Below are 57,671 nucleotides of genomic sequence, written 5' to 3' on the forward strand. Positions count from 1 at the left end.
AAATTTTAGTATAACGGGGTTTTAAGCTAGAAAAAACAAAAATCCCCGAATAGATCCACTTTTTTTAAAGTGTCTACTATTCGGGGTTCAGTTCAGAAGGTCTGCTCCCTTTTTATTACTCAATAAGATCCAAATAGTCAGCAACAATCCCATCCAAAGGATAATGCTTCAATTTTTCAGCTTCTCTTTTCGATCTGACAGTCCAGGATACTGCTTTCATGCCATTTGCATGGATGAGATTAATCACACGCTTATTAACCACTGTCCATTTTGGATTTACATAACTCGCATATTTGGCTATCTCTTTAATTTCAATCTTGTCAGGTGGATAATTTATTAAGATGCCGACGGGCACTTCCGGTAGCAGTTCATGGAATTTTCTTATTGACTCCGTTTCAAAGGATTGAACAATAATATGATCTTCTCCTATAAGATGGAGCTTCCGTTTTTTTAGTTCCTTTGCTATAAGTTCCTCGATTCCAGGATATAAGGATGGCTTTTTCAATTCAATTAACAGCCCTACACGGTCCGCATATGCATCCAAAACCTCTTCAAACGATGGAATGCAAGCACCGCGGAACTTTTGGGAAAACCAGCTTCCTGCATCCATCTTCCTCAGCTCATCAAAGGTATAATCAGAGACCTTTCCTTTATTGTCGGTCGTACGGTCAACCAGCGTATCGTGAATCACCACAAGTTTTCCATCCTTGCTCAATTGGACATCTATTTCAAGATAATCTGCACCCATTTCAAGTGCACGGTCATAAGAAGGGAATGTATTTTCAGGACAATACCCGGCCGCACCGCGATGGCCAATTTTTTTTATTTTATGTGTAGAGCTGGCAATCTTTTTAATGCCGAAAAATGAGATAACTGTTGCCAAAGCTGTAAAAAAAGCATTTTTCATTACCTTCACAGTCATTTCTCCTCGCAATTTTTTGCTCATCTTAAAGGATACGAAAACATTTTGTCAAATATTCGTCACTCTAAAATAGATTCTTTGTGTAATTGAATCAATAGGCCTGATACTTTTTGAGCGGACAGTTATTTGGTAGTAGTTCTATTGATATAAAATAAATAGAATGGCTTATTGATGGTTTCGGAATATTTTAAATATACTAAATATACAACATGTGAGACGGAAATATTACAAATTGAGAGGAGAGAAGGAATGAAGAAAAAAAGAGTTTTGGGAACAGCATTACTCAGTATGACAATGGGATTGTCAATGTTTTCAGCAGGTGCATTCGGTCAGGCCCCGGAGGCAAAGGAGGATTACCGTGTTTGGATTCAGGGCCCTTCCGATGAAAAAAATAAACTGAAAACCCAATATGAAGCAAGGTGGGACTTTGACGAAAAAGGTTTTACAACCAATGTGAACAGTAAACAATACCAGGCATTGCTTAAAAATAAAAATGTAAAAATCCAGCTCGTACAGGAACACACAATCGATGCCAAACCAGGAACCGGGACTGAAGCAGTTCCATCTGATGGCACTCCTTGGGGAATTGAAGCGATTTATAATGACGGCAGCATCCAAGTCACTTCAGGTGGAAACGGCATAAAAGTGGCTGTCCTTGATACAGGGGTATATACCGGGCATGCCGATTTGGCAGGAAACGATGAGCAATGCAAGGATTTCACGCAAAGAAAGGACCCGCTTGTAAACGGCTCCTGCAATGATAGGAACGGCCATGGAACGCATGTGGCTGGTACGGTGCTCGCTCATGGCGGGGCGAATGGCCAGGGGGTTTATGGCGTTGCACCAGATGCAGACCTTTGGGCATATAAAGTGCTGAATGACCGCGGATCAGGATATTCGGATGATATTGCCGGTGCCATCAGGCATGCTGCTGACGAAGCAGAACGGACAGGTTCGAACGTAATCATTTCAATGTCACTGGGATCCAGCAGTAAAGATTCCATGATTGCAAGTGCGGTCGATTATGCTTACGGCAAAGGTGCCCTGGTTGTAGCCGCAGCAGGAAACAGCGGTCCTGGAAGCAATACTATTGGCTATCCGGGAGCACTATCAAATGCGATTGCTGTAGCAGCTCTCGAAGATGTTCAGGAGAACGGTACATACCGTGTGGCGGATTTCTCTTCACGTGGCAACCCTCTTACTGACGGAGACTATGTCATCCAGGAACGGGACGTGGAAGTCTCTGCTCCGGGACGCGCCATTGAATCAACCTGGTACAACGGATCCTACAACACCATTAGCGGAACATCCATGGCCACTCCACACGTCTCGGGGCTTGCTGCAAAAATCTGGTCATCCAATACAAATATGAGCAATACCCAGCTGCGTGCAGAACTTCAAAACCGAGCAAAGTTAAACGACATTAAAGGCGGCAGCGGTGCTGCCACAGGCGATGACTATGCATCCGGATTCGGCTTCCCTAAGGTAAAATAAAAAACTTTAGTATTATAGCCGGCTGGCCAAGGGATTGGCCGGCTTTTTCCTCCTTGGAGTGCCCAGAAATCTGTCAAGATGAAAACTGTATATAAATAACAGCTATACGTAATTAAAAAATTTAATGTGTAAATAAATTGGTCTATAAAAAAATTTATCCGCAAATAAATCAGAGTTATTCGTACATAGAACAGAGCAAACCGCAAATAAACGAAAGTTCCGGATGGAAACCTGCCACAAAGAATGGCGGAACTGACATTAAAAATATAAGTTTTATTCTCTTTGAGTAAAAACTCTCATAAAAAATCGAAAAAAGCAGCTTTTGGACCAACGTGTGATGCCTCTCACTTCGAAATGCCTCTTGAGTTTCTATAATGAGAATAAATCCTCATTAATAATCCAAATGGAGGTATCAGAAAATGAGCTCTCAGCTTAAAGATAAGGTTTTCGAAGCATTAGAAGAGGTTATCGACCCTGAGCTTGGAATAGATATTGTTAACCTGGGCTTGATCTATGAAGTAACCATCGAGGAAGATAAAGCGCATATTGTTATGACCATGACTTCAATGGGCTGTCCGCTGGCCGGGCACATCATGGCAGGGGTGAAAGCAAGTATCCTGGAAAATGTAGAAGAATTCAAGACTGTTAATGTAGATATTGTTTGGAGTCCGCCTTGGACGAAAGAAAGAATGTCCCGGTATGCACAGCTTGCTTTAGGAGTTCATAGTTAATGAACCAAATGGGAAGAAGGGAGATCCTTTCTTCCTTTTTTTATTTAATCGGGACAAAAACCCATTCCTATTTTTAAAAAATGAATATGATTTAGTGGGTATTTCTATTAGAAATTAAATGAGGAGGATTAAAATGAATAATATGCCACAAGAAATTTATTATACGGACCAAAGGATTAGGCCGTTTGGGTTTGGAAGGCCAGGATTTGGATTTGGCAGACCAGGGTTTGGGTTTGGCTTTGGCTTTCCTTTCTTTGGAGGCTTTTTAGGAGGATTGGCCCTGGGTGCGTTAGCAAGACCGCCTTATTATTATCCACCATATCCGTATTACTATCCACCATATCCATATTATCCTTATGGAGGATATTACTATTAAAATGTAACAAAGCTTTGTCCCCTATGAGGGACAAAGCTTTTTATATAAAGAGAATTCATTCCCATTCCTCATACAGGATAATTCCTCCGGTCAAGTCCAGTGTATTTCTTTCCCCTTTGTAAAAAAGCTTTCCTTCTTCTTTTACAACCAGATTTTCATAGGTAAATACGCTTTTTCCAGAAGGAAGCTGAATGACGATTTTTTGTCCAAGATCTTTCTTTGGCGCTTCAATTGTTATAAGGCTTTGAGAATAAAAATAAAGAGCTGTAAAGAGTGCGATTAAACTGCCCAATAGGATAATTGACACAAGTATAAATTTGCTTCTTGGCTTTTCCAAGTGTAGTTCAGTCCTTGTCATATTCCCTATCCCTCCACTAACTAAGTATATTTCTCTATTCCACCATTTCTCGGCACTTAATCCTAAAAAATGGTTTTTTCTCCCTGAATAAGGTATGCAAAAGGAGGCTTTAAAATGACAAAAATGGGCTGAAAGATAGACAAGCTATTTAATTTAATACACAAATTTAGAGCTCTGCTAGAAACTTGTCTTAATTTAAAGAATTATTTCCGAGAAAACGAAACATTTTAAAGTTTTCGGCCGTATATAAATTATCCTAGTAATGGGATTATCAGGAAGGGAGGAAAGGGTTTAACTTTTTTAAAGGCGATGCAGGGAAAGAGTGCGATTTGCTTTCAAAAAACATATTGATAAGGATGCTTGCCTATGGAATTATTCGGATTGCCTATTCAAACAATTTATCTCTACACACTTATTTTTTCAGGAATTTTAATTATTTTGTACATTTTTTTTGGCGATATGGCTGAGGGGCTTGGTGAGGCAGCAAGCTTTTTAAATCCGGTGCTGCTTCTTGCTTTTATCACATTTACTTCAGCTGCAGGGTATATTTTGGAATTGCTGACTTCACTTAATAGCCTCGTTAATCTTTTAATAGGAGCCGCGATTGCTTTGATTTTGGACACACTGCTGAATGTTTTTGTCCTGGTTCCTTTGTCTTCTGCTGAGGAATCCCTTGTCTATACAGAGGAGTCGTTAAGGGGAAGGGTTGGGACTGTTTTAATTCCTATACCTAAAGACGGTTACGGCGAGGTTATGATTGAGAATATTAGCGGAAGGATATCAAAGCCGGCTGAAAGCTATGAAAATACTTTTATTGCAGAAGGAAAAAAAGTCCTGATTGTCGATGTGGATAATGGAGTCATTCAAGTTATGGAACATGAACAAATATAGATAGGGGGAAACAGAATGCTAATGGTGTGGATCGTCGCCGGTATTGCCGCTTTTTTATTGATAGCATTATTGGGCGTATTTATTACAAAATACCGGACAGCAGGGCCGGATGAAGCTTTAATCGTAACTGGGAGCTACTTGGGCAGCAAGAATGTCCATATTGATGAATCAGGAAACAAAATAAAAATAATCAGAGGAGGAGGAGCCTTTGTCCTGCCTGTATTCCAGCAGGCAGAACCATTGAGTCTGCTATCAAGCAAACTGGAGGTAACTACTCCGGAGGTATATACCGAGCAGGGAGTTCCAGTCATGGCAGACGGAACGGCAATTATTAAAATAGGCGGAAGCATCGGAGAAATTGCTACTGCAGCCGAACAATTCCTCGGCAAGTCAAAAGAAGACCGCGAGAATGAAGCAAAGGAAGTTCTCGAAGGACATTTAAGATCCATTCTTGGTTCAATGACGGTTGAAGAAATATACAAAAATCGCGATAAATTTTCTCAGGAGGTCCAGAGGGTTGCTTCTCAGGATTTGGCCAAAATGGGTCTGATTATAGTTTCTTTTACCATTAAGGATGTCCGCGATAAAAATGGCTACCTGGATTCACTGGGAAGGCCAAGAATTGCCCAGGTTAAAAGGGATGCTGATATTGCAACTGCAGAAGCCGAAAAAGAAACCCGGATTAAGCGGGCTGAAGCGGATAAGGATGCCAAAAAGGCCGAGCTTGAAAGAGCAACTGAAATAGCGGAAGCAGAGAAAGAAAATCAAATGAAAATGGCTGACTACAGAAGGGACCAGGACATCGCCAAGGCCCGTGCCGACCAGGCGTATGATCTGGAGACAGCCCGTGCCAAGCAGGAAGTAACCGAGCATGAAATGCAAATCCGCATCATTGAGCGTCAAAAGCAAATCGAGCTCGAAGAAAAAGAAATATTAAGAAGAGAACGACAGTATGATTCCGAAGTGAAGAAAAAGGCTGATGCAGACCGGTACGCAGTTGAACAGGCGGCCGAGGCAGAAAAGAAAAAGCAAATCGCAGAGGCAGATGCCAACCAATATCGAATCGAGTCCCAAGCCCGTGCGGAAGCTGAGCGTGTAAGGGCAGATGGTTTGGCAAAGGCAGATTCCCAGCGCGCACAAGGTGAAACTGATGCAGAAATCATTCGCCTCAAAGGTTTTGCGGAAGCAGAAGCCAAAAGAAAAATTGCTGAAGCCTTTGAACAGTATGGCCAGGCAGCTATTATGGATATGGTCATCAAAATGCTTCCTGAATATGCGAAACAGCTGGCAAGCCCATTATCAAATATAGATAAAATCACAGTCGTCGATACGGGCAGTGACGGAAAAAATGGCGGTGCCAATAAGGTAACCGGCTATGCCACCAATTTGATGTCCACCATGCAGGAAAGCTTGAAAGCTTCATCTGGAATTGATGTGAAGGAACTCCTGCAGAATTTTTCAGGCAAAGGGAACGTCCGCCAAAGCCTGGATCAGCTCACAGAGGAATTAAAAGATAATAATCAAGGGTCAGCCCAAGAAGCGACAGAAACTAAAACAGTTAAAGAAAAATAATGAGTATGCCTATTTTTTTCTAAATAAATAGGGTGAAAATGCTGTTATATCAAGAAAAACAAGAAGCCTTCTCCAGGGAGGCTTCTTGTTTTTCGGGTAAAACTGTGTATTCGTCTATCGCACAAATTGGGTGAATTGAATAGGATATATTGAATCAAATAAAGGAGGTAATTGAATATGTCAGACGGATGCGGATACGGCGGAGGTTTCGCCCTTCTAGTTGTATTGTTTATTTTATTAATCATCATCGGTGCTTCTTGGGGTTACGGTGGCTACGGATACTAAAGAATAACAGCATGAAGTTTTCCCGGTAAAGGAGGGGATTCTATAATGTACGGCTACGGATATGGCGGCTATGGCTATGGCGGAGCTGGATATGGCGGCGGTTTTGCATTAATCGTTGTTCTATTCATTTTGCTTATTATCGTAGGTGCTGCTTGCTTTAAGTGGTAATAGAGTAAAAGAAAAGCAGGGGAAGTCCTGCTTTTCTTTTTATTTAGGGATACATATTTGGGGGCTGGCGCATGAAAGGAGCAAGCCTTTGGGGAACGGAGCGGTTTGCGGGTAAATGTATATATGAACCTGCGCACAAAATGGGGAGACCCGCGCGCATAAGAGAAACTTCCGCGCCGAAAGACGGGAAATCGCGCGTAAAAGTACCTCTAAAAAACTCTTCCCAACTTCTCATCTGTGTTTCCAATCACTCCAATTGGGGAAATGAATAACAACAAATTCTAAATGGGAGGTTGGCTGAAGTGGCTGAATTTAAAACACAGGATAGGGAAAATACGATGAGGGAGATTTATTCGATATTGGAAGGCGGACTCCAGCGGGAGATGCATCAAAAGGAGTATAAGCTTGTCTCCGAATGGGTGAGCGGTTTCAATCAGGAAGACCGGGCAACGATCTTAAATATGCTTAAAGAACTGACCAACAAGCATATTCGTATTGATTAATCAAAGCTGGCAGCTGGAGGGTCACAAAGGCCCAATCTGCAAAAAGTCTATTGACAAAAATAGCCACCGGATTCTATACTACAATCAAATAAGTTTGAAAGGGTGATTTAGGGGCATGAAGTTCTAATCTTATTTTTTCTGGTATCTTTTTATATTTTAAAAAGCTTTACCCGGAGAACATAGGATTAGTGTGCCCTATTTTAATCACCCCTTTTATCGGTATCTATAAAGGATAGCCATTTATGGTTATTGGCGGATTAATGTTTATTTAGGTGCGTTTTTTTATGTTTTGCACCATTCTAAAGATGGGTGCACGATCCTCTCCGGGAATCGGGGAGGTTTTTTTATGGGTAAAAATAAACAATTAAGCAGCAAGCAGCAAAATAGAAACATGCCGGTTCTTAAGGCTAGAGAGATACAAAAATCGTTTGCGGATAAAATGGTTTTTTCCAATCTTCAATTTGATATCTTCCAACAAGATCGAATCGGCCTTGTTGGTTTGAATGGAACTGGGAAAACTACTTTGGCTAATATTTTATTCGGAAGCACTCTAGCGGATACAGGGATAATCGAGCGGATGAAGGAGCCGTTCAGGATTGGATATCTTCATCAGGCAGCGGATTATTCTGTCAGTGATTTTCAGGAATTAAACCATAGATTTGATGAAGAAATACTCCATCAGGCGAGTAAATTGGGATTGGCAAATATTCAGGAGTGGAAGCAAGAAAGGCTGAGGTCATTAAGCGGCGGGGAAAGACTAAAGCTGTCTCTTGCGAAGGTTTGGTCTTCCAAACCGGATATGTTAATTTTGGATGAGCCGACCAACCACCTGGATTTAAAGGGGATAGAATGGCTTATTAACGAAATCAGCAAATTCAGCGGGCCTGTTCTGATGATTTCCCATGACCGCCATTTTCTTGATGAGGCAGCTCAGAAAATCTTTGAACTGCAGAATGGCAATCTTTCGATCTATATTGGGAATTACAGTTCATACCGGGAACAAAAAGAAAAAAACTATGAAGCTCAGCTCCATCAATATAACGTACAGAAAAGGGATATCCAGCGGATTGAAAACCAAATGGCCAATTTGAAAAAATGGTCAGAAAAAGCCCACCGGGAATCCACTAAAGGAGGCAGTCCTTCTGAAAATAGACAAATGGGCTTTAAAGAATATCACCGGGTGAAAGCAAAAAAGATGGATCAGCAGGTCAAGTCTAAAATGAAGAGACTTCAGCAGGAGCTGGAAAAAAATAAGGTCGAAAAACCGGATGAAGAGGCTAGGGTTCATTTTCAGTTTGATCCTTCTGGAAAAAGAGGGAAGAGAATTATTGAAGCCAAAGACCTTTCAAAGATATTCGCTGACAGGGTTCTCTTTACAGAAAGCCATTTTTATATAAAACACGGTGAAAAAATCGGCATTCTTGGAGGAAATGGGGCAGGAAAGACTTCTTTTATCCGTATGCTGCTAAATGAAATACCTGCATCTGGCGGAGAGCTGTGGAAAAGCGCCTCCTTAAAGATTGCCTATTTAAGCCAGGATGTCAGCGACCTGCCGTTAGAAAAAAATGCGATAGAAGCACTTAGTCTCACAGATCGGGAAACCATATTCAGGGCAAGGACACTTTTAGCAAATCTCGGATTGAAAGAAGCGAAGTTAAATCAGCCGATTAAGCATCTAAGCATGGGGGAGCGAATAAGAATTAAGCTCACAGATATGCTTTTGAAAGAATATGATGTGCTCATTTTAGATGAACCGACGAATCATTTGGATTTGCCAAGCAGGGAACAGTTTGAGAAAACGCTTAAAGATTTTACAGGCACGCTTATCATCATTTCGCATGATTTATATTTTTTGGAACAGCTAAGCAATAGATTGCTTGTCTTTGAAAAAAACAAAATAATCAGGTATGAAATGGGGCTAAAAGAATTTCGCGCAAATTCAAAGAAATCTCAATCGGGAAATAATACAGATGCCAGGAAACAACAAATCATGGTCATCGATAATCGAATCACCGCCATTTTAGGAGAGCTGAGTTCCCTTTCACCAGAGGACAGAAAATATGCTGAATTGGATCAAGAGTTCAAGGAATTATTAAAAGATAAGAAAAAACTGCTGTAATAAGAAAAAGGCAGACCCAAATGAAGCTGGGCCTGCCTTTTTTCAATAAAATTATTTTCAATACAGCCCTTATTGTTTCTTTGCATCAATTATCCAAAACTTTACATTAGCTATCTTTCGTGTGTTTCGTTTCCGTAATCATCGGTTGCCATCACTTCAATTGCTACACCAGGCGCATTTACATTCAATGTTGCTGTGTAGAGCCGACATAATGGCCTGGAGATTCTTCCATCATTGGAAAGATCAACAGCGTTTTTCAGCTGTGCACAGTATTCATTAATGGCATTCTGATGGCAAAAACACCTGTTACTCCTGGTTCGCTGTCAAATTCAATTTTTAAAGATTCGCCATTCTTAATCTCTTTGTGTTGCGTTGGGAGAAGATCTTTGATGATTGTTCCAAAAAAAGGAAACCCCTTCAAACTATAATAGACCGTCTCTGGAAGAAAAGGACCATTTAAAAAGTACTGAAGTAAATGATGAAAATGGTTGGAAAAAATAAGGAAAAGGAGGGAGGCAGTATTTTTCTGGAATGGTAAAATAAATAAAAAGAAGGGTAATCCAGGCAGATAAGCCAATCTTCCTGCTTTGGAGAAAAAACCATTTATATTCCAAAATATGGGTGTTTAGCGGTGTGAGGTTCACAGTTTTTTTCATTTTAGATGACATTTGGAATGTTACAGACCTATTATCACTATTGTGTATTTAGACAAATTTGAAGCAGTAGTAACAGATTTAAATTTAGGAAAAGGACAAATGGTTACTTTTTTCCTTTATATTCATATGTACAATATGGGAGAGCTGCTTCATTTTTGTCTGAGAAAATATAAACTAAGAGCTTCTTCTTAAAAAGCAGCGAAATAGTGTTTCTTTTTTTCATCTGATTCGTCTAATAATATGCGAGGGGGCGCCACAAATGGAGAAAATATCTGCTGAAGCATTTGAAGACATGTACAACGAATATAGCGACCGAATTTATGGGTACATTTTTCTTTTCGTAAACGATAAAGAGGTTGCAGAAGATTTAACCCAGGACACATTTATTAAAGCCTATAAATATATGAGTCAATTTAATGGGGAATCTCAAATCTTTACGTGGCTTGTACGGATATCTAGAAATGTTGCCATTGATTATTTGCGAAAGAAAAACAGGTTTAGATTTTTTTCCATTGAGAAATTACAATTGCCTTCTGATGATGATACTCCCACGGAAATTATTATTAAGGGAGAAAAAGTAACGCTCTTATATGAAGCGATCCGTCATTTGAAATTAAGCTATCAAGAAGTGCTGATTTTAAGAAAAATAAAGGAGTTTTCCATTAAGGAAACGGCCGAAATTTTGAATTGGAATGAGAATAAAGTAAAGATCACCACTTCCAGGGCACTCGCAGCGCTAAAAAAAGAACTGGAGAAAAGGGGGGAGATCCATGAAGAACTCATCCGGATTCGATAATTCCTTCCGTGAATTAAACCGGATTCCACGCCCGCAAAAACAAAAACAGGAGAGCTTTCGGAAAATAATCAATGAAATAGAACGGAAACCGGCTTTGGAAAGAAACATTTTCCCTCGCTTTCTAACTGCTGCCGCTGCATTGGCTGCCTGTTTGCTTTTCGCATTCCTCATTTATTCTGAGGATTATATGAACCGCGGCAGCAATGGGGCAGACATGATTGAAATAGGCAATAGTATTATTACCCAGACAGCAATTTCTTTATCGGAATCGGAGAAGACATTTTCGGCAGAACCGAATTATTCAGCCAAATCAGCGATCGTACAAGATGAAAAATGGGAAAAAGCAGCCAGAAATGCTATTGATTCTGCACAGCCCGCAGATGTAGTTTTCTCATCTGAACCGCTTTATGATGTACAAATCATGTTAAAAGGCAAAGAGCCGATCAAGCTTAAAATCTGGGTTGAGCAAGGCAAAGTATTTTTCAGCCCAACAGCTAGCGAAGAAGTGTACAAAGTTTCCACTGAAGAAAGCGCCCTTTTCCTGGAATACTTAAAAGCAATATCTGAAAGCATTCAAAAGACTCCTTAAACTGGCATGGAATGACCTGCTCGGACCATTATTGTATTTAAATGATGAAAGCTTATACACCCTGCAAATCGGTCTTCAAACTTTCAAAGGTACAGTACAGACACAATGGCATTACTTGATGGCCATGTCAGTTATGTTGCTGCTTCCTGTAGTGCTGTTATTCTTTTTCTTCCAAAAGCACTTTATTGAAGGTTCGAACATAGCATCAGGTACCAAGGGTTAAAAAATCGGCTAAGCTGCTGCTTAGCCGATTTTTTTATTGTATTGGACAGTAAGTCCTCCATTCTCCTTGAACGCACACCTTGTGGCGTGGAACATAGCAATAAGCCGTAACAGCATCTGCATTCAAACCGCTTGCAGACAGCTGGGAAGAGACAGAAGCCTCAGATTCCATATCTGCTGGAGCACAAGAATAACCGCCGCGCCATTCATATTTTGTACAGTAGTAGCAGAGTTCGCCTGCTGCTATATTTTGATCAGAAGAGACCTCTAAGTTTTTTGATGCCTCCTCGAGCATCTGTTTCTTTTTCACTTCCACTTCAGTGAGGTACTCTTGAAACATGCTATTATCGGAAACATCTATTTTGCTTTCCTCACCTTTCCGCAGGTCTTTTACATAGAATGCCTGATCGTCCATAAGCCTGCTATAGTCAACGAGGCGGGCTTTTAATCCGCTTCCATCGAACTCGTATGAAAAGGATAAAAGGGAGGAGAAATTTACAATTGCATCTTCATTCATGAAAAACTCTTTTGCATTATATTCCATTTCATATTGGACAGCCCACCCATACTGGGTGCCATTCTCATCAATAAGAGGCTTTGGCTGTACGGGAGCATCCGTTAGGAAGTAAGATTTAAATTCCTTATACTCATCAGCCTTCTTTACTGCCTTAATGAATTCTTTTTCACTCAAATCTGCAGCACCGCTTTTAGGCTGTGCAAATACACTTCCAGAGAAAGCTAGTAAAATAGTCAATAGCAAGAAAATATATTTTTTCAAGTTCATACCTCCTAAAAGTATCGTCCAATATAAGATTAACTTAAATTTCCAATATAAGGAATGGTGCGAAATGATTATATTTATCTAGTATATTATGACTATTCTTATATTTCGAAGGCCAAGAGTATGATCAGCATAAAGAACGCAAGTGGAATAAAAGAACTGCTGCTAAGGAGGCCGAATAAAACAATAACTCGGTTAAGGAAAAGAAGCGGTATCAAAAAGTGTATTTGAAGCAAGCCCTTCACTAAAAAATGGATGAAGAACATTAAAACGGCCATTTGGATATCAAATGGCCGTCTAGTCCAAAAATAAGCAGCTTCAAAGTTCCTAATAAAAGACGTTTAATAAAATCATATATTATAGAAGCTTCTAGTGTTTTGGTATAGCAGTCTATAAACACTTTCTAATGGCTTCTTCTTTATATCTGCCAAGGTTTTGATAGCATGATGCATCATCGAAGGATGGGTATGCTGGCCTTTGAACGGCCCTTGAAAGGGCCATGGCCCATCAGTTTCTGCCATCATCTTATCCAGCGGATAATTACGGACAAGATCCTGAATTTCCTTTTCATAGACGATATCTGGAGTAAAGGATATGAAATACCCGTTGGAAATTAGCCTGCTGACAGTTGCATGGTCACCCTTAAACCAATGAAAGTGGGCCTTATGGACAGAATGCTTTTCCAATAGATTGCATACAATCGGTGCATCATCATATACAGCATGAAGGGCAATGGGCTTTTCCCATCTTTTAGCCAATTTAATAAATTCTTCGAGAAGAACTATATAACCTTCAATCTGAAAGGCACTGCCAGCTTGCTTTCTCCTTAAATAGTATGGCAGCCCGACCTCTCCCACAGCCGTCATTTGATCTTTATGAGCTTCCATCCAGGAAAAGAGTTCTGAAAGCTCCTGATCGTTTGGCAAATCTTGTTCAGGATGAAAACCATAGGCAGGCTTTATATTAGGGTATTCGTAAGAGAGCCCAAGATTCCGTTTGCAGGACTCTAAATCAAATGAAACCGTAATGACTGATAGCTGAAAAGAGGAATCTTTAAAGATTTCGGTTATTTCTTCATCGCTATATTTATCAAGATGAATATGGGCATCAATTAATTTATCCAAAATATTCACCTCTATTGATTTTTCAAGGCCGTATGTATTTCTTTTTTGCATGCCAGGAATTTTTCATCGAGCAGGAGTTCTCCTTCTCTAGGCCGGGAAAAGGGCACGTTAAATTCATGGACTACTTTAGCGGGCTTGCTGCTGAGAATTAGTATACGGTCAGAAAGATATATCGCTTCTTCTATATTATGTGTTACAAATAAGATGGTCGGCTTATGTTCACTCCATATGTCAAGCAGCCATTTTTGCATATCATGGCGGGTCAGTTCATCCAAAGCAGAAAAAGGTTCATCCAGCAGGATGACTGGCTGCGGGCTTAAGAGTGCCCGAATAAAAGCAGCCCTTTGCTTCATCCCGCCTGAAAGCTCATGTGGATAGGCATTTTCATAGTCTGTGAGCCCTGCTTTATGAAGCATTTCCCGGGCTGTCTCAGGATTTGCCTTCCCTTTAAGCTCCTGGCCGAGCAGGACGTTCTGGAGAATCGTTCTCCATGGCATTAAGGAAGGTGTTTGAGGCATATAGCTGATAGATCCCCGTTTGCCGTTGATTTTCTCTCCGCTCAGCCGAATCGTACCATCATCAGGCAGAAGCAAACCGCCAATCAGGTTAAATATAGTGCTTTTCCCGCTTCCGGATGGACCGAGGATCGAGACAAATTCGCCATCGTTTATATGAAAGCTCATATTGCTTAAAACCAGGTTTGACTCAAAGCTTTTCGTTAAATGCTCAAGGGATAACTGTATCATTTTTTAACACTCTCCTGTGTTTTCCATTTAACCAGCAATCGCTCTGCCAAAAGAATAGTTCCAAAAAACAGCAAGCTAAGCACCATGATGGCAAAGATGGCTACGAATACACGGTCCGTCCGAAACGACGAGGAGGCAAGTGTCATATACACACCAATACCGGCCTTTGCGCCTAGCCATTCAGATATTACAGCTCCCATTACACTGTAGGTTGCAGAGATTTTCAGGCCGGAAAATAAAGAAGGAAGTGAATATGGAAGTTCCAATTTCCAAAACAGCTGTCCTTTACTTGCCCCTGCCATAAGCATATAGTGCTTAAGTTCTCGGGGGGTTTGCCTGAAACCGTCCAAAGCGGCAACAGTAATCGGGAAAAAGCAAACTAATGTGATGACAATCAGTTTCGGAAGAATGCCGAATCCAAACCACACAACAAGCAAAGGGGCCAGGACAATGATTGGTACATTTTGCGAAAGGATGAGAAGCGGGTAAATCGACTCCCTTAAAAAAGGCAATAAGTGCAGCAATACGGCTGTAAGCAAGCCGATTCCCGTACCAATCGCAAACCCCAGTAAAGAAAGCATGACAGTGGATTGAAGATGAAGGCGAAAGCCGTCCCATCCGGTAATTGCTTCCTGAAAAATATCAGTCGGCGGCGGCAGCAGCCATGCAGGGATTTCAGCCAGCAGGACTGCCAGCTCCCACACAATGAATAAAAGGAGGAGAACCGCAGCCGGTCTCCATCCTTTCATTAGAACATTTTTCATGGACGGTATTTCTCCGTTAAATCATTCATTTCAATTCCAGTTGGCTGATAAAGAATCTTCACCTGTGAGATAACATTCCTGCTTCCTATTTCAATCATTTTGGTATTCATATCTGCGATGATTTTCAATAAATGCTCCAGATCACCTTCCATCGTGGTTTCCAGGGGATGAACTTCATATTTAACCCCGGATTCCTGTATTACGCTGATGGCTTCGTCAACATATGGGATAACATTTTCCCCATTTTTTGTTTTCGGTATGATTTGTATGCTTACAAGTGCGTTTGCCATTTCATTAACTCTCCTTATTCCGGCAGGAAGTCGTTAGTAAAAGCTTTGCCGGCATCTAATTCTTTATCTAATAGGCCATTTTCATGCATCCACTCTGCATAGTTTTCCCAAACTTCAAGCTTTTGCTCACCCCATCTGGCTGCATCGTCCTTATAACGGGGGGAAAGCCATTCCTGGCTCTTTTTAACCAGTTCACTGTCAAGGTCTGGAGCGTTCTCGAGAAGGATATCAGCTGCTTCGCCAGGATTCTCGATAGCATATTCATAGCCTTTGGATGCCGCCTTGACAAAAGCTTTTACGGTATCCGGATTATCTTTTATCATTTTCTCATTGGTTGCCAATACAGGTGTGTAATAGTCCAGTTTTTCCGAGTAGTCAGTCAGATAGACCATATTAATCTTTTCCCCTCGAAGCTCTGCTTCTACACCTGTCCAGCCATAATAAATCCATGCAAAGTCTATATCTCTTTTAACTGCTGTAAAAAAGTCGGCATCCCCCATATTGACAAAAGACACTTTCTCAACATCGGCATCTTCTGTTTTCATCAGGGACTCGATTACCGATTTCTCAACCGGCGCTCCCCAGCCGCCATAAGTTTTCCCCTCAAAATCCTTTGGTGATTTAATATTTTTATCTGCAGGGGAAGCAAAGCCGGATGTATTATGCTGAATAACAGCAGCGATTGATACGAGCGGAACACCCTGTACCCGGGCTTCCGTGATGCTTTCCTGATAGCTGACGCCGAAATCAGCTTTACCTGAAGCGGTCAGCTGGTCTGCACCTGCTTCTCCAGGCATAATGATTTCCACGTCCAGCCCTTCTTCTTCAAAATAGCCTTTGTCCTTAGCTGTGTATAAGCCTGTATGATTGGTATTTGGAGTCCAGTCCAGAACGACAGTGACTTTTTTTAGTTCTTCCTTGTCTGCATTTTCGCCTTCTTGCTTAGCTTCCTGTCCATTTCCGGCACAGCCGGCGAGCATCATAACAAAACAAACTGCTGCAATCCATTTTTTCATCATTAAACCTCCTGTAAGTCTATATGTAGTGTTTTTTAATTATCGGAAAGATAATTATAGCTTGCCCTGAAAAAATAAAAACGCCCCGGCATAAATACCAGAGCGCATATAAACAAACATTTTTATGTTTAAAGATATGTTCCCTACGCTGGTATAAGCCAGATCAGGTTCTAAGGGTCAACATCTTATGGATGAAGTCTCAACCAGCTATACCGGTTCCCCTACATTTCTTGCTATTCAATTATGGCATATATAATCTGCAAAAAATACCTTAATAAGACGTCCTAGCTTCAGGCTTCTATGACTTTCCTTTACTATTATAACAAAAGGTATAAAAATGGACAGTAAAAAGGTTAAGATGGGAAAATTCCTCTAATTGCCTGCTAACTTAGTCATTAGCCGATAAACCAATTAGTTCGGCCAATACTTCATTGAATAAGGCAGATAAATTCTTCAAATTTGCCGTTTTTCACGTGCTGCTCTTTATCTCAATGGTGCTAAAATAACACATTTGGCCGGTAATTTTCTCGAAACGGCCGGTATTTCTCAAATCAGCCGGTAAAAGCTTTTTTTGCCAGCCAATGCCTTCAAAACCATGGAAAGAATTGAGTTTGGAGAAGCTGCAATATATATGTTATGGTATTAAGATGTTGTTTAAAAGGAGCTTAATTGGAAATAGGAGGAGATAGAATGAAGATTCTTGCAGGAGTTTTAGCAGGAATGATCGCAGGCTTATCAATGCTCTCTTTCCATTTTGTTCAATCCAAAGATAATATTGCAAATGCCCAAACACTAGATGAAGTGAATGTATATACAGTTAAAAAGGATGATTCCCTTTTTAAATTAGGTATAAAATATGGTGTTTCAGAGCTGGATTTGAAAAAAATGAACCATAAATTTTCGGACAAAATTAAGCCAGGTGAAAAGCTTATTATCCCAAAGCCATTGATTACAAAAGCTGAAAAAGATTTATTGGCAAGGCTTGTACATGCCGAAGCAAAAGGTGAACCTCATGCCGGCAAAGTTGCAGTCGCACTTGTTGTGCTTAATCGTGTCACCGACGAAAGATTCCCTGATAAAATCAAGGACGTCATTTATGAAAAAAGGCAGTTTCAGCCTGTTGATAATGGCAGCATTAATAAGCCTGCAGATCCAAAAGCTAAAAAAGCAGTAAATGAAGCACTTGCTCTTGAAGGCCAGGGCCATGATTCAGTATTTTTCTTTAACCCTGACAAAACAAGCAGCAAATGGCTGCGCACAAAAACGGTTACGACTGAAATTGGAAATCACCGTTTTGCAAAATAAACCTCCAGCACCTTGCAGGAGGTTTTTCTGCTATTAAAGAAACGTTGCTTATCGTTTCTAAGTTAGTCTTCGTCGCTTTTTATTTGTTCAGAAGGATACCAATGCTTTCTCTTATTCTATTTCAATAGCCCGGCTTTGCTTCCAGATTTTAAATTTTTCTAGTTCCCCTGTAATTTGGCTTACAGCAAATCCAAGAACAGCTACATCATCAATGATCCCCATTCCTGCTAAAAAATCAGGTACAAGATCTATAGGTGAAACAAAGTACAAAATCGAAGCAATAATAAAGAGGATTGATTTTTTTGAAATATGCCGGTAATCTCCTTTTGACCAGGTTTTAATCAAGTCAATCAGAAGCTGAAATTTTTCCCATATATCGCTTAATGAAGATTTATTTTGATTTGCTTTTGTTGTCGCCTTGCTTAGCAATCCTCTTGTTTTTTCAGGATCTTCCGCATATCTCTTGGCCCTTGAAGAGAACCTTTTATAGCCTTCCCGGTAATTTTTTGTTTCGGTCTCTTGCATTGCACTCACTCCTATATTGAAAAATGGCGTAAACAGATATATTCTATTATTTACCGCATACATAGGATTACATAAACATTTTATCCTTTTAAAAAAGCGGAAATCGTACTTTGAGTGGAGAAAACTATATATCGGAGCTGATATTTATGCTTGGGAAATGGCTGAAAGAATCAAAGTATACCGTTATTTTAACTGGAGCAGGCATGTCCACGGAGAGCGGGCTGCCTGATTTCAGGTCAGCTGATAAGGGAATGTGGAAGAAGAAGGATCCTGGGAAAATAGCCAGTACAGAAGCTTTAAATCATAATGTAAATGAGTTTATTGAATTTTACCGGTACAGGGTCACAGGCTTAAAAGAATGTAAGCCTCATAAAGGGCACTATATTCTTGCAAATTGGGAAAAAAGGGGCATTCTCCAAAGTATCATTACCCAGAATGTAGATGGATTCCATGGGCTGGCCGGCAGCCGAAATATTGCAGAGCTGCACGGGAACCTGCAAACACTGCATTGCCAGGTATGCAAAAAAGAATTTCCGAGCGAGGAATATTTGCATGATCATTATCAGTGTAATTGCGGAGGTGTACTTCGCCCTTCAATCGTCTTATTTGGTGAAATGCTTCCAGATCAGGCACTGGATTTTGCTGCAGAAGAATCAGAGAAGGCTGAACTCTTCATTGTACTCGGTTCATCCTTGACCGTTACCCCGGCCAACCAATTCCCGCTAATAGCCAAACAAAACGGTGCAAAGTTTGTAATCGTTAATATGGAGCCTACGGATTATGATTTTTATGCGGATGAAGTTATCCATAACCGTAAGATTGGCGAGGTGTTAGATGAGCTTGATAGAGTTATCTAAAACTAAAAGTAAAACTCCGGCTATTCATTTTTCATTCTTTCTACTATAATGGACAGTGAACCTTGATTTTGGCAATTGTCTTTTTTCGAATATTCCTCTTGTGATTCGATAAATAAGGAGTGTATAGAATGTTAACAAACATTGGTATTCCTGGTTTAATCCTCATATTGGTCCTGGCTCTTATTATCTTTGGGCCAAAGAAGCTGCCTGAAATAGGGAAAGCTTTCGGAGAAACCTTAAAGGAATTTAAAAAGTCTACTCGTGAATTAACAAATGATGATGACGATGATAAAAAGAAAGAGCAGCTTAAATAAGATTTAAAGCCGGCTTGCAGACCAATTAAGGTGTGCAAGCCGGCTTTTTTATTTTGGGCTCTGTTAAACTTGGCTGCTGATTTCTGCTCCAGGCGTTCGCTTTCCACGGGCGGTCCGACGCTCCAATCAACAGGGGCCAATATCAACACAGAGATTTAACAAAGTCTTTTTTAAAGAGTTTTTCTGGATCTGGGTGGGTATATAGCAGGTGAAAAGTAACAGCAATGAAAAAATAGTTGACGAACATGTATATACAAGATAGAATGAAAGCGTAAACAGTCCATGTATATACAAGTTGATTTTCAATAGACTGGTTAACGACTTGTATGATCCAAGAAAAATGGATATAAATGTAAAGCTCGAGAACAATATAGATGAACCTTACAGCTGTTTTTTCAAAAGAATGAAAACGGTAACAGGAGGAGAGAGAAGAATGAGTGCAAATAAACAGTCAGCTGAGCAAATAGTAGAAGCAATTGGCGGCAAAGAGAATATCGCAGCTGCCACTCATTGTGTTACACGGTTGCGTTTTGCGTTAAAAGATGAAGGGAAAGTTGATAAGGAAAAGCTTGAAAATATAGATGTTGTAAAAGGCTCATTTTCCTCCAACGGACAATTCCAGGTTGTTATTGGACAGGGGCTCGTTGATAAAATTTATAAAGAAATGACGGAAGCTACAGGTATTGGGGAATCTTCAAAAGAAGAAACAAAAAGTGCAGCTGCCGAGAACCTGAATCCATTGCAGCGCGGAATTAAAACGCTGGCGGATATCTTTATCCCAATTTTGCCTGCTATTGTAACAGCAGGTTTGTTAATGGGTATAAACAATATTATGACCGCGCCTGATATTTTCTTTGATGATCAGTCGTTTGTTGAGGTTTATACAAACTGGGCTGATTTGGCTGGCATCATCAATTTAATTGCCAATACTGCATTCGTATTCCTGCCAGGTTTGATTGGCTGGAGTGCGGTAAATCGATTTGGCGGAAGCCCGCTTTTAGGTATGGTATTAGGTTTAATGCTTGTCCACCCGGATCTTTTAAACGCATGGGGCTATGGTGCAGCAGAGGAAATTCCAAAATGGAACCTATTTGGACTTGAAGTAGAAAAGGTAGGCTATCAGGGCCAAGTGCTGCCAGTGTTATTTGCTTCATATGTACTCGCAAAGATTGAAGTATTTTTACGAAAAAGAATTCCGGATGCATTTCAGCTATTGACTGTTGCTCCAATCGCTTTATTGGTTACAGGTTTCTTATCATTCATTGCTATTGGACCAATCACATTTACAATCGGAAGCTGGATAACGAATGGTGTTGTCGGAATCTTTGATGCCGTACCAGCTCTTGGCGGGCTTATATACGGCGGATTATACGCACCGCTGGTTATCACTGGGATGCACCATACATTTCTTGCGGTCGACTTGCAGTTAATTGGCAGCATCGGCGGAACTTTTTTATGGCCAATGGTTGCCCTGTCCAATATTGCACAGGGATCAGCAGCTTTGGCAATGATGCTATTAAGCAAAGGAAACGAAAAGTTAAAGGGTCTTGCACTGACTTCATCCATTTCAGCATACTTGGGCGTAACGGAACCAGCAATGTTCGGGGTTAACCTTCGCTTTAAATATCCGTTCTTCGCAGCAATTATTGGTTCTGCGATCGCCGGAATTTTTATCACCATCAACGGCGTTAAAGCACCATCGATCGGTGTAGGAGGATTGCCGGCATTCTTCTCTATTTTTGCCGAAAACTGGGGAGCTTTCTTCATTGGAATGGGAATTGCGCTGGTCGTACCGTTCATTCTGACAATGGTCTTTTCCAAATTTAAAAAAGCTGAATAATTTTTTGATACCATGGGATTGCTTGATTCCATGGTATCTCCATTTTTTTTGTGAGCGAAAATTTATCTTTTATCGGAGGCTGCCAGATGAAGAAGCAATGGTGGAAAGAGAGTGTCGTCTATCAAATCTATCCGCGGAGCTTCATGGATAGCAATGGCGATGGAATAGGAGATCTGAAGGGAATCATCTCCAGGCTCGATTACTTAAAGGAGCTTGGAATAGACGTTGTTTGGCTTTCGCCTGTTTATAAATCACCTAATGATGATAATGGTTATGATATTAGCGATTATCAGGGGATTATGAGTGAGTTTGGAACAATGGAAGATTGGGAAGAACTTCTTGACCAGATGCATAAGAGAGGCATTAAGCTCATTATGGATTTGGTTGTAAACCATAGTTCTGACGAGCATATTTGGTTTGCTGAAGCCAGGAAATCGAAAGACAATCCATACAGGGATTACTACATATGGCGTGAAGGCAAGAACGGAAAAGAGCCGAACAACTGGGGAAGCAATTTTGGAGGATCGGCCTGGGAGCTTGATGAAAATACTGGCGAATACTATTTGCATCTATTTTCGAAGAAGCAGCCAGATTTGAATTGGGAAAATCCTAAACTAAGGAATGAAATCTATGACATGATGACATGGTGGCTTGAAAAAGGCATTGATGGATTCAGAATGGATGTTATCAACTTCATTTCCAAAGTGGACGGCCTGCCTGATGATGAACCAAAGCCTGGAAAGAAATATGCTTCAGGCAGCATGTATTACCGCAATGGACCAAGAATCCATGAATATTTGAAGGAAATGAATGAAAAAGCTTTATCCAATTATGATGTGATGGCTGTAGGTGAAATGCCTGGCGTTACACCTGAGTGGGCCAGGCAGTACACTGGCGAAGACCGAAACGAATTAAATATGGTATTCCAATTTGAACATGTCAGCCTTGATAACGGGCCAAATGGGAAATGGGATCTTAAGCCTCTTGCTTTGCGGGATTTAAAGAACAATCTTACCAAATGGCAAAATGAACTGGATGAGATTGGCTGGAACAGTCTTTATTTTAATAATCATGACCAGCCGCGCTCAGTTTCAAGATTCGGCAATGACAGCAAGTACCGGGAAAAGTCAGCTAAGATGCTTGCAACGCTGCTTCACATGATGAAGGGGACTCCCTATATTTATCAGGGTGAGGAAATCGGTATGACAAATGTCCGGTTTGAAAGCATTAATGAGTACAAAGATATTGAAACTCTCAATTTTTATAAAGAAGCGCTCAATGATGGCTGGACTGAACAGGAGGCCTTGGAAAGCATCTATGCAAAAGGGCGTGACAACGCTCGAACACCGATGCAATGGGATTCGTCTGAACATGGCGGATTTACTGAAGGTACTCCCTGGATAAAAGTGAATCCAAATTATAAAAATATAAATGCAGCACAGGCGCTGAAGGACCCAGACTCTGTTTTTCATTATTATAGAAAGCTCATTGAACTAAGAAAGCAGCATGAAATCATTGTTTATGGAAAATATAACTTAGTTTTAGAGGACCTTCCTGAAGTTTATGCTTATACGAGAAGCCTTGTCGATCAGACACTTCTTGTTCTATGCAATTTTTACGATGGAACCCCTGAAATTGAAGTCCCAGCAGATATACAGGGATCCAGCCCTAAGGTACTGATTGGGAATTATAAAGATTTACAGAGAAGCGGAACGATTAAGCTGCGGCCGTATGAAGCACAGGTCCTTCTCTTTAATTAAAAATACTAAAACAGGTGTGATTCAAATGAAACAACCTTGGTGGAAAAAAGCAGTTGTATACCAAATTTATCCAAAAAGTTTTAACGATACGACAGGCAATGGGGTGGGGGACATTCCCGGCATTATTGCCAAACTGGATTATATAAAGGAATTGGGTGTTGACGTCGTTTGGCTTACACCGATTTATAAGTCTCCGCAGCGTGATAACGGCTATGATATTAGCGACTATTTTAGCATCCATGAAGAATATGGAACGATGGAAGACTTCGATAAGCTCCTGGAAGAGGCGCATAAGCGCGATATTAAAATAATTATGGACATTGTTGTGAACCACACTTCAACAGAACATGAATGGTTCCAGGAAGCAAAAAAATCAAAAGACAACCCATACAGGGATTTTTATATTTGGAAGGATCCAAAAGCGGATGGAAGTGAACCGACAAATTGGGAATCCAAATTCGGAGGAAATGCCTGGGAGTTTGATGAAACAACAGGGCAATACTACCTGCATCTTTTTGACGTCACCCAGGCTGATTTAAATTGGGAAAATGAAGAGCTGCGACGCAAAGTCTATGACATGATGAAGTTCTGGTTTGAAAAAGGGGTGGATGGTTTCAGGCTTGATGTTATCAACCTGATCTCCAAGGACCAGCGTTTTCCTGATGATGACGGGACTATTCCGCCAGGCGATGGCAGAAGGTTTTATACAGATGGACCGCGTGCCCATGAATTCATGCACGAAATGAACCAGAATGTATTTTCCAAGTATGACAGCATGACGGTTGGCGAAATGTCCTCTACAACAATCGAACATTGCACCAAATATTCAAATCCTGAGCGCGAAGAATTAAGTATGACATTCAATTTCCATCATTTAAAAGTAGATTATCCAAATGGCGAGAAATGGGCTTTGGCCGACTTTGATTTCGGAGCATTGAAACAGATCTTGTCCAAGTGGCAGACTGAAATGCATAGAGGAGGCGGATGGAATGCGCTGTTCTGGTGCAACCATGACCAGCCCCGTGTTGTTTCAAGATATGGGGATGATCAAAAATATCATCGTGAATCTGCAAAAATGCTTGCTGCAACCATTCACATGATGCAGGGAACTCCGTATATTTATCAGGGAGAAGAGTTTGGCATGACCAACCCTGGCTTTGAAAGCATTGATGAGTACCGGGATGTTGAGTCACTGAACATTTATAAAATCCTGAGGGAAAAAGGGAAGTCCGAACGGGAAATCATCGAGATTTTAAAACGTAAATCCCGTGATAACTCCCGTACGCCTGTCCAATGGGATGCAACGGAAAATGCTGGTTTTACTGAAGGAACCCCGTGGATAAATGTAGCTTCCAATTACACGGAAATCAATGCAGAAAATGCATTAATAGACCAGGATTCTGTTTTTTATCATTATAAAAAGCTGATCCAGCTCCGCAAGCAATATGACATAATCACTTACGGTGATTATGAATTGATCTCAGAAGAACACCCGGATGTATTTGCCTATATACGTAACGGAGAAAATGAAAAGCTTCTTGTCGTAAATAACTTTTATGGTAAAGCAACATCATTTACATTGCCCGCTGCAGTTGATTTAGAAGGATACCAATCCGAATTATTGCTGTCCAACTACGAGGGTTCACCTTCTGCAGCAAAAGAGATCAAATTGCGTCCATATGAATCAGTTATTTACTATTTGAAAAAATAAATGAGAAAAATCCTCCCGCAGCCTTGTCTGCAGGAGGATTTTTTGTTCTCAAAAGGCATTTATCAACGAAATTTATATATCAGCGAAAAAGATGCTTTTATCAATGAAAAGTTCCAATATATCAACGAACAAAGCATTTTTAGTAAAATGCTTTGCAGGGCATCCAGCTTAAAACAGCATTCCGGCAATCGCTGCACTGAGCATGGAGGCGAGGGCACCGGCCGCAACAGCTTTGAGGCCAAGGCGTGCAATGTCTTGTCTGCGATTAGGAGCCAATCCTCCAAGTCCGCCGAGCAGGATTCCCAATGAAGATATATTGGCAAATCCGCAAAGGGCAAAACTGATAATTGCTACAGTTTTGTCTGATAAATTTGGAATTTCCGGTGCAAAAGCAGAATAGGCAACAAACTCATTCAGAATTAATTTTTGGCCGATAAAGTTGCCTGCCTGGACCGCTTCCTCCCATGGGACCCCGATCGCAAATGCAAGCGGAGAGAAAATGTAACCAAGAATGGTTTCAAGGGTTAATCCCCCAAATCCAAACCAACCGCCAACCCAGCCGAGAAGCCCGTTAATTAAGGCTACAAGAGCGATAAACGCCAGGAGCATTGCACCAATATTCAAGGCAAGTTCCAAGCCCACACTGGCTCCTTTTGCCGCTGCGTCAATGACATTGGCGGAGTCGCTGTCTACTTCCATATCAAACTCCTTTGGCTCCTCTTTCTTTTCTGTCTCCGGCAGCATGATCTTTGCCAGGATTAATCCGGCTGGAGCAGCCATAAAGCTTGCTGCAAGCAGATATTCAAGAGGCACTCCAAGCAGGGAATATCCAATCAAAACAGATCCGGCAACAGATGCAAGACCACCCGTCATTACAGCGAATAACTCTGATTTCGTCATATTCGCGATATAAGGGCGAACGACGAGCGGGGCCTCCGTTTGCCCAACAAAAATGTTCGCTGCAGCTGACATGGATTCTGCCTTTCTGGTCCCAAGGAGCCATGAAAGTGCGCCACCTAAGATCTTAATGAAAAACTGCATGATCTTTAAATAATAAAGGACTGAGATTAATGATGAGAAAAAGATAACGACCGGCAGCACCTGAAATGCAAACACAAATGCAATTCCTGACTCCTCTGTAAACAGGCCGCCGAATAAGAAGTTAATTCCCTGATTGGCATAATTGATAACGTCATTTACTTTCATAGTCAGCCAGTTCAGTGCATTTTTGCCGGCTTCCCACTTCAAAACCAGGAATGCAAAAATCAGCTGAATAGCTAGCCCTCCAGCAACAGTCCGCAAATTGATTGCCTTTTTATTGCTTGAAAGCAGGAACGCGATTCCCAAAACGACAATGATACCGAATATTCCCCAAAGAAAGTTCATCTTAACACCTCATATACTATGTAGTATTTCTTGCAAGACGACTGGTGGATTGAGTCAGCAATACTCCTATTCCCCAAAAAATCCGCCTTAAAGCTTAATAGTTGTATTATGTGCAAAAGGGGAAAAATCATGAAAAATAAATAATGCCGATATTGTTTTTCCAAACAAAAAAGAGATGAGCCCGAATACTCATCTCTTAGAGTTTTTCTCTATATATTCAAATAAAAAGGACTGCCCGTTTCTGTAAAATCGGGGATCATAAATGCCAAGCCGTTCATTATCATCAACGAGAACGACAAACGGGGACCATTCATAAAGGGTTTTAGCCTCAGGCCGTTGCGAGAACAATTTGTCCAGATCGGCGGTTTCATTTGATTGAAGGACGTACTGTTTTTCTTTTTTCTGAAACAAATTATCATTAAAAATGATAACCTCATCTTCTTTTTTGGTAATGACTGAATAGGTCCAAGGAACAAAACCAGCAGACAAGGCAACTTGATCGTACTGGCCATCGTATTGTTTATAAAGCAGGAAACCTTGTGTGCTTTGGACAATCACATGAAGAAGCACGAATGCCCAAGCCATTTTGTAGTAATAAGGTGATTTTAGCTTATTTCTTTTAGAAAAAATAAAGGCTGTTCCAATTATGATCCAGAATACTAAATCAACAATCGGGATCGTGCCAAAAGTAATTCGCATATTTGAAAAAGGCTCCAAATATCCAGTTCCCCAGGCATTGAATAAATCACTGGTATTATGTATGAAAACGGCAAGCCATCCCAGCAGGAAAAGCTTCTTATCTTTTATTTTGAAAAGCAGGAGGGATAAAAGGAAAAATAATAGGGCCCAAATGGGAGTCAGAAAAACGGAATGGGTGATGCCCCTGTGCCACATTTGATAAAGCCCCTCGGTATCCCATAGACGTGAAATAACATCTATATCAGGAATTTGGCTGGCACCGACAGCTGTCAGCAGATAAGCCCTTTTATGATTTTTGTTCATGTCTCTTTTATCTACTGCACCGTAAAGGCTCAGGCCGAATAAAGTATGTGTAATCGTATCCATGATTCCGCCTCCTTTGCTATCATATTTGTTTTAATTATTATAATCCTGAAAATGGAATATAAAAAGAGATAAGCTATTCTTAAATGCGTTGCAAACTTTTCTCTCGCGCGATAGAATTGAAGGTATTGCAATAATTAACATAGATTTACCCAATCATTGCTTTTATAACAAATTTCCATATAAGTAAGAGAGGAACTATTATGTCCAAAAATTTTAAAGATGAAGTTTTATCCCGTCGCACTTTTGCGATTATCTCTCACCCGGATGCCGGGAAAACGACACTGACAGAAAAACTTCTGTTATTCGGCGGCGCCATTCGGGATGCGGGTACAGTAAAAGGTAAAAAGACAGGAAAATATGCGACAAGCGACTGGATGGAAATCGAGAAGCAGCGTGGAATCTCCGTTACCTCCAGTGTGATGCAGTTTGAATATGAAGGTGCCCGTGTAAATATCCTTGATACGCCTGGCCACCAGGATTTCAGTGAAGATACGTATCGGACTTTGACTGCTGTTGACAGTGCAGTAATGATTATTGACTCCGCTAAAGGAATAGAGGAGCAGACGCTGAAGCTATTCAAAGTCTGCCGTATGAGAGGTATTCCAATCTTTACTTTTATGAATAAGCTGGACCGCCAGGGGAAGCCGCCTTTGGAATTGCTCGCTGAATTGGAAGAAGTAATGGGAATTGAATCGTATCCTATGAACTGGCCAATTGGGATGGGAAAAGAATTCCTTGGCATTTATGACCGATTTAACAACCGAATTGAACAATTCCGTGTTGACGAAGAGGACCGGTTTGTCACCTTGAACGAAGAAGGTGAAATAGAGGGGAATCATACCTTGAAAGACTCAGGATTATATGATCAAACTCTTGAAGAAATTATGCTATTAAATGAGGCGGGCAATGAATTTTCCAGAGAGCGTATTGCTAATGGTGAATTGACGCCTGTATTTTTCGGAAGCGCCCTGACAAACTTTGGCGTACAGACGTTTCTGGAATCCTACCTTCAATTTGCACCGCCACCGCAGCCGCGCAACTCGACAACTGGTGAAATTGACCCGCTATCAGAAGAGTTTTCCGGCTTCATATTTAAGATTCAGGCAAATATGAACCCGGCACATCGCGACAGGATTGCATTCTTGAGAATTTGCTCCGGCCAATTTGAACGCGGTATGGCAGTCAATATTCCAAGGATCGGAAAATCAATCAAGCTTGCACAGTCCACACAATTTATGGCGGATGACAGAAGCACCGTTGACTCGGCAGTAAGTGGAGATATTATCGGAATTTACGACCCGGGAACATACCAGATCGGAGACACCTTAACAGTTGGGAAAAACAACTTCCAATATGAACGCCTTCCGCAATTTACACCCGAACTCTTTGTAAAAGTAACTGCAAAGAATGTAATGAAGCAAAAACACTTCCACAAAGGCATTCAGCAGCTGGTACAAGAAGGTGCAATCCAGCTGTTCAAAACTGTAAAGATGGAAGAATACCTATTAGGTGCAGTAGGACAGCTCCAATTCGAAGTATTCGAGCACCGCATGAAAAATGAATACAACACAGAAGTGTATATGGAAAGACTCGGCTCAAAAATTGCACGCTGGGTAGAAGGGGACGACGTCAACGAAAACCTCTCCAGCGCAAGAAGCCTGCTAGTCAACGATCGCTATGACAAAAAAGTCTTTCTATTTGAAAATGACTTTGCACTCAGATGGTTCCAAGAAAAAAATCCGGATGTTAAATTATATAATCCAATGGATTCACAATAAGAAAACGGTCCCTTTGAAGGGGACCGTTTTTTACCTTTGTGCCGAGTGAGTGGGAGGATAATGAAGGATATAGAGAGGCAAATAGTTGAATTGACCGGAAAATAGAGGCAGCTGGGCGTAATGGAGGTTAACCCTTGCTCTAAACAAAAGAAACCCGGGCACAAAAGGAGCAGTTCCGCACACGAAAAGGCCGAACCCTCGCAGAAGGAAATAAAAACCGAAAGTGCTGTCCACAAACGAAAGAAAAACACACGTAACCGGGACCTTATCAATTCCTGTATATTCATCTATCAATCCACTTGACAACTCCTTCAATAGATTATATATTATTAACACATACGCTTTAACGCTAAAAAGCGTTTAAGTTTGAAAGTCGTATACTCAATTAAAAGAAAATAATCTTGTCCGCAGATCAGTAGATTAATTGCAGGCAGCAAATAGAGACTGGATGGGTGCTGAAAATCCAGGCAGCAATTGGTTGAATTACAACTGCATTGAAAAAGGACAAAGTTTTTTAAAGAGGATAAGCTGTATATTTAGGCTTATCAATTAGGGTGGTACCGCGGAGCTCCTTCGTCCCTATAGGCGAGAGGGCTCTTTTTGTTTGCTTAAACTTCAAGCTATGCATAGGAGGAATACATCATGCACCAGGATCAAGCAGCATTGCGTTTGAAGCCGTTGGAGGCACTAATTGTTACTTTAATTATTTTGGGCGGTATCAGTTATTCTATTATTTTTGCAGGGGCAGTACCACATATTCCGGTAGTTTTTGCAATCATGGGGTTAGTTGCTTATGGTTTAATAAAAAAGGTATCTGTTAAAGAGCTGGAAAATGGCCTAATTGAGGGAGCAAAGTCCGGTCTTGGCGCCATTTTTATTTTTTTCTTCATTGGCATGCTGATCAGCAGCTGGATGGCGGGCGGGACTATTCCCACTTTTATATACATGGCCCTGGAAGCCGTTAATGGAAAGTTCTTTTATGCAATTGTATTTGTGGTAGCATCTGTGATTGGCATGAGCATCGGAAGCTCACTGACAACAGCGGCTACATTGGGCGTTGCCTTTATGGGCGTCAGCACAGCTTTAGGTCTTTCAGAAGCTATAACCGCGGGAGCTGTTATTTCCGGAGCGTTTTTCGGGGATAAAATGTCACCTTTATCTGATACAACAAACCTGTCCTCATCAACCGTAAAGGTAGATTTATTTGAGCATATAAAAAACATGGCATGGACAACAGTGCCTGCTTTCGCTATTTCTCTCGTGCTTTTTGCTGTGTTGTCACCAGGTGAGGCTGCATCGGATTTTACAAAAATTGCCCAGCTTAAAGAAACCTTGCAAGATCAGGGGCTGGTTCACTGGTACTCTCTGTTGCCTTTTGTTATCCTGACAGTTATGGCAATAAAAAGAATATCAGCAATCATCACTCTTTCCGCTGGCATAATCTCATCACTGTTAATAGCAGTTCTCGTACAGAACAGCTTTGGGGTCCAAGAAGTAATGTCATTGCTTTTTTCAGGCTATGTATCTGAGAGCGGATCAGAAGAAGTCGATTCATTATTATCACGGGGCGGAATGGAAAGCATGATGTTTTCTATTTCACTAGTATTGCTTGCTCTTTCTATGGGAGGATTATTTTTCAAGCTGGGCATTCTTCCTGCTTTGCTCGAAGGCATCAAAGGCGTGTTGAATCGTGTGCCTTCCCTGATTGCTTCTGCAGCCGGAACAGCAATTGGAATCAACTTCTTACTTGGTGAGCAGTACCTCTCCATTCTTCTGACAGGCAATGCCTTCCGGGAGCCGTTTGAAAAAGCAGGCCTGCATACGAAGAATCTATCCAGAATTCTTGAGGATGCCGGTACTGTGGTTAACCCTTTGGTTCCATGGAGTGTTTGCGGTGTTTTCCTTACAGGCGTATTAGGGGTGGAGACAGGAGCCTATCTTCCGTTTGCGTTCTTCTGTCTGCTGAGTCCCATTATAACTTTAATTTACGGTTTAACCGGTATAAAAATTACAAAAACGGATAAAAAAGCAGCTGTTTAAAGCTGCTTTTTTCATTTTTTATGGGTTTTTTTTCTGTCACTCTTTTGCCACATTTCAGCGCACATTCATTGCTTGCATAGTGCTGATAGCTTTTATATAGTTAAAATGGGTTTATTCGTAAATTTGTTTGCCATTATGGAAATTGTATAACACGATTTCAGAAGCGGAATCCGTACAGGCAGCGGGTCCTGTTACTTAGTTACTGCCATTGAAAGGAGCAGCATGAGTGCGTATAAGTGATTTTTCTATAAGAAGGCCAATATTTACATTGGTATCTATGTTTTTAGTCCTTATTTTAGGGGTTGTCTCCCTTTTAAATATTCCATTAAAACTCATACCTGATATCAACCCGCCTGTGGGTGTTGTTGTTACTTCCTACCCGGGGGCAAGCCCTGATGAGGTTGTTGAAAAAGTAACAAAGCCATTGGAAGAAAATTTGGCTACACTGCCAGGGATTAAAACGCTGACCTCCACGTCACAGGAAAGCGCCAATTTTATCTTGATGCAGTTTTCATGGACAACGGATATTGATGAAATTCAAAGTGAGGTTATCCAGCGGCTGGATCAAACGCAGCTGCCGGAAGATGCAGATGATCCCCGTTTTATGAAATTTGATCCATCACAGTTTCCTATTATTCAATTATCTTTGAGCGCGGATGAGGATTCCCAGACTTTAAGAAAACTTGCTGAGGAGCTGAACCTGGAACTGACGAAGGTTGAAGGTGTAGCCAGCGTCAATATGTCAGGTACAGCTATAAAGGAAGTCCGGGTTGAACTTGACCAGGAAAAATTAAGGGATTACAAATTAAGCCAGGCTGACGTTGTTGATGTTATTCAGTCAAATAATATTTCAATGCCAGGTGATCCGGTATTAACAGAAGGTAAAGAACTAACCACAAGAATCATCAGCAGCTTGGATTCACTTGATACATTGAAGGAACTTACCGTTACGATTAATCCAGCAACTGGTGAAAACGTAAGTCTGCAGGATATTGCGGAGGTTCAATTAACCAATCAGGACGATAGAACCATTACCCGTACAAATCAGTCTCCGTCTGTATTATTAAGTGTTCTTCAGCAGTCTGATGCGAATACAGCAGAAGTTTCAGAAGAGTTTATAGAAAAACTGGATGACCTTCTGGAACAGGAACAGTATGAAGGAATTGAATCAGAAATTCTTTTTGACCAGGGAGATTACATTAATCTGGCAATAGGAAATATCTCTAATTCGCTGCTTCTTGGGGGAGTTTTTGCCATGATTGTGCTCTTTTTCTTTTTGAAAAATGTTAAGAGCCCGCTAATTATTGGCATTTCTATTCCTTATTCAGTTATTTTTACGTTTGTCCTTATGTACTTTTCAGATTTCACATTAAACATTATGACATTAGGCGGTCTGGCGCTTGGAATTGGAATGCTGGTCGATAACGCCATAGTGGTTATCGAAAATATTTACCGCCATTTATCTATGGGGAAAGATCCAAAGGCGGCCGCAAGCGATGGTGCAAAAGAAGTTGGGTCTGCAATTACAGCTTCCACCTTGACTACTGTCGCCGTGTTCATTCCTGTTGTCTTTATATCAGGAATCATTGGTGAATTGTTTACAGAATTTGCGCTGACCATTTCCTTTAGCCTCTTTGCTTCTTTAGTAGTGGCTCTCACGGTTGTCCCTATGCTTGCCAGCCGTTTACTGAAAGCGCCTAAAACGAATCTTGAAGCTAAAAGGCAGGAATCTGGCATAATGCGTTTACTTGAAAGATCTATCAAATGGTCATTGCGGAACCGCGCTGTGGTTATTGCGATTACAATGTTGCTCTTGGCAGCAGGAAGCTTTGGATTAACGACTGTCGGAACGCAGTTTCTTCCTAATACGGATGAAGGATTTTTTACTGTCCGTATGGAACTTGAAAACGGAACAGCTCTATCCGAAACAGAGAAAGTCATTACTGCGGTAGAGGAAGAACTTAAGGATGAAGATGAGGTTGATACGTATGTCAGCCTGATAGGAACCACACAGGAAGGTTCCTTCCGCGGCTCTGCAAATGCCAATATTGCGGAGCTTTATATCAAAATGAAAGAATTGGATGAGCGCGAAAGATCGACATTTGAATTTGTTGATGATGTGAAAAAGGATTTTGAAAAAGCAGCATCCAAAGTAAATGAAAGTGCAGATCTCTCATTCAATATGCAATCATCATCAGGCACTGCACCAAATACTTTAACCTTTAGTGTGCGGGATACGGATCCAAATCGCTTAAATGAGAATGTAGACAAAATATATAATGGATTAAAAGACCTTGACGATGTTACAGAGCTGACTACTGATTTAATGGATACCGTTGAGGAAATCCAAATAACGGTGGATCGCGAAAAGGCACTGGAGCAAGGTTTGGCTCCTGCTCAAATTGCGATGGCCGTAAATGATGTCACGCGCGGCAATCGTGCAACACAAATGATAGACGATGAATCCAATATTTATGGCGTTTTTGTTGAATATGATAAAGAAATCACACAGGATATCGATAACCTGAAGACATTGCTCATAAAAAAACCGGATGGCAATTATGTTTCTTTAGATGAAGTAACGAATATCGAGCGGGGCGAAGGGCCTGTAAATATCCAGCGGATCAATCAGCAGGATGCCGTCCAATTCACGTTGAAATACAAATCCTCGACAAATATGGGGGCCATTTCAAAAGTGGTGGACAAAGAAATTGCCGATCTCGAATTGCCTGAGGAAACAGAAGTTGTATTTAGCGGTGACCGGGAATTGCTTGAATCCTCTATTGATGACATGGCACTGGCCTTTATCCTGGCAATCGTATTTATTTACCTTGTTATGGCAGCCCAGTTTGAGTCATTGAAGTATCCGTTTGTGATTATGTTTACTGTTCCTCTTATGATTATAGGGGTGGCAATTGCTCTTACTGCGACTCGCACACCAATTAGCTTAACGGCAATCATTGGGATTATTGTACTCGCAGGTATTGTTGTCAATAATGCGATTGTGATTGTAGACTATATTAATCAAAAGAAAGAAAACGGACTTAAGACCTATGATGCCATTGTTATTTCAGTAAAAGACCGGGCAAGGCCAATCCTCATGACAGCATTAACGACCATTCTTGGCTTGGTTCCTCTTGCACTTGGAATTGGTGAAGGAACTGAAATCAACCAGCCTATGGGAATCACTGTCATTGGAGGATTAATCAGCAGCACCTTCCTTACTTTGTTCGTCATACCGGTTGTATACAGTTTCTTTGACAAGGATACAAGGCGTTTAAACAAACTGTATGCGACACCTGAAGGCCATTTGGTGCCGGCCTATCTGCTTGAAGAAAGAGTGGAACGGGAAGAAAGACAAGATAGAGAGGCGGAACAGGAGAGGCTTCCTTCTGCAGAGACCCGGCCATACAGCAGGAACGAAATGGCGGCCATGCTGGAAGAGTTATCAAAAATTTTAAAAGAAGATAAAAAAGAAAAGAAAAATCATGATCGTGATGAAGAATCCCGATAAATGACATGGCCCCTTTCATTTGAGAGGGGCTTTTTTTATGAAGTAGCATCTTAAGACCGGTAAAACCTGCAATAGGCTGGTATAATGATCGTCATTAATACTGTACCTATATGAATGATTTATCTTTATAATGGCATAATATTTGTCAACACGCTCTTCAGGAAAATAATTGGAAATAAAACAGATAATTGGCTTATGAACAGAGCACAATAATACTATCGACTTGTAGCTGGTGATAAATGAATGAAAAAACTCAGTAAACTAGAAGCGGTTTTATGGAGCATTGCATTGCCTGGTTTTAGCCAATTATTAATTGGGCAGCTTTGGAAAGGAACCTTATTTGTCGCGCTTGAATTTATCATAAATGTATACAGTCATTTTAATTCCGCCATTATGTACAGTTTTATGTGGGAAATTGACAAGGCCGAACATGTACTTAATTTTCAATGGCTTATGTTTTATCCTTGTCTGTATATGTTCGCGATGTGGGATGCTTACCGAAGTGCAATGCCTGAAAAAGAACAATTATCTTTTCTTCCATTTGTGTTTGGTGCTTATTTTGTTACTGTAGGCCTAATGTACTCAACCAAGCTTGAAATATTTGGAATGCGATTAGGGCCAGTCTTTCTACCTATGCTTTTTGTTATACCAGGTTTATTAATAGGGTTTATCATTAGGTGGATTCTTTTAAAATGGAGGAGGGATCCTGTCCAAAATTAAGGCTGCGCTTTTAATGCAAATTAAAGATACGGCTTTGGCGAACTATTGCTGTTTATTAGTCTGCTGCCTTTTCTGCATGAAAACAGATTCAATCGACTTAACAGTTTTAATGGAAAATGGCTGGGTGCTGCTCGTATTCGTCGGGCTTGAGGACGTATTAGCTGCCGATTGATTCCATGCTTGCAGCAGTAGTGTTGGCAGTAACATTTAAATTTCGCTTGCAGCTGGCGGGTACTTCTTTTGGAGCAGAAAATGGGGGCTCCAAGGCCAATCATAATTTAGGGCTTTAACACACCAATCATAAGAGGTGCTGTTAAAGCTTTTTTATTTTTTATAAATAAAAATTTTAAACACCCCCACAAACCCTCCTCTCGCTTCCGTACACTTGTAGTGAATAAAGCGGGCCGCTTAAAAAAAACATGAGGTGAAAGACATTGAAATTTTTATCCAATAAAGAAATGAATAAAATCGCAAAGAGTACACTGGCATTAGTAATTGCAGGTACCTTCACATTCTCAACTACAAGTGCATTTGCAAATGAAAATAATAATGAAACTGATCTTGAGACAGTTGAATTAAATAGCGATACTTCAGTAGAAGCTGAAGTTACGACTGAAACTGAAACTGACTCAGTTGAAGCAATTGAAAATGCAGAAGGGCAGCTGGAAGAGATCGAAGCTGAAACTCCATCCCTATTGCCTGGAAGCTTCTTCTACTTTACGAAGCTTGCATTGGAAAAAATTAAGCTTGCCCTTACTTTTGATGAAGTAAAAGAAGCTAAGTTACTTGCTACATATGCTGCAGAGCGTCTTGCAGAGGCTGAAGCCCTTTTTGCTGAAGGCAAAGAAGAAGAAGCTCTAGAAGCAATCGAAAAAGCATTAGAACATATAGAAAATGCAGATAGCATTGTTGATGAAGAGAAAGAGTCAGATAGCGAAGAACCAAAATCAGAAGATGAAAATTCTGATGATGAAAATAAAGAAGACGGGGTAACTGAAGAAGACGCTGCAGTTGAAGAAGACGGGGCAACTGAAGAAGACGAAGCGGTTGAAGAAGACGAAACAGCTGATGAAGATGAAACAGTTGAAGAAGACGCAGCAGTTGAAGAAGACGCAGCTGCAGATGATGACCTAGTTGCAGAAGAAGATTCTGTGGAAGAGGTTAAAGAACTTCTTGCTCAAAATATCTTATCACTTGAAAAAAATCTAGCTAAATTCAAAGAAAAAGCTGGAGACGAAAACGAGCAGGCTGAAGGTGAAACTCATCCGCGAATTGCTGCAATGGAAAAAAATATTGAAAAGTTCCGTACAAAACTTGCAGCTAAGTTAGCAAAATTGGAAGAAGAATCTGCAGGCAGTGACGAATCCGATGAAGAAGTAACAGAAGAAGAGCTGGCAACAGTTGAAGAACCAGCAACAGATGATGTTGCAGCTGATACTGAAACAGAAGAGACAGTAATTGAAGAGGAAGAAACTGAAGAGGAAGAAACTGCAGTTGTTGCTCCAGTGAAAGTTACAAAAGAAGAAAAAGACGCTGCCAAGGCTGCAAAGAAACAAGCTCATGAAGCTGCAAAAGCGGAAGAAGCTGCGAAAAGAGAAGCAGCCAAGCAAGCGCGCGAAGCAGCTAAAGAGGCAGAAATAGAAGCACGCGAAGCAGCTAAAAAAGCGGCTAAAGAACAGCAAGCAAAAAAAGTTCAAGCAAAACAGGATGAAGCAAAGAGCAATGGCAGCAAAGGGAAAGAAAAAGCAGAAGAAGCTAAGGGCCAAGGGAAAGAGAGCAAAGGAAACAACTAATAGAGCATGAACAAAAAGGAAAAGAAGGCACATAAAGGCTTTCTTTTCCTTATTCTATAGCCACCCTTAAAAAAACAATCTGGACATCGTATGATATAATGTGTTTTGAAAAGAGGTGAGGCTAATGCTAAGTTTATTGTTCATGACGAAAAAGCGCAAAAGAACGCTGGAAGAAACGGTAGAGTTGATACAGCAGGGGGATACAGCATTACATAATGAGCTAATTGATTCGTATAAACCGTTTATTGCTAAAACAGTTTCATCAGTTTGCAAGAGATATATTCATGAATCTGATGATGAATTTAGCATTGGCCTTATTGCTTTTAATGAGGCGATCCAAAAATACAGTCCGGATAAGGGCAGTTCACTGATCAGTTTTTCGGAAGTGCTGATAAAAAGGCGAGTAATTGATTATATTCGCAAGCAATCCAAATATCAAAACCTCAGTTTTAACGGAGCATCAAATTTGGAAGAAGATGAAACAGCAGGTTCATCCATTGAAGATGAATTGTCAATTGAAGATTTTAGAAAAAAAAAGGATGAGGAGCTCAGAAGAGAAGAAATCCTCCAGTTTACACAAATTCTACAGCAATTTGATCTGACTTTCACCGATTTGATTGAGCAGTCGCCGAAGCATGCGGATGCACGTAAGAATGCAATGGCTGTTGCCAAGATTCTGGTCGAAAATGAAGAGCTTAAAACGATTCTTATTGAAAAGAAAAGGCTCCCGATTAAACAGCTGGAAAGCTATGTATCGCTTAGCAGAAAAACAATAGAGAGAAACAGAAAGTACATAATTGCCATCTCACTCATACTGGCCGGTGATTATGTTTATTTAAAGGATTATATCAAAGGGGTGTTGGAAACGTGAAAACAGGTATTATTATGGAAATTAATGAACGTTTTTTAACGCTGTTAACCCCGGAAGGAGAATTTCTGCGTGCTCGTAAACAGGATCGGGCATACGTCATTGGACAGGAAATTGATTTCTTCCCAATAGAACAAAAAAGCGAAAAAAAGTCATCTTCTCTATCTATTTTTAACGTATTTAGAGGTAAAGCCATATTTGCAGCAGCTTTTGCGCTCATGTTAGCAGTTATTTCTTTTCTGCCGTTTTATCAAAGCAATGAAGTTTATGCTTACATGTCGATTGACGTTAATCCGAGCATTGAATTAGGGGTCAATGAGAAGTATCAGGTAATCGAGCTCGTGCCTTACAATGAAGATGGGGAGGGCATTGTCCAAGAGATTCAAAACTGGAAAAAGGAAGACATCCAGTCTGTAACAGATAAGATCCTCTATCAATTAAAGGAACAGGGCTATTTGGGGGAAAATAAAGAGATTGTTATTGCAGCCGTTTATACAGAAGAGAAAATAAAAGCGGATGACGGCTTGCAGGCAGAGTTAACAGAAATAAAAGAAGCTGCACAAAAAGAGCAGCTAGAAGTTACTCTCTTTGAAGCAAGTGAAGAAGAAAGAAAATCGGCAATTGAAAAAGGGCTGACAACGGGCTTATATAAAGAAAATAAATTAAAGGCAGATAGTAAGAAGCAATCAGAAAAAGAAAAACCGGCTTCTGCCAGTCAGCCAAAAGAGACAGACAGCATCTCTAATGATAGTAAGAAACCTGCTGAGATTCCGCCTGGACAATTAAATAAGCAGGAAAAACCTGCAGTAAATCAGGAAAAGCGGAATGAAAAGAAAGAAAAGACAGCTGCTCCAGGGCAGATAAAGAAAAATGAGAAGCCGGAAGGCAAACAGAATTCCAATGAAAAGACTAATGGGAAGAAAGATATAGAGCACAAGCCCAATGAAAACAATGAAAAAGGAAATAACGAAAAAAAAAATAAACAAAACGAGAATAATGGAAATCAATCCAAAGATAAACATATTAATGTAAATAATGGGAATGGGAATAACCCTGAGAAACAACAAAAAGATAATGGCAATAAAAAGTAAAGTCCGGAATTCTCCGGACTTTTTTCCATTTATATGAAGTTTTATTGATTGTTTTGGCCGGACATTTGAGCCTGAGCTTGCTGAACAAGTCTCTTTGTAATTTCTCCGCCCACAGATCCGTTTGCCCGGGATACTGTATCAGAGCCTAATTGAACACCAAATTCCTGGGCAATTTCATATTTTACCTGGTCCATGTATTGTTCGATTCCAGGAACTAATAGTTTATTGCTGCTTCTTGCCATCGTATTCAACTCCTTTTTATTGGTCTACAGAGTTTTCTATTCCCTCTGTATTTGTAGTATGAATAAAAAGGGGAGTTTCATAAGTGGTAATATTTTCGGCATAAACGGCTTTTCTATTTTTCGCCAGCCGCTTCCAGAAGCAGATCTGCTATATGGACCGCATTAACCTTGCCGGATAGCCCTTCACGTTCAATCCCAAGCTTCATTTGCAACAGACAGCCAGGATTAGCGGTAACAATGGCTGCAGCATTTGCTGATTTTGCATGTACCATTTTATGATCAAGTATTTGCATAGACATCCCAGATTCGACAATATTATAAATGCCAGCAGAACCGCAGCATTTGTCGGCATCTTTCATCTCTGTAAACTCAATCCCGCTGATTGCTTTTAGCAGGGTGCGGGGAGCATTGGCGGTCTTCATAACGTTCCGCAGATGGCAAGAATCCTGATAGGTAATCACCTGGCTTGGAAGTTTAAGTTTTACATTCTTTTGGAAATCAAGTTCATAAAGAACTTCGCTGATATCCTTTAGCTTTGCTGAAAAATCTCTGGCCCTGTCAGCCCATTGCGGGTCATCCTGGAGAAGATATCCATAATCAATAAGAAAAGCCCCGCAGCCGCCAGCATTAGTTATAATATAATCTACATCCAGCTTTTCAAAAGCTTCGATATTCCGTTTTGCGAGCTCTTTAGCGGATTGCTTTTCACCGCTATGTCCATGAAGCGCTCCGCAGCACGCCTGATCTTCCGGGATAAGAATTTCACAGCCTGCAAGCTGAAGGAGCCTTAATGTTGCATTATTGGTTTCCAAAAACATAGTATCCATCAAACAGCCGGAAAAAAAAGCAGCTTTCTTTTTTTGAACACCTGAAGCTGAAAAATAGGAAGGCCTATTTTTCATTGCTTTCATAGTAGGAACTTCTGGCAACACTTTTTCCATCGTCGCCAGATTTTCGGGCAGCCATTTTAGCATTCCCGTTTTTCTAGCGAATGATTGGAGCCCTGAACGCTGATAAAAACCCAAAAACCCGGTTGCCGCCCTTACCCGGTTTTGATGGGGGAAGAACTCATTAAAAACCAGATTTCGGGCTACTTTTACGGGGAGTGAGTGTCTTTTATTCTGATTAATAATATCTCTGGCTTCTTCAAGCAGGTGGCCGTATTTCACACCCGATGGACATACAGGTTCACATGCACGGCAGCCAAGACAAAGGTCCAGTGAGCGCTCAATATCTGCATCAGGTTCAATAAGTCCATCTGCTACAGCCTTCATCAAGGCAATTCGGCCTCTCGGGGAATGTGTTTCTTTAAAACCCGACTCGACATAAGTGGGGCAGGAAGGAAGGCAAAAACCACAGCGCATACAATTTAATAGCTCATCCTCATTCATGCGGTTCTTAAATTCTTCCTGAATAATTGTTTGTTCTTTTGTCGTCGTCATTTTGTAACCACCACTCGTTTTCTGCTATCCTTGGCAAAGACCTTACCGGGATTCAAAATATTATTTGGGTCAAGGGCGTTTTTTACAGCTTTCATGGCCGTAATCCCCTCATGGCCAAGCTTTAGCTTAAGGTAAGGAGCTTTCATGACGCCTACTCCATGTTCGCCAGTTATCGTACCGCCAAGTTCAATAGCCTTAATGAAAATCTCTTCAAATGCTTTTTCTACTCGTTCCATTTCATCGTGGTCTCTGGCATCTGCAGGGCATGTAGGATGCAGGTTCCCATCGCCTGCGTGGCCGAAAGTGCAAATAGAAAGGCCATATTTATGTGATATTTCATTTATGGCTTTAACCATTTTTGCGATTTCAGATCTTGGGACTGTCGCGTCTTCAAGAATCGTTGTCGGTTTTAAACGGGCAAGGGCTGATAAAGCAGCGCGGCGCGCAGTTCTCAACGCTTCTGCTTCCGATTCGGATTGGGCAACCTGAACTGAAACGGCACCTTGCTCTTTGCAGATTTCAGCCATTTTCTGCATATCTCTTTCTACAACTTCAAGGGGGCCATCCTGTTCGATCAGGAGGACTGCTTGAACGTCTGTTGGCAATCCAATTTGAGCAAAGTCCTCCACTACTTTTAATGTAGGCTGATCTAGAAATTCCAGTGTTGCAGGAATAATTTTTTGTGAAATGATTTTAGATACTGACTTGGCAGCAGCCTCTAAGTCCTGGTAGAGTGCAAGCATGGTCTTTTTTGTTTCAGGCAGAGGTATTAATTTTAAAGTTGCTTCCGTAATAATTCCCAGAGTCCCTTCAGACCCGACAAATAAACGGGTAAAATCATAGCCTGCTACATCCTTTGCAAGCTTTCCGCCTGTTTTGATGATGTCTCCATTAGCCAATACAGCCTCAAGCCCAATCACATAATCCCTTGTTACACCATATTTTAAGCCACGCAGCCCGCCTGAATTTTCGTTGATGTTACCGCCTATGGTGCTTATTTTCATTGAGCTCGGGTCAGGAGGATAAAAAAGCCCTTTTGCTTCAACCTGGTTAATCATATCCAGTGTAATAGCACCTGGCTGCACGGTTACTGTAAGGTTTTCTTCGTCTATTTCAAGAACTCTGTTCAGATGCCTGAAAAGGAGAACAATTCCCCCTTCTGTAGGACAAGTCCCTGCACAAAGATTGGTGCCAGAACCCCTTGGTACGATTGGTATTTTGCTGCTATTGCAGATTTTTACGATCTCAGCTATTTCCTGCGTGTCTCGAGGACTGACGACTGCATCAGGCAGCGCTTGAAAGTTCGGGGTGGCATCATATGAATAAACAAGGCGCCCTGCTTTTGAGTCATCATAGTTTTCAGCGCCAACAATGGCTGTTAATCTATCTTTGATTTGACTTTCAATCATTCATGTATCTCTCCCTTAGAATTTTTTGCGTTCGGAGCTACTATTTCTCTTAAGCCTAGGGTTCTGTTGAAGCTCAATGTTGATATTGGCACCCTGTTGATTAGAACGGAAGGCGCGAGCTTCTCGAAAATCTATCGCATTACCATCGTGCGGTGTTTATACACGGATGCTTATTCAATATCCAGCGGGAGAAGCGAGTCAAAGGGAGACCCCACAGACGCAAGTAGCCGAGGAGAGCCGGACCGCTCGCAGTTCGCTGAGAGCCTGAAGTGGAAATCAACAGCAAGTTTAACAGAGCAAGTCTATATATAATTTCAGTATAAAAAAAAGCAGGGAATCCCTGCTATGGATAAATGCATGAAAAATGATAACGAAGTCAAATGTTTTTTGTACATTCCTCTAAAAGTCTTATAGCTAAAAACAATTTCATTAAATCATCAATATTTGATGTATTTAACCCGGATAACTCATAGATTCTCTTAAGCCTATAATGAAGCGTATTAATATGTATGTGAAGCGTCTCAGCTGTATTTTTCAAAGAGTGATTTTGTTTAAATAATTCCTTAAGTGTTAACATTAAATCCTGTTCATGAATAATAGAGCCAACCGTTCGATCTATGAAATCATTTTTTGTTTCTGCTGAAAGATCATCAAATATCATTTCCATAGTCAAATCTTCGTCGAATATTACCTTGCCCCGTTCTTTTGCTATTTTTAAAGCCCGTTCTGCCTGCCTGAATGCATCCGGCAAATTGGAAGGGGGCATCCGCTTACCAGTCCCTATGCAAACCTGTGCAGATAGCAGGCTCTCCAGAAAGCGATGGAATCGGAGCACTTTATCTTTTGAAGATATATCATTATTTGAAGAAGAGATTCCAGATAAAAATACAATTCTGTCATTTCCCCAGCGAATGATTAAATCCTGCTGCCTGGCTTCCTGCCAGGAAAGGATCGAATTCCAGAGATCCCTATGCACCAGTAAATGATTTTGCTTAAATTCAGCAATGGAGACTTGCCTGTCTATCGTAAGATTGATTTTAAGCAAATGAGCCCGTTCTCTGAATGAAGGATCCCATTCTTTCGTCTGCAGCCAGTCAAACATAAAGCCTTCCAGTGCTCTGGCCTGCCAATCCAGCTGTTCTGCATAATAGCTCTCGCTTATAAATAACTCTGTCATTTTACGGATGATCTCCCCGAATGGAGAAACCTTTACGGGGTCCCCAGTAATTCCTATAACTCCTGCAGTTTCTCCTTTAAAAAAGATCGGCAGGTTAATTCCTGCTTTTACTCCCTGCAGCCTTAATTGGTCTTCATTTGTGATAATTATCTTATCTTTATTTTTCACCGTAATAAATGCACCCTCATGAAAGGTGCCGATTCTGCTTGGATCTGTACTAGCAATGATCACCCCCGATGTATTGGCAACAATGATATCTTCATGAAGAAATTTGCGTACTTCAGCAATAATTTTCTCAGCAAGACCAGGGAATAACATGTAAAACCTCCTGATTTATTTTGTTTCCATTATATAAAAATAAAAAACTTCCTGCGAATTATCTTATATCCCTTTAAAAAACAGGGTATATTCATTATGATAAGGGTTAGGAAAAATTTCGAAAGGGACAGGTACAATATGTGGAAAGACTTAAGACTCTGGCTGGATAAACTAACACCTGCCCAAGTAATATCAGGATATTATTTATTGGCAGTCTCTGTATCAGTTCTTTTATTAAGAATACCTGGTGTACATAAACCAGGTGTTGAGGTCGCATTTATCGACACAATTTTTACTGCAGTCAGTGCTGTCAGTGTAACAGGCCTGACAGTGGTTAATATTTCTGAAACATACAGCGTTTTCGGCTATTTTATTATCATGTTTATTCTGCAGTTTGGCGGAATAGGAATTATGGCCTTGGGCACCTTCTTTTGGCTATTGCTTGGCCGCAAAATCGGATTGAGGGGGCGCCGCCTGATTATGGTGGACCATAATCAGTATGCTTTATCCGGACTTGTTAACTTAATTAGGGAAATTATAAAAATTATCCTTGTGATTGAGGCTCTGGGAGCGCTGATACTTGGCTTTCATTTTCTAAAATATTATTCCACATGGGAGGAAGCCTTTCTCCATGCCCTATTTGCCTCTGTAAGTGCTACAACTAACGGAGGGATGGATATTACAGGTGCATCTTTGCAGCCTTATGCTGGTGATTACTTTGTCCAGCTCATTCATATCATTCTAATTACATTAGGGGCTATCGGCTTCCCGGTTCTTATTGAAACAAAGGCTTATTTGTTCAGAAATAAATGGGATAATGAACAGCCGTTCCGTTTTTCCTTATTTGCTAAGCTGACAACTGTTACGTATGCTGTTCTTTTAGTAATTGGCACAGTTATCCTGCTTTTATTTGAATACGGCCATTACTTTAAGAGTATGAGCTGGCATGAAAGCTTTTTTTACGCGTTTTTTCAATCAGCTACGACAAGAAGCGGCGGCCTATCAACTATGGATGTGAGCGAATTTACTATGCCTACGCTTCTGGTAATGAGTATTTTGATGTTTATCGGAGCTTCCCCAAGTTCGGTCGGAGGAGGTATCAGAACGACTACATTTGCAGTAAATATCCTTTTCATCTACCATTTTGCCAAGGGGAATCGTGATATTAAGATTTTTAAGAGAGAAATTCACGAGGACGATATTCTTAAATCGCTGGCAATCACCTTGCTTGCAGTAGGGATGTGCTTTATCTCCGTTGTCACTCTCAGCATTACTGAACAAGAACACCATATTATAGAGATAATATTTGAGGTTTGTTCTGCTTTCGGAACAACAGGCTTATCAATGGGGATAACCCCGGAATTGTCGAATATCGGAAAATGCATTATTATGGCATTAATGTTTATCGGAAGGATTGGATTGACTTCTTCCCTATATATTATTGGCGGGAAAGAAAAGCAGCCTAATTTTCACTACCCAAAAGAACGAGTTATTATTGGCTAAAAAAGCAGGCCGGAAGAGCTTTCCGGACTGCTTTTTACATGTATTGTCTTAATCAGTTCCGCGGCTGACGTCCTTTGTCGGGTGCATGAAGGGATACCCTTGAGGCGGTTTCTTGCTTTCAAGCAATTCTTTGTTTTCAGTTGTGTTCCAGCCAATATCATTAGTCGGATGAACCCATTCATCGCCTGCCATTACTGCAGGATCTGTTTCATCGCTCCATTTTTCCAGGGGCGAGTTATCTGAGGAGTAAAAACTGTCCCCGATTGTAACGCCGAACGAATTCTCAAACGGCGGCTGCAGCTCCATTCCAGTATCCTTAAAACTTGGTGCCTCAATTTGGTGTGGAAGTGTCTCATTAATACCGATGTTCTTCTTGTTTTTACTGTTCTTCTTTGTCAAAGCGGCTCATTCCTTTTTTACTTATTTTTTTGCTGAGAGTGTTATTTTATTGATTTTTTTCAGCAGTAAAATAAGGAAACTGAAATCAGGAATGAAACCCGTTTTTTTACGGAAAATAAAAAAGTAAAATTTTCTATTCAGGAGGAGATTAGGATGGCTAAACGCAAAGCGGAATATAATGCGGTTGAGAAATATAGCAAAACACCTAAGAAAAACTTGCAGGAATCCGAATTTTCGGCGGAATTCAGCCAGGGCGAAAACCCAATGAAAAATGCAAACCGCAACTCTAAACATGGGATAGAGGGAAGAGCCTAGTGGGTAAAAAGGAGCAAAAGGACGCCAAAAAAAGCGATTCTTCTAATGTTGAATTTGGCATGGAGTTTGGCGATATAAATGCAAATAAATTATATGAACTTCCTTTTATGAACCATGAAAAAACTAAAAAGAAGAATGATGATAAGTGCTAAAAAACCGGCGAAAAGGCCGGTTTTTTGCTGATCGATCTAATTTGGCTCATGTTTAAAGGTAAATGCTGATTTAGCACGTGCTGATTAGAGCGGTAGGCGCGAGACGCCTGCGGGAGCAGCGTACCCTAGGGAGACCCCGCAGGCGTAAAAAGACGAGGAGGCTCCCGGAAACCCGCGGAAAGCGAGAGCCTGCAGTGGAAGTCAACACTCAAGGTTAACAGAACCTATAATTTAAGAGATCTGGAAAAGATGGACACCTTTTCTGAACTCGGATCAAAATAGGCAAGAAAGGCAGTTTCCTTCCTTTCAAGTTTTCCCTCGACTAAATATTTCTCTAAATCAAAAGACAATCTTTCGAGCAATGTGTGTTTGTATATTTCCTTTTCATTCAGTTTAAGGTTTGAAAAATCTTCTCCAAGCTGTGCTGGATGTTCCAGCAGGTGCTGATAAATCTTTGACCTTTCCGCTCTTTCAAAGCTAGCCTGCCACCATGGCTTTCTTGGCTTGTACTTTTGCTTGGAAATATAGTCATACTTCATTAGACCCTCAATCATATCAATGTCTGCTATATCTTTTGACTGCAGGAATTCAAACAGGCGTCTGAAAAGATCCTCTAGCTGATGTCCGATTCTGGACCAGCCTTTTAGCTCCCAATAGCTGCCGAACTCCTGGAAGAAATCGAACGGCGTTGGGAAGACTTTCGTGACCAGATATTCGATGGTGGCATCCATCCTGTGGTCATTCCAGTATTTCTCCAGTACATCCTCAACCTGTTTAATACGGATAATGTCATCAAAAGACAGAACATTATTCCCCAGTATTTCGTATGGTGAATGGTCCATATAGATATATTGATGTTCCTCGGCTCTTAGCCTTAACCCTGTCCCCCGGAGCATTTTTAAAAATCCAAGCTGCAGCTCTTCCGGGCGCATCGCAAAAACATCATTGAACGTTTTCTTGAAGGAATGATAATCTTCCTCAGGCAAGCCTGCAATTAAATCAAGATGCTGGTCAATTTTTCCTCCATCTTTAACCATCGTAACAGTACGGCAAAGCTTATCAAAGTTCTGCTTCCTCATTACTAGTTCGTTTGTATAGTCATTGGTTGACTGTACGCCAATTTCAAAACGGAACAGTCCTGGAGGCGCTTCCTTGTTTAAAAACTCTATCACTTCCGGCCGCATGATATCGGCAGTGATTTCAAACTGAAATACGGTTCCAGGCAGATGCTCGTCAATTAGAAATTGGAACATTTCAAGAGCATAGCTGCGGCTAATATTGAAAGTTCGGTCTACAAATTTAATGGTTTTCGCACCGTTTTTCATTAAATATCTGATGTCTTCCTTAATCTTTTCTCTGTCGAAGTAGCGTACGCCAACTTCGATTGACGAAAGGCAGAACTGGCAGCTGAAGGGACAGCCTCGGCTTGTTTCTATATAGGTAACACGTTTGGATAGATGCGGAATATCTTCTTCAAATCGGAATGGAGAAGGCAGCTCGCGCAAGTCAAGTTTGTTTCGCTGAGGGTTCATAAGCACCTGGCCGTTTTTTCTGAAAGCGAGGCCGTGCACGTTCTCCATATTCAAGCCGCCATCCAATTCTGTTAATAGCTGCTTAAAGGTCTCTTCACCCTCGCCAATAACGATATAATCAAACTCTTTAACGTTCTCCATCCATTCAGCAACATCATACGTTACCTCAGGTCCTCCAGCTACAATATGAATGGAGGGATCTATCTTTTTAATCATTTTAATAACCTTAATCGTTTCTTCAATATTCCAGATATAACAGCTGAATCCGATTACAGAAGGCTTTTTGCTGATAAGATCTGTAACAATATTCATTACAGGGTCTTTAATTGTGTACTCAGCCATTTCTACATTGAAATCGGGCTCGGCATATGCTTTCAAATAGCGAATCGCTATATTTGTATGAATATATTTGGCATTCAGCGTACTTGCAATTACTTTCATCTATTTTAAACTCCCTTTATTAGCAACTTAAACATCATATAATTGTATCATATTTTTGACGGAATTAAATGAAGTAAAACATTGTCAGTTCAGGGGCAGCAAGCGCTGATAATTATTTGAATATTATTAAAACAACGTCAAAGCTTGTTAGAAATGTAGTAAAATGTAAGATATAAAAATTTTATAGCTTAGGGAGAGGAAAAGAATGAAGGTAAGCCTTTTTGCAACATGCCTGGTAGATATGTTTCAGGGAAACGCCGGCAAAGCAACAGTCGAATTGCTTGAAAGGCTTGGATGTGTAATAGATTTTCCGGAATCACAGGTTTGCTGCGGGCAGCCTGCATTTAATAGCGGTTATGTAAAAGAATCAAAGGAAGCAATGAAAAGGATGATCGAAGCATTCGAACATTCAGAGTATGTTATTTCTCCTTCTGGTTCATGTTCTTATATGTTTCATGAGTATCCGCAAATTTTTAAAGGCGATCCAGTTTGGGAACCGAAAGCCAAAAGACTGGCAGAGAAAACATATGAACTCACGCAATTTATCGTGGATATTTTAAAGGTAGAGGATGTTGGCGCGAGACTTGATGGGAAAGCCACCTATCATACGTCCTGCCATATGACCAGGCTTCTAGGGGTTAAAGAAGCACCAATAAAATTATTAGGGAAGGTTAAAGGCCTCGAATTTACCGAACTTCCGGGGAAAGAGCAATGCTGTGGTTTTGGCGGAACGTTCTCAGTCAAAATGGCACAGATATCTGAACAAATGGTAGATGAAAAGGTCCATCATGTTGAAGAGACTGGAGCGGAATTCCTGATAGGCGCTGACGCAGGTTGTTTAATGAATATCGGCGGAAGAATTGGGCGCCAGGGCAAGCAGATTAAGGTCCTGCATATCGCAGAAGTATTAAATAGCGGCTGAACATACATGCTTTTTGTTAGGGGGAATAGGAGATGGCTATGAAAATCGGTACGGAAGATTTTAAAGAGCGTGTAAATGCCGGCATAAATAACAGCTTTATGAGAGGGGCTGTTTCAGGAGCGCAGGAAAGGCTTCAGACGAGAAGGCTTGATGCTGCTGCCGAGCTAGGGAATTGGGAAGAATGGCGGTCTCTTGCTGAGGAAATACGCAAGCATGTCCTTGAAAATCTTGATTATTACTTATATCAATTAAGTGAAAATGTGGTGGAAAGGGGCGGACACGTTTATTTTGCTGAAACTGCGGAAGAAGCATCAAGTTATATAAGTAAAGTTATTGAAAAGAAAAAGGCCAAAAAAGTAGTTAAGTCAAAATCAATGGTTACGGAAGAAATCCATTTGAATGCCTGTTTGGAAAAGGCAGGGTGTGAAGTTATTGAAACGGATCTGGGAGAATACATCCTGCAGGTGGACGACCATGATCCCCCATCCCATATCGTAGCACCGGCCCTTCATAAAAATAAAGAACAGATTCGTGACGTGTTTGCGGAAAAGCTGAATTATCAGAATACTGAGAAGCCGGAAGAGCTGGCCTGGCATGCAAGAGAAATGCTTCGCCAGGAGTATTTAACCGCAGACGTTGGCATAACAGGCTGCAATTTTGCCGTTGCGGAAACAGGTTCCATAACACTGGTAACAAATGAAGGCAATGCAGATCTGGTTACGGCTTTGCCAAAGACCCAAATCACTGTAATGGGTATGGAAAGGCTTGTTCCTACCTATGAAGAAATGGAGATACTAGTCAGCATGCTGACAAGAAGCGCAGTCGGCCAAAAACTTACCAGCTATATTACAGTGCTGACAGGACCCAAAGAAAGGCTCGACGTTGATGGTCCGGAAGACTTCCATTTGGTCATTGTTGATAATGGGCGATCAGGTATTTTGGGAGGAGAGTTCCAATCCATCCTGCAATGCATTCGCTGTGCTGCTTGTGTCAATGTATGTCCGGTATACAGGCATGTAGGCGGGCATTCATACGGTTCCATTTACTCCGGCCCAATCGGAGCTGTCCTTTCGCCATTGCTGGGTGGATATGATGATTATAAGGAACTGCCGTATGCTTCAACTTTATGCGGAGCCTGTACGGAAGCATGTCCTGTTAAAATACCGCTTCATGAACTCCTTCATAAGCACCGTCAGGTTATTGTGGAAAAAGAGGGAAGGGCTCCAATAACTGAAAAAATGGCTATGAAGGCTTTTGGACTTGGAGCAGCTTCGCCATCCCTTTATAAGCTGGGATCCAAACTGGCTCCCACAGCGATGAATCCGTTTACAGCAGGCGATAAAATAACAAAGGGTCCGGGACCTTTAAAAGCCTGGACGGAGATCCGTGATTTTCCTGCGCCAAATAAAGAAAGATTCCGGGATTGGTTCGTAAACCGGCCAAAAGGGGGAGGACAGCAATGAGTGGAACAGTTCAGAATAGAGACGCTTTTCTCAGTAAAGTTGCAAGCCGCTTAGGAAGAGAAAAAAGAACCTCGGGAGTCGATCGGCCGAAGTGGAGCTATAGACCACAGGATGCAGTTTTAAAAGAGGCGGATGCAGATGAATTGCTCGAGGCCTTAAAAAACCAGTGTACGATAATACACACGGATTTACTTGTAACGGATGCCGACAATTTGCCGGATATCTTAAAAAAAATTGTTGCCGAATACGGTGGAGGTCCAGTTGTGACCTGGAAGGACGAGCGCTTTGGACAATTCGGGCTTTCACCGCTTTTCAAAGAAATCTGGCCGAAAGAAAATGTGGAAGTACACGAATGGGATTATTCCTTGGAAAAAAGAAATATAGGATATGCCGAGCATGCAAATATCGGAATCACGATCAGCGATATTACACTGGCTGAATCTGGCACAGCTGTCCTGTTCAGCGGCAAGAATCGGGGCCGCACTGTCAGCTTTCTGCCTGCTGCATCAGTAATTCTTATCCCTAAAAGCTCACTGGTTCCCCGCATGACTCAAGCGGCAAGGCTAATCCGCGAAAGAGTAGAGTTAGGAGAACAGGTAGCATCTTGCATCAACTTTATAACAGGGCCAAGCAATTCCGCCGATATTGAAATGAACCTCGTCGTCGGTGTCCATGGGCCAGTCAAAGCAGCATATATTGTTATTGAAGATTTGTAAAAGGTGAAAGGGTGTGCAGAGAAAGGGTCGGCACCCCCTTTTAAAATGCGGTTTTGGTGATCCTGCTGTAATTAGTTTTGAATCTTTTCTAAGAAGTTATTTCTTATCTGCCATTCGGCAAAATTTCGGTGGTTTAACTTAGAGGATAAACAGAAAAACAAAAGCACTTGGCTCCTCCTTCGCCAAGTGCGATGATAGCCACACATGCTATCCCCACTGCTTCCAGGGTAGCATGCAAGTTTTATAATAGTAGTAAAAGCTTGTAAAGAATTATTTAACTTTCGTAAAAAAGAGAGGACAATATGAAAACGCCAGCCTTTGTTTAAGATTGGCGCTTTTTCAGGTGACGTCCCAGGCGAGATTCACCTCAAGGCCTACAGCTTAGAAGGCGGTCTTACTTAAAAGTAGCAACTTTGATGAACTTGGATAAACCCTTGTTAAATTAACGTTCTTTTACCATGAATCCGATTTCGGGACATCCGGGAAGATTTAAAGACCTCTGAATAGGGTCTTTTTTCTTTTGCTTCAAAGGGTGGATTGTAAGTGACACAGGATGCGGAAGCAGTGGATTTCTGGAAGACATCTGTACAGAAAAACATTGAAGAAATGAAAGGTGATATTCGCCTGCTGCAGGATAAAACACTCTTGCAAGACCAAATTATCCAAAACATCCAAGGTGATTTGAAAAAAATTAAAGAGGATACTAAATGACTAAAAAGAACCGTGGTATAACGATATTTTTACAGTGTTTAAAGGATAGAAAATATAATGCAGAAGAGTTATTCAAGCAAAAGGCTGTATTGGAGAGATAGTTGCCGTTACATGATCCGGGAGTTTTTCATTTACTATTTTATACAGTGCTCAATGTGGGGGATGCTATAAATTTAGCCACTTAAAATCCGATTAACGGGACAAGCACTTAAGATATCTTTTAAGGAGGGGAGTTATCTTGAAGGAGCCGGAAAATGAAAATGTGTACGAAAAAGAAATTACAGAAATAAAGGGGGATCTTAAAAATATTGAGAACCGGGTTAACAACCTTGAAAAAATGACAACTCGGCATGATCAACAAATTATTTCAATAAATGAAAAGCTTAACAAGATAGACGACAATACGACTTGGATTAAAAGGACTATTACAGCAGCCATTATTACATCCATCATTACTGGTATTCTCGGTGGGGCGATCACTATTTTTTATAACGTATTAAAGGGAGGAAGTTAAAATGTACGAACAGCCAAAATCATGGAAAAATTGGGCCATCCTTTTAATCGGGTGGCTTTCTTTATTTACTTTAGGATTAGGGGTGTATTTAATGTGGCCATCACCCCTTTGCAGGAGCAATGGCTTTTGCTACTTCAAGAGTGGCAGCAATACCTTAAGCTAGTTTCTCTGTAAGGTGATTCATCCTCATCGTCTTGAATACTTAAATTTAAATATACTTCGAAATATCCTTCGTGCTGCATGAAAGGTATGTAACAACATCAATAAACTGATTAATCATAACACCTGTTTTTACAATCAATTGCTTAAGTACCAAACCTTTCATCATCGGTTAAAACCTCTAATTTCATTAGTTGAAGGTCTTCCATACGACTAGCTGAGGTGCTTGCCCAAAATTGGGGAAACCTTGCCTTTGGAGTTAAGGAACTTGAACAGCGTGAAGGAGAATCAGTTGCTATGGCATACGCGTGGGACTTAGAAACAAATGTACGGCAAGAAAAAGTTTTCACGGTTAAGCATTCTCGTAAAGCTAAAGGCTCGATAACAAAGCTTGATGATCCTCGTGATATTTATGAGTTGGTAGCTAACAACGGAGCAAGAAGACTTAGATCTTATATTCTAGGCATTATTCCAGGTGATATTGTCGAGCAGCAGTAGAAGAATGCAATAAAACCCTCGCAGGTAATAATAAGGGACCTCTTAAAGATCGGATTGCAAACTCCCTGAATGCCTTTAAGAATCAATACAAAGTCACACAAGCAATATAATGCGGACGCCTTTACAGAAGTAGATTATATCGATTTGATTAAGATTTATAACTCACTAAAAGATGGAATGAGTAAACCGGAGGATTGGTTTGATAAGGAAAAAAAGAAGACAGCCAAGAGCAACCTTTCAGGACTTTTAAAGAAGAGAAAAAAGCTGATAAAAAAGAACTTAAAAAGTCGGATAAAAAGGGTGATATAGATGACAAGCCAGCTGCAGAAGAAAAAAATAAAGCTGACGAGCTCGAACTATCATTCGAATGAAGCTGACATTGAATATTTCTCTGTATCACAATTTAAAAGCTTTGTTGAATGTGAAGCAAAGACAATGGCGAAATTAAACGGGGTCTATACTGAGTCACCTTCAACTGCCCTATTTGTTGGCTCATATATACATGCTGCGTTTGAATCAGAGGAAGCGTTCCAAAGTTTTACTGAACAAAATAAGAATATCATCTAAAAGCCCGTGAGGATGCCCAAAATAACTGGTTTTGAAAGGAGAAATAGAAATGAGTATCACATTAATGTTAAGCTGGCTACTCGGTGTCCAAAATGTCGGGCTAAGGGTACTGTGATAGGCCATCGAAATGACCTCTTATTACTAGAATGCAGGGATTGCAACAAACGCTGGAATACTTACTCAAAGACTTGCAAGATTTGTGGAAAGCCAAATTATTTCTACGTTGAGGGCAATGCGTGAAATGCTATTCAGAAAAACACAATGCAGTATGAATCTGAAAGTAGCGAACTTGAGCTAGTTGCTAACTGATTAAGTCCCTTAAAATTAACTTTTCCTTGCTACTTTATTAATCAAACTAAAGGCAATGAAAATAATTAATGGAAGAGAAAGTGTAAGAACAAAAATAATATTGATTATATTTTGGAATATCCAGTTAATCATAATAAAATACCTCTTTAATCGAATAAGGGCCCACAGAGCATAATGTCTAAAGGTGATAAGCCAGAGCCCTTACTCTTGGAGTTAGCATGTCCAAAATGTTTTAAAATTAATCTCGAGCAATGCGTGTAGTCTTGAAGTCGTTCAATAGTGGAGGGTAAGCCTTGCTCGGTAACAATAAAGTGCCCAGCTAAAAAATGTATTATGCACATTCCTGCATCTTAACAATAAAAAAACCGCAAATTTGCGGTAATTGTGAGCGGTTCATGCATTTTAGTATATGCTCTTATATTAAAAGGGTGTAAGTAAGGGCTAAAGGTGACTCTCAACCATGGAAAAGTTAAAAAACTAATTTTGTAGAAGAGTAAGTTCAGATTGATGAACTAATTTTGTATCAAAAGCCTTTTGGATTTCACAAAAACCATTTTCATATACCCAAATAATAGTGTACATGTCAGATTTATAAACAACCTTTGCTCCAATATTAATGATTATACCTCCTGGGAACATGGTTGAGAGCTAATTTTAAATTAGCACATGTTGGAAGTGTATTAAAGTGAAAATTATCTTGTAATAATGAAGTTATCAAAAAAATTTGGGAGAGGCTTTACTACACTTTGTGGTAAAGAAAAGTGAACAATTTTATCTTCCTTTTCGATACAAAATGGCAACTAGGTGGAATTAAAGAAGAGTTTTCTTATTATTAAGTGTTGGAAAGGGCCATATCGTGTTGCCTGTGAATGATGGAGAGGTGGCCCTGTTAAATACTATCCCTAGTTTCTGGGCTGTTCATTCGGGAGAAGATGCTTAATATTTCTACGTTCAATTTCAAAATACAATAATTGTATAAATTCGAGGTTTATATTTAGACTGACTGCATTAAGATACGAAGAAATTAATAACTCATCTGACATTGTTTGAAGTGTCAATTTTCGGCCTCCTTATATCTCGGGATATGATAAAAAACACACAAGTTGTATTATCTAAATTAATACAAAAAAGTGAAACCGTTTCGACAAAACTGTAACGAAAATGACACAATTAATTTTGGAGTTTTAAAATAACAGTTTACTTGTGCTTACAACCAACAGAGAGTATAAAAAGAAAAGTTAATTAGTGGGGTATAGAAAAAATGAAAAGGGATAAGCTTTATAAGCTTATCCCAGTCACTTCCTTATCTATTAATGAGGGTAATTCTATAATGGGTTTTAAATTAGGACTTTCTTTATAAGGTAGCATATCAATATTTCCTATTTTAGTAGCAACATCATACTCTCCAATAATAGTGTCTAATAATATAAAGGCTGCGTTTTCCCATTCTTCAAAATCAGAGTCATAACCTCTGAGATATAGAACAATATCTAAAGTGTCACCATTTTTTCTGTAAGTGAAATAGACATCATCAGGACCTAATTTTATATCCTCAAATTCAATTGTGGATATATCGTCAATATCACCTTTTTGTCTAAAGGCAATTATTTTAAAGCTGTCAAGTTGGGGTGCTTTTTCAACAAGGTCAATGACATCTGGAAAGGCAGACAGGATACCATCAGCGCTTATTATAAACTCTCTATTTCCATCGATAAGATCAGCACTAAATTCAAATGCTAAATCTTCATTTATCTTAGATAACTGTTTATCTAGTTTGTTGAACAAAGAATTTAATTTTTCTTCTTTTAACTGATAATAGTCTTGTGAATTCTTTTCAAACCAAATCCAGAAGTCAGCAACAGTATAGTTTTTTCCAAAGAATTTTTTGAACATGGCGCCCATCCTTTATAAGTAATTTAGATAATTATACTTAATGGGAAGTTAGATTGAAATAAAAATTTGGAAACGCAAGATAGGAGGTGTTGATTTACGTCCTTTGTAACAGGAAAAGGTAAGAACTTCCCGAATTATATTAATAAAGAAATTAACCAAGAACTATTAATATAAGGGGGAAGGGGTATGACCGAGAAAAAAATAAGCTATTTATTGTTTTGTTCTAAATGTGGTGTGCCCCGGCCAATCCCACAATACATCATGGAAACTTACTTTATCAAAGGGGTTGACGGGGTATATTGCAATAACTGTGGAAATAAGTCAATCATTCCGGGATACCTTAAAAAACTAAAAAATGATTTGTAAGGACAAAAAAGGCCAGGACTCCTCCTGACCTACCTATTTAAAGTATATCATGGGAAGAGTACTGGATGAAAGAAGCTGCCAGCAAACGAATAGAATCCTTTCTTAAAGATTATCATTAGATGATGAACTCTATAAAAATACTAAGGGATTCAATAAAAGATGCAGGGGAAGGACTCACAGCTCAATATGGAGATGCAGCTGGGATGCCGAAAGCTAAGGGTACAACAAATGATCCAGTTTACTGGGAGAATGTACGCAGGGAGAGAAGATATTCAGTTATTCATAAGTACGAGGCAAAGATTTCTGTTATTCAGGATCGGATGCATCTTATTACGGATGATAGAGAAATTGAGGTTCTTCATTGGCTGCTTGAGGGGAAAAGTTATCGCTGGAATGCTATACATATGGGATTGTCCCATACCCATATCGGGCGTATTAAGGATTCTATTGTTAAGAAAATGAGTGAATACGTTCCGAATGTTACGAATGGTACAAATGAAACGAAATTGCTAAAACATAAATCTGCTTGCTAAACTTGAAGGCAGGACGGGAGGCGGTAACAAGCTACTTCCTCTATTTTTGTTCGATGATCATATTAAAGTGAATTATTTGCAGGAAATTAGCCACTATCCCCTTACCGAATGAGCTGCCTCAGTCAAAGCGGACCTTAAATACTTGTTTCCTTTTTTAGTTTTAGCCGATTTCCTTTTTCCTGCACTTTCATTCTGTTGAACCAAGCCTGCCCAGGAACACATATGGCTGCAGTGGGAAACTGCTTTTTTACATCAGTTCCGATTTCAGAAAGGATTTGTTCAGCCATTCTTGTCGCAATGCCAGGAATTGAATCAAGTATTTCCACATCCTCTTGATGAGAGCTTACTCTTTTCGCAGCTTCTTGATCGAGCATTTCGATCTGTTCAGTCAGAAAATCAATGTGGCCCAAAATGGTTTTCAACATTAACCGTTGATGTGAGTTAATATAGCCTTTTAAAGCTAGTTCCAATTCTTCCTTCTTCTTTTTCATGGTGCGTCGAGCGAAGTTTGCTAGTTTCTCAGGATCCTCTTCGCCATCTGCGATGGCGTCAAGCATGTCTCTTGCCGAAACACCCAGTACATCCGAAACGACAGATCCCAGCTTAATGTTTGCACCTTCTAACACCTTTTGAATCCGGTTTTGTTGTCTTGCACGCTCCTCAATGATGCTTCGGCGATAACGAACGAGCTCGCGAAGTTCACGTTGATTCCGGTCGGGAATATAACTGGCTTTAAGCAGCCTGTGGCGAAGCAGTTTGGCAATCCATTCTGCATCTTTTACATCTGTCTTACGTCCTGGAACGGCCTTCATGTGTTGGGCATTCACCACTAAAAACTCGATATCCTCAGCTTCCAGTAAATTCACGATGGGTTTCCAATAAACGCTCGTGCTTTCCATGGCTACATGTGTACAGTTATGTTGCTTAACCCAGTCAATCAACTTCAATAGAAATACAGTTTTAGTAGAAAAAGTTTGAACCTCCTTTCCTTCAGGTGTGATAATACAGGCTGTAATGTTGTCCTTATGGACATCCATACCACAAGCTCTTTCAATGACTACATCCATTGAAAACATCCTTTCTACGGCAATCATTAAAGTAGAGGCTGGTGCAACAACCA

At 40.5% G+C, this 57,671-nt stretch carries 57 protein-coding genes, 1 pseudogene and 1 riboswitch; of the genes and pseudogenes, 37 read left to right on the forward strand and 21 right to left on the reverse strand.

The genetic code is table 11. The annotated features are described in order from the left end of the window. Positions 1-115 precede the first annotated feature (115 nt). Entirely contained in the window at positions 116-922 is an 807-nt protein-coding gene (locus DFO73_RS25275; RefSeq protein WP_258309766.1) for a glycerophosphodiester phosphodiesterase, read from the reverse strand. A gap of 249 nt (positions 923-1,171) precedes the next feature. Here DFO73_RS25275 and DFO73_RS25280 point away from each other — a divergent pair, with 249 nt between their 5' ends. The 3 genes from DFO73_RS25280 to DFO73_RS25290 all read left to right on the forward strand — a co-directional run bounded on the left by DFO73_RS25280 (position 1,172) and on the right by DFO73_RS25290 (position 3,523). Beyond that, positions 1,172-2,416 (forward strand): S8 family peptidase, encoded by a 1,245-nt coding sequence (locus DFO73_RS25280; RefSeq protein WP_110067453.1) that lies wholly within the window; start codon positions 1,172-1,174, stop codon positions 2,414-2,416. Between the two features lie 419 nt (positions 2,417-2,835). Beyond that, positions 2,836-3,147, forward strand: a complete 312-nt coding sequence (locus DFO73_RS25285; RefSeq protein ID WP_110067454.1) for a metal-sulfur cluster assembly factor — start codon at positions 2,836-2,838, stop codon at positions 3,145-3,147. 133 nt (positions 3,148-3,280) lie between these two features. Further along, entirely contained in the window at positions 3,281-3,523 is a 243-nt protein-coding gene (locus tag DFO73_RS25290) for a spore coat protein (RefSeq protein WP_110067455.1), read from the forward strand. 55 nt (positions 3,524-3,578) lie between these two features. Here the strand turns inward: DFO73_RS25290 and DFO73_RS25295 are convergent, their stop codons facing one another. Next, positions 3,579-3,881 carry a hypothetical protein gene (locus DFO73_RS25295; protein WP_110067456.1) on the reverse strand — a complete coding sequence of 101 codons (303 nt, stop codon included), beginning with the start codon at positions 3,879-3,881 and terminating at the stop codon, positions 3,579-3,581. A gap of 366 nt (positions 3,882-4,247) precedes the next feature. Here DFO73_RS25295 and DFO73_RS25300 point away from each other — a divergent pair, with 366 nt between their 5' ends. From DFO73_RS25300 to abc-f, 6 genes are all read left to right on the forward strand, one after another. Next, positions 4,248-4,772, forward strand: coding sequence for an NfeD family protein (locus tag DFO73_RS25300; protein ID WP_110067457.1), 525 nt, complete (start codon positions 4,248-4,250; stop codon positions 4,770-4,772). Between the two features lie 15 nt (positions 4,773-4,787). Then, positions 4,788-6,344 carry a flotillin family protein gene (locus DFO73_RS25305; RefSeq protein ID WP_110067458.1) on the forward strand — a complete coding sequence of 519 codons (1,557 nt, stop codon included), beginning with the start codon at positions 4,788-4,790 and terminating at the stop codon, positions 6,342-6,344. Between the two features lie 177 nt (positions 6,345-6,521). Continuing rightward, positions 6,522-6,629 (forward strand): YjcZ family sporulation protein, encoded by a 108-nt coding sequence (locus tag DFO73_RS25310; protein ID WP_110067459.1) that lies wholly within the window; start codon positions 6,522-6,524, stop codon positions 6,627-6,629. Positions 6,630-6,674: 45 nt separating this feature from the next. Continuing rightward, a complete protein-coding gene (locus tag DFO73_RS25315) occupies positions 6,675-6,797 on the forward strand; it encodes a YjcZ family sporulation protein (protein WP_110067460.1) in 123 nt (40 codons plus the stop codon). Positions 6,798-7,099: 302 nt separating this feature from the next. After that, positions 7,100-7,300 carry a hypothetical protein gene (locus tag DFO73_RS25325; protein WP_110067462.1) on the forward strand — a complete coding sequence of 67 codons (201 nt, stop codon included), beginning with the start codon at positions 7,100-7,102 and terminating at the stop codon, positions 7,298-7,300. Between the two features lie 346 nt (positions 7,301-7,646). Then, positions 7,647-9,419 carry a ribosomal protection-like ABC-F family protein gene (gene abc-f / locus DFO73_RS25330; RefSeq protein WP_110067463.1) on the forward strand — a complete coding sequence of 591 codons (1,773 nt, stop codon included), beginning with the start codon at positions 7,647-7,649 and terminating at the stop codon, positions 9,417-9,419. Positions 9,420-9,675: 256 nt separating this feature from the next. Here the strand turns inward: abc-f and DFO73_RS25335 are convergent, their stop codons facing one another. Next, positions 9,676-9,996, reverse strand: coding sequence for a hypothetical protein (locus tag DFO73_RS25335; RefSeq protein WP_110067464.1), 321 nt, complete (start codon positions 9,994-9,996; stop codon positions 9,676-9,678). 338 nt (positions 9,997-10,334) lie between these two features. Here DFO73_RS25335 and DFO73_RS25340 point away from each other — a divergent pair, with 338 nt between their 5' ends. Together DFO73_RS25340 and DFO73_RS25345 are read left to right on the forward strand one after the other, a co-directional pair. Next, positions 10,335-10,871, forward strand: coding sequence for an RNA polymerase sigma factor (locus DFO73_RS25340; protein WP_110067465.1), 537 nt, complete (start codon positions 10,335-10,337; stop codon positions 10,869-10,871). Next, a complete protein-coding gene (locus DFO73_RS25345) occupies positions 10,846-11,460 on the forward strand; it encodes a hypothetical protein (protein WP_110067466.1) in 615 nt (204 codons plus the stop codon). Before DFO73_RS25340 ends, DFO73_RS25345 begins: the two co-directional genes overlap by 26 nt. Before the next feature lie 256 nt (positions 11,461-11,716). On the opposite strand, the gene DFO73_RS25355 is transcribed toward DFO73_RS25345, so the two are convergent. From DFO73_RS25355 to DFO73_RS25380, 6 genes are all read right to left on the reverse strand, one after another. Further along, the gene (locus tag DFO73_RS25355) at positions 11,717-12,460 is read right to left on the reverse strand and encodes a hypothetical protein (RefSeq protein WP_110067467.1); all 744 of its coding nucleotides are present in this window, start codon (positions 12,458-12,460) and stop codon (positions 11,717-11,719) included. 353 nt (positions 12,461-12,813) lie between these two features. Next, on the reverse strand, positions 12,814-13,587 hold the full coding sequence (locus DFO73_RS25360; RefSeq protein ID WP_110067515.1) for a TatD family hydrolase: 774 nt from the start codon (positions 13,585-13,587) through the stop codon (positions 12,814-12,816). An 11-nt stretch (positions 13,588-13,598) separates the two neighbouring features. Continuing rightward, positions 13,599-14,333 carry an ABC transporter ATP-binding protein gene (locus DFO73_RS25365; protein ID WP_110067468.1) on the reverse strand — a complete coding sequence of 245 codons (735 nt, stop codon included), beginning with the start codon at positions 14,331-14,333 and terminating at the stop codon, positions 13,599-13,601. After that, positions 14,330-15,097, reverse strand: coding sequence for an ABC transporter permease (locus tag DFO73_RS25370; RefSeq protein WP_110067469.1), 768 nt, complete (start codon positions 15,095-15,097; stop codon positions 14,330-14,332). Before DFO73_RS25370 ends, DFO73_RS25365 begins: the two co-directional genes overlap by 4 nt. Beyond that, positions 15,094-15,387 (reverse strand): thiamine-binding protein, encoded by a 294-nt coding sequence (locus DFO73_RS25375; protein WP_110067470.1) that lies wholly within the window; start codon positions 15,385-15,387, stop codon positions 15,094-15,096. The genes DFO73_RS25370 and DFO73_RS25375 overlap by 4 nt, the downstream gene beginning before the upstream one ends. Positions 15,388-15,401: 14 nt before the next feature. Further along, entirely contained in the window at positions 15,402-16,403 is a 1,002-nt protein-coding gene (locus DFO73_RS25380) for an ABC transporter substrate-binding protein (RefSeq protein ID WP_110067471.1), read from the reverse strand. A gap of 123 nt (positions 16,404-16,526) precedes the next feature. Further along, positions 16,527-16,636: riboswitch (TPP riboswitch) on the reverse strand. A 457-nt stretch (positions 16,637-17,093) separates the two neighbouring features. Here DFO73_RS25380 and DFO73_RS25385 point away from each other — a divergent pair. Further along, entirely contained in the window at positions 17,094-17,708 is a 615-nt protein-coding gene (locus DFO73_RS25385; RefSeq protein WP_258309767.1) for a cell wall hydrolase, read from the forward strand. Between the two features lie 111 nt (positions 17,709-17,819). Here the strand turns inward: DFO73_RS25385 and DFO73_RS25390 are convergent, their stop codons facing one another. Next, entirely contained in the window at positions 17,820-18,233 is a 414-nt protein-coding gene (locus tag DFO73_RS25390) for a YkvA family protein (RefSeq protein WP_110067472.1), read from the reverse strand. 146 nt (positions 18,234-18,379) lie between these two features. On the opposite strand from DFO73_RS25390, the gene DFO73_RS25395 reads away from it, so the two are divergent. The 5 genes from DFO73_RS25395 to treC all read left to right on the forward strand — a co-directional run bounded on the left by DFO73_RS25395 (position 18,380) and on the right by treC (position 24,715). Next, complete coding sequence (locus DFO73_RS25395) at positions 18,380-19,090, forward strand: NAD-dependent deacylase (protein ID WP_110067473.1); 711 nt, start codon at positions 18,380-18,382, stop codon at positions 19,088-19,090. A 128-nt stretch (positions 19,091-19,218) separates the two neighbouring features. Continuing rightward, positions 19,219-19,404, forward strand: coding sequence for a twin-arginine translocase TatA/TatE family subunit (tatA, locus tag DFO73_RS25400; protein ID WP_026582264.1), 186 nt, complete (start codon positions 19,219-19,221; stop codon positions 19,402-19,404). A 433-nt stretch (positions 19,405-19,837) separates the two neighbouring features. Continuing rightward, positions 19,838-21,244, forward strand: coding sequence for a PTS system trehalose-specific EIIBC component (gene treP / locus DFO73_RS25405; protein ID WP_110067474.1), 1,407 nt, complete (start codon positions 19,838-19,840; stop codon positions 21,242-21,244). Positions 21,245-21,330: 86 nt separating this feature from the next. Beyond that, on the forward strand, positions 21,331-23,004 hold the full coding sequence (locus DFO73_RS25410; protein ID WP_110067475.1) for a glycoside hydrolase family 13 protein: 1,674 nt from the start codon (positions 21,331-21,333) through the stop codon (positions 23,002-23,004). 25 nt (positions 23,005-23,029) lie between these two features. Continuing rightward, positions 23,030-24,715: an alpha,alpha-phosphotrehalase gene (gene treC / locus DFO73_RS25415; RefSeq protein ID WP_110067476.1), complete on the forward strand. Its 1,686-nt coding sequence runs from the start codon at positions 23,030-23,032 to the stop codon at positions 24,713-24,715. A 168-nt stretch (positions 24,716-24,883) separates the two neighbouring features. On the opposite strand, the gene DFO73_RS25420 is transcribed toward treC, so the two are convergent. Then, positions 24,884-26,101 carry a NupC/NupG family nucleoside CNT transporter gene (locus DFO73_RS25420; protein ID WP_110067477.1) on the reverse strand — a complete coding sequence of 406 codons (1,218 nt, stop codon included), beginning with the start codon at positions 26,099-26,101 and terminating at the stop codon, positions 24,884-24,886. A gap of 189 nt (positions 26,102-26,290) precedes the next feature. Continuing rightward, a complete protein-coding gene (locus DFO73_RS25425) occupies positions 26,291-27,166 on the reverse strand; it encodes a metal-dependent hydrolase (RefSeq protein WP_110067478.1) in 876 nt (291 codons plus the stop codon). 200 nt (positions 27,167-27,366) lie between these two features. Here DFO73_RS25425 and DFO73_RS25430 point away from each other — a divergent pair, with 200 nt between their 5' ends. The 8 genes from DFO73_RS25430 (at position 27,367) to DFO73_RS25460 (ending at position 38,970) form a co-directional block, all read left to right on the forward strand. Further along, complete coding sequence (locus tag DFO73_RS25430; protein ID WP_110067479.1) at positions 27,367-28,944, forward strand: peptide chain release factor 3; 1,578 nt, start codon at positions 27,367-27,369, stop codon at positions 28,942-28,944. A 642-nt stretch (positions 28,945-29,586) separates the two neighbouring features. Then, positions 29,587-30,984 carry a Na+/H+ antiporter NhaC gene (gene nhaC / locus DFO73_RS25435; protein ID WP_110067480.1) on the forward strand — a complete coding sequence of 466 codons (1,398 nt, stop codon included), beginning with the start codon at positions 29,587-29,589 and terminating at the stop codon, positions 30,982-30,984. A 226-nt stretch (positions 30,985-31,210) separates the two neighbouring features. After that, positions 31,211-34,498 (forward strand): efflux RND transporter permease subunit, encoded by a 3,288-nt coding sequence (locus tag DFO73_RS25440; RefSeq protein ID WP_110067481.1) that lies wholly within the window; start codon positions 31,211-31,213, stop codon positions 34,496-34,498. Positions 34,499-34,741: 243 nt separating this feature from the next. Beyond that, on the forward strand, positions 34,742-35,218 hold the full coding sequence (locus DFO73_RS25445; protein WP_110067482.1) for a hypothetical protein: 477 nt from the start codon (positions 34,742-34,744) through the stop codon (positions 35,216-35,218). A gap of 13 nt (positions 35,219-35,231) precedes the next feature. After that, positions 35,232-35,390 carry a hypothetical protein gene (locus DFO73_RS28910; protein ID WP_181396130.1) on the forward strand — a complete coding sequence of 53 codons (159 nt, stop codon included), beginning with the start codon at positions 35,232-35,234 and terminating at the stop codon, positions 35,388-35,390. A 262-nt stretch (positions 35,391-35,652) separates the two neighbouring features. Then, positions 35,653-37,011, forward strand: coding sequence for a DUF5667 domain-containing protein (locus DFO73_RS25450; protein WP_110067483.1), 1,359 nt, complete (start codon positions 35,653-35,655; stop codon positions 37,009-37,011). Between the two features lie 124 nt (positions 37,012-37,135). Continuing rightward, positions 37,136-37,882 carry an RNA polymerase sigma factor SigI gene (sigI, locus tag DFO73_RS25455; protein WP_110067484.1) on the forward strand — a complete coding sequence of 249 codons (747 nt, stop codon included), beginning with the start codon at positions 37,136-37,138 and terminating at the stop codon, positions 37,880-37,882. Further along, positions 37,879-38,970 carry an anti-sigma-I factor RsgI family protein gene (locus DFO73_RS25460; protein WP_110067485.1) on the forward strand — a complete coding sequence of 364 codons (1,092 nt, stop codon included), beginning with the start codon at positions 37,879-37,881 and terminating at the stop codon, positions 38,968-38,970. The genes sigI and DFO73_RS25460 overlap by 4 nt, the downstream gene beginning before the upstream one ends. A 41-nt stretch (positions 38,971-39,011) precedes the next feature. On the opposite strand, the gene DFO73_RS25465 is transcribed toward DFO73_RS25460, so the two are convergent. The 4 genes from DFO73_RS25465 to DFO73_RS25480 form a co-directional block, all read right to left on the reverse strand. Then, positions 39,012-39,212, reverse strand: a complete 201-nt coding sequence (locus tag DFO73_RS25465) for an alpha/beta-type small acid-soluble spore protein (RefSeq protein ID WP_009331086.1) — start codon at positions 39,210-39,212, stop codon at positions 39,012-39,014. A gap of 113 nt (positions 39,213-39,325) precedes the next feature. Beyond that, positions 39,326-40,654 carry a (Fe-S)-binding protein gene (locus DFO73_RS25470; RefSeq protein WP_110067486.1) on the reverse strand — a complete coding sequence of 443 codons (1,329 nt, stop codon included), beginning with the start codon at positions 40,652-40,654 and terminating at the stop codon, positions 39,326-39,328. Then, a complete protein-coding gene (gene glcD, locus DFO73_RS25475; protein WP_110067487.1) occupies positions 40,651-42,063 on the reverse strand; it encodes a glycolate oxidase subunit GlcD in 1,413 nt (470 codons plus the stop codon). Before glcD ends, DFO73_RS25470 begins: the two co-directional genes overlap by 4 nt. A 376-nt stretch (positions 42,064-42,439) precedes the next feature. After that, entirely contained in the window at positions 42,440-43,558 is a 1,119-nt protein-coding gene (locus tag DFO73_RS25480) for a CdaR family transcriptional regulator (RefSeq protein WP_110067488.1), read from the reverse strand. Between the two features lie 138 nt (positions 43,559-43,696). Between DFO73_RS25480 and DFO73_RS25485 the strand changes: the two genes are divergently transcribed. Continuing rightward, positions 43,697-45,061 (forward strand): TrkH family potassium uptake protein, encoded by a 1,365-nt coding sequence (locus tag DFO73_RS25485; RefSeq protein ID WP_110067489.1) that lies wholly within the window; start codon positions 43,697-43,699, stop codon positions 45,059-45,061. 48 nt (positions 45,062-45,109) lie between these two features. Here DFO73_RS25485 and DFO73_RS25490 read toward each other — a convergent pair whose 3' ends face one another. Further along, positions 45,110-45,460 carry a DUF3905 domain-containing protein gene (locus tag DFO73_RS25490; protein WP_110067490.1) on the reverse strand — a complete coding sequence of 117 codons (351 nt, stop codon included), beginning with the start codon at positions 45,458-45,460 and terminating at the stop codon, positions 45,110-45,112. A 153-nt stretch (positions 45,461-45,613) separates the two neighbouring features. On the opposite strand from DFO73_RS25490, the gene DFO73_RS28915 reads away from it, so the two are divergent. Together DFO73_RS28915 and DFO73_RS28920 are read left to right on the forward strand one after the other, a co-directional pair. Further along, a complete protein-coding gene (locus DFO73_RS28915; protein WP_181396131.1) occupies positions 45,614-45,775 on the forward strand; it encodes a hypothetical protein in 162 nt (53 codons plus the stop codon). Further along, entirely contained in the window at positions 45,775-45,927 is a 153-nt protein-coding gene (locus DFO73_RS28920) for a hypothetical protein (protein WP_181396132.1), read from the forward strand. Before DFO73_RS28915 ends, DFO73_RS28920 begins: the two co-directional genes overlap by 1 nt. Before the next feature lie 224 nt (positions 45,928-46,151). Here DFO73_RS28920 and DFO73_RS25495 read toward each other — a convergent pair whose 3' ends face one another. Further along, positions 46,152-47,900: a B12-binding domain-containing radical SAM protein gene (locus DFO73_RS25495; protein ID WP_110067491.1), complete on the reverse strand. Its 1,749-nt coding sequence runs from the start codon at positions 47,898-47,900 to the stop codon at positions 46,152-46,154. A 205-nt stretch (positions 47,901-48,105) separates the two neighbouring features. Between DFO73_RS25495 and DFO73_RS25500 the strand changes: the two genes are divergently transcribed. The 7 genes from DFO73_RS25500 to DFO73_RS25525 all read left to right on the forward strand — a co-directional run bounded on the left by DFO73_RS25500 (position 48,106) and on the right by DFO73_RS25525 (position 53,450). Beyond that, a complete protein-coding gene (locus DFO73_RS25500) occupies positions 48,106-48,822 on the forward strand; it encodes a (Fe-S)-binding protein (RefSeq protein WP_110067492.1) in 717 nt (238 codons plus the stop codon). 32 nt (positions 48,823-48,854) lie between these two features. After that, complete coding sequence (locus DFO73_RS25505; protein WP_110067493.1) at positions 48,855-50,285, forward strand: LutB/LldF family L-lactate oxidation iron-sulfur protein; 1,431 nt, start codon at positions 48,855-48,857, stop codon at positions 50,283-50,285. After that, positions 50,282-51,001 carry a LutC/YkgG family protein gene (locus tag DFO73_RS25510; protein WP_110067494.1) on the forward strand — a complete coding sequence of 240 codons (720 nt, stop codon included), beginning with the start codon at positions 50,282-50,284 and terminating at the stop codon, positions 50,999-51,001. Before DFO73_RS25505 ends, DFO73_RS25510 begins: the two co-directional genes overlap by 4 nt. 543 nt (positions 51,002-51,544) lie before the next feature. Next, the gene (locus DFO73_RS28925) at positions 51,545-51,712 is read left to right on the forward strand and encodes a hypothetical protein (RefSeq protein ID WP_181396133.1); all 168 of its coding nucleotides are present in this window, start codon (positions 51,545-51,547) and stop codon (positions 51,710-51,712) included. Between the two features lie 238 nt (positions 51,713-51,950). Further along, on the forward strand, positions 51,951-52,226 hold the full coding sequence (locus DFO73_RS25515; RefSeq protein ID WP_110067495.1) for a hemolysin XhlA family protein: 276 nt from the start codon (positions 51,951-51,953) through the stop codon (positions 52,224-52,226). Positions 52,227-52,682: 456 nt separating this feature from the next. Next, positions 52,683-52,883 (forward strand): hypothetical protein, encoded by a 201-nt coding sequence (locus DFO73_RS29890; protein WP_181396134.1) that lies wholly within the window; start codon positions 52,683-52,685, stop codon positions 52,881-52,883. A 309-nt stretch (positions 52,884-53,192) separates the two neighbouring features. Then, positions 53,193-53,450: a PD-(D/E)XK nuclease-like domain-containing protein gene (locus DFO73_RS25525; RefSeq protein ID WP_110067496.1), complete on the forward strand. Its 258-nt coding sequence runs from the start codon at positions 53,193-53,195 to the stop codon at positions 53,448-53,450. A 1,211-nt stretch (positions 53,451-54,661) separates the two neighbouring features. Here the strand turns inward: DFO73_RS25525 and sda are convergent. Together sda and DFO73_RS25535 are read right to left on the reverse strand one after the other, a co-directional pair. Next, positions 54,662-54,802 (reverse strand): sporulation histidine kinase inhibitor Sda, encoded by a 141-nt coding sequence (sda, locus tag DFO73_RS25530; protein ID WP_110067517.1) that lies wholly within the window; start codon positions 54,800-54,802, stop codon positions 54,662-54,664. Positions 54,803-55,037: 235 nt separating this feature from the next. Next, complete coding sequence (locus DFO73_RS25535) at positions 55,038-55,652, reverse strand: hypothetical protein (RefSeq protein ID WP_110067497.1); 615 nt, start codon at positions 55,650-55,652, stop codon at positions 55,038-55,040. Positions 55,653-55,838: 186 nt separating this feature from the next. Here DFO73_RS25535 and DFO73_RS25540 point away from each other — a divergent pair, with 186 nt between their 5' ends. Both DFO73_RS25540 and DFO73_RS25545 read left to right on the forward strand, forming a co-directional pair. Then, the gene (locus DFO73_RS25540) at positions 55,839-56,018 is read left to right on the forward strand and encodes a hypothetical protein (RefSeq protein ID WP_110067498.1); all 180 of its coding nucleotides are present in this window, start codon (positions 55,839-55,841) and stop codon (positions 56,016-56,018) included. Between the two features lie 119 nt (positions 56,019-56,137). Continuing rightward, positions 56,138-56,551: a helix-turn-helix transcriptional regulator gene (locus tag DFO73_RS25545; RefSeq protein WP_181396135.1), complete on the forward strand. Its 414-nt coding sequence runs from the start codon at positions 56,138-56,140 to the stop codon at positions 56,549-56,551. Positions 56,552-56,656: 105 nt separating this feature from the next. Here DFO73_RS25545 and DFO73_RS25550 read toward each other — a convergent pair. After that, positions 56,657-57,618: pseudogene (locus DFO73_RS25550) on the reverse strand (IS110 family transposase); the annotation flags it as partial. Between the last annotated feature and the right edge of the window lie 53 nt (positions 57,619-57,671).

It is taken from the genome of Cytobacillus oceanisediminis, assembly GCF_003182355.1.
Lineage (GTDB): Bacteria > Bacillota > Bacilli > Bacillales > Cytobacillaceae > Cytobacillus > Cytobacillus oceanisediminis_A.

Bases quoted from the DNA above. Each gene is read 5' to 3' on its own strand.
- DFO73_RS25295 (WP_110067456.1), bottom strand. From the start codon at position 3,881: ATGACAAGGACTGAACTACACTTGGAAAAGCCAAGAAGCAAATTTATA.
- DFO73_RS25275 (WP_258309766.1), bottom strand. From the start codon at position 922: ATGACTGTGAAGGTAATGAAAAATGCTTTTTTTACAGCTTTGGCAACA.
- treP (WP_110067474.1), top strand. From the start codon at position 19,838: ATGAGTGCAAATAAACAGTCAGCTGAGCAAATAGTAGAAGCAATTGGC.
- DFO73_RS25390 (WP_110067472.1), bottom strand. From the start codon at position 18,233: ATGCAAGAGACCGAAACAAAAAATTACCGGGAAGGCTATAAAAGGTTC.
- DFO73_RS25395 (WP_110067473.1), top strand. From the start codon at position 18,380: ATGCTTGGGAAATGGCTGAAAGAATCAAAGTATACCGTTATTTTAACT.
- glcD (WP_110067487.1), bottom strand. From the start codon at position 42,063: ATGATTGAAAGTCAAATCAAAGATAGATTAACAGCCATTGTTGGCGCT.
- DFO73_RS25420 (WP_110067477.1), bottom strand. From the start codon at position 26,101: ATGAACTTTCTTTGGGGAATATTCGGTATCATTGTCGTTTTGGGAATC.
- DFO73_RS28910 (WP_181396130.1), top strand. From the start codon at position 35,232: ATGCAAATTAAAGATACGGCTTTGGCGAACTATTGCTGTTTATTAGTC.
- treC (WP_110067476.1), top strand. From the start codon at position 23,030: ATGAAACAACCTTGGTGGAAAAAAGCAGTTGTATACCAAATTTATCCA.
- abc-f (WP_110067463.1), top strand. From the start codon at position 7,647: ATGGGTAAAAATAAACAATTAAGCAGCAAGCAGCAAAATAGAAACATG.
- DFO73_RS25380 (WP_110067471.1), bottom strand. From the start codon at position 16,403: ATGAAAAAATGGATTGCAGCAGTTTGTTTTGTTATGATGCTCGCCGGC.
- DFO73_RS28915 (WP_181396131.1), top strand. From the start codon at position 45,614: ATGGCTAAACGCAAAGCGGAATATAATGCGGTTGAGAAATATAGCAAA.
- DFO73_RS25310 (WP_110067459.1), top strand. From the start codon at position 6,522: ATGTCAGACGGATGCGGATACGGCGGAGGTTTCGCCCTTCTAGTTGTA.
- DFO73_RS25465 (WP_009331086.1), bottom strand. From the start codon at position 39,212: ATGGCAAGAAGCAGCAATAAACTATTAGTTCCTGGAATCGAACAATAC.
- DFO73_RS25500 (WP_110067492.1), top strand. From the start codon at position 48,106: ATGAAGGTAAGCCTTTTTGCAACATGCCTGGTAGATATGTTTCAGGGA.
- DFO73_RS25290 (WP_110067455.1), top strand. From the start codon at position 3,281: ATGAATAATATGCCACAAGAAATTTATTATACGGACCAAAGGATTAGG.
- sigI (WP_110067484.1), top strand. From the start codon at position 37,136: ATGCTAAGTTTATTGTTCATGACGAAAAAGCGCAAAAGAACGCTGGAA.
- DFO73_RS25340 (WP_110067465.1), top strand. From the start codon at position 10,335: ATGGAGAAAATATCTGCTGAAGCATTTGAAGACATGTACAACGAATAT.
- DFO73_RS25425 (WP_110067478.1), bottom strand. From the start codon at position 27,166: ATGGATACGATTACACATACTTTATTCGGCCTGAGCCTTTACGGTGCA.
- DFO73_RS25545 (WP_181396135.1), top strand. From the start codon at position 56,138: ATGATGAACTCTATAAAAATACTAAGGGATTCAATAAAAGATGCAGGG.
- DFO73_RS25430 (WP_110067479.1), top strand. From the start codon at position 27,367: ATGTCCAAAAATTTTAAAGATGAAGTTTTATCCCGTCGCACTTTTGCG.
- DFO73_RS25505 (WP_110067493.1), top strand. From the start codon at position 48,855: ATGGCTATGAAAATCGGTACGGAAGATTTTAAAGAGCGTGTAAATGCC.
- DFO73_RS25375 (WP_110067470.1), bottom strand. From the start codon at position 15,387: ATGGCAAACGCACTTGTAAGCATACAAATCATACCGAAAACAAAAAAT.
- DFO73_RS25370 (WP_110067469.1), bottom strand. From the start codon at position 15,097: ATGAAAAATGTTCTAATGAAAGGATGGAGACCGGCTGCGGTTCTCCTC.
- DFO73_RS25535 (WP_110067497.1), bottom strand. From the start codon at position 55,652: ATGTTCAAAAAATTCTTTGGAAAAAACTATACTGTTGCTGACTTCTGG.
- DFO73_RS25525 (WP_110067496.1), top strand. From the start codon at position 53,193: ATGACAAGCCAGCTGCAGAAGAAAAAAATAAAGCTGACGAGCTCGAAC.
- tatA (WP_026582264.1), top strand. From the start codon at position 19,219: ATGTTAACAAACATTGGTATTCCTGGTTTAATCCTCATATTGGTCCTG.
- DFO73_RS25410 (WP_110067475.1), top strand. From the start codon at position 21,331: ATGAAGAAGCAATGGTGGAAAGAGAGTGTCGTCTATCAAATCTATCCG.
- DFO73_RS25540 (WP_110067498.1), top strand. From the start codon at position 55,839: ATGACCGAGAAAAAAATAAGCTATTTATTGTTTTGTTCTAAATGTGGT.
- DFO73_RS25480 (WP_110067488.1), bottom strand. From the start codon at position 43,558: ATGTTATTCCCTGGTCTTGCTGAGAAAATTATTGCTGAAGTACGCAAA.
- DFO73_RS29890 (WP_181396134.1), top strand. From the start codon at position 52,683: ATGGCATACGCGTGGGACTTAGAAACAAATGTACGGCAAGAAAAAGTT.
- DFO73_RS25345 (WP_110067466.1), top strand. From the start codon at position 10,846: ATGAAGAACTCATCCGGATTCGATAATTCCTTCCGTGAATTAAACCGG.
- DFO73_RS25470 (WP_110067486.1), bottom strand. From the start codon at position 40,654: ATGACGACGACAAAAGAACAAACAATTATTCAGGAAGAATTTAAGAAC.
- DFO73_RS25385 (WP_258309767.1), top strand. From the start codon at position 17,094: ATGAAGATTCTTGCAGGAGTTTTAGCAGGAATGATCGCAGGCTTATCA.
- nhaC (WP_110067480.1), top strand. From the start codon at position 29,587: ATGCACCAGGATCAAGCAGCATTGCGTTTGAAGCCGTTGGAGGCACTA.
- DFO73_RS25445 (WP_110067482.1), top strand. From the start codon at position 34,742: ATGAAAAAACTCAGTAAACTAGAAGCGGTTTTATGGAGCATTGCATTG.
- DFO73_RS25305 (WP_110067458.1), top strand. From the start codon at position 4,788: ATGCTAATGGTGTGGATCGTCGCCGGTATTGCCGCTTTTTTATTGATA.
- DFO73_RS25300 (WP_110067457.1), top strand. From the start codon at position 4,248: ATGGAATTATTCGGATTGCCTATTCAAACAATTTATCTCTACACACTT.
- DFO73_RS25315 (WP_110067460.1), top strand. From the start codon at position 6,675: ATGTACGGCTACGGATATGGCGGCTATGGCTATGGCGGAGCTGGATAT.
- DFO73_RS25280 (WP_110067453.1), top strand. From the start codon at position 1,172: ATGAAGAAAAAAAGAGTTTTGGGAACAGCATTACTCAGTATGACAATG.
- DFO73_RS25485 (WP_110067489.1), top strand. From the start codon at position 43,697: ATGTGGAAAGACTTAAGACTCTGGCTGGATAAACTAACACCTGCCCAA.
- DFO73_RS25285 (WP_110067454.1), top strand. From the start codon at position 2,836: ATGAGCTCTCAGCTTAAAGATAAGGTTTTCGAAGCATTAGAAGAGGTT.
- DFO73_RS25510 (WP_110067494.1), top strand. From the start codon at position 50,282: ATGAGTGGAACAGTTCAGAATAGAGACGCTTTTCTCAGTAAAGTTGCA.
- DFO73_RS25495 (WP_110067491.1), bottom strand. From the start codon at position 47,900: ATGAAAGTAATTGCAAGTACGCTGAATGCCAAATATATTCATACAAAT.
- DFO73_RS25365 (WP_110067468.1), bottom strand. From the start codon at position 14,333: ATGATACAGTTATCCCTTGAGCATTTAACGAAAAGCTTTGAGTCAAAC.
- sda (WP_110067517.1), bottom strand. From the start codon at position 54,802: ATGTCAGATGAGTTATTAATTTCTTCGTATCTTAATGCAGTCAGTCTA.